This window comes from Streptomyces sp. NPDC003032, assembly GCF_053591415.1.
Window position 1 is genome coordinate 294317 of record NZ_JBSFTT010000003.1, and the last position, 57526, is coordinate 351842.

48 protein-coding genes and 1 pseudogene (2 of these 49 cut by a window edge) are annotated in these 57526 nt (G+C 71.6%); 16 read left to right on the forward strand and 33 right to left on the reverse strand.

Going from position 1 to position 57526, the window contains the following annotated elements; translation table 11 throughout:
• Positions 1-27, forward strand: the 3' end of a protein-coding gene (locus ACWDZ7_RS05915) for a PPA1309 family protein (protein ID WP_451512687.1). It extends 513 nt beyond the left edge of the window; the window shows 27 of its 540 coding nt (coding positions 514-540); its start codon lies off the left edge, out of view; its stop codon occupies positions 25-27.
• Between the two features lie 77 nt (positions 28-104).
• On the opposite strand, the gene ACWDZ7_RS05920 is transcribed toward ACWDZ7_RS05915, so the two are convergent.
• From ACWDZ7_RS05920 to ACWDZ7_RS05935, 4 genes are all read right to left on the reverse strand, one after another.
• Positions 105-1193: a YlbL family protein gene (locus ACWDZ7_RS05920; RefSeq protein ID WP_451795162.1), complete on the reverse strand. Its 1089-nt coding sequence runs from the start codon at positions 1191-1193 to the stop codon at positions 105-107.
• A gap of 60 nt (positions 1194-1253) precedes the next feature.
• Positions 1254-1424, reverse strand: coding sequence for a hypothetical protein (locus ACWDZ7_RS05925; protein ID WP_451795163.1), 171 nt, complete (start codon positions 1422-1424; stop codon positions 1254-1256).
• A 137-nt stretch (positions 1425-1561) separates the two neighbouring features.
• A complete protein-coding gene (locus ACWDZ7_RS05930) occupies positions 1562-2026 on the reverse strand; it encodes a molybdenum cofactor biosynthesis protein MoaE (protein ID WP_451795164.1) in 465 nt (154 codons plus the stop codon).
• A gap of 103 nt (positions 2027-2129) precedes the next feature.
• On the reverse strand, positions 2130-3242 hold the full coding sequence (locus ACWDZ7_RS05935; protein WP_451512683.1) for an SDR family oxidoreductase: 1113 nt from the start codon (positions 3240-3242) through the stop codon (positions 2130-2132).
• A gap of 191 nt (positions 3243-3433) precedes the next feature.
• Between ACWDZ7_RS05935 and ACWDZ7_RS05940 the strand changes: the two genes are divergently transcribed.
• Positions 3434-4897, forward strand: a complete 1464-nt coding sequence (locus tag ACWDZ7_RS05940) for a zinc-dependent metalloprotease (protein ID WP_451795165.1) — start codon at positions 3434-3436, stop codon at positions 4895-4897.
• Entirely contained in the window at positions 4894-5418 is a 525-nt protein-coding gene (locus ACWDZ7_RS05945) for an NUDIX hydrolase (protein ID WP_451795167.1), read from the forward strand. Before ACWDZ7_RS05940 ends, ACWDZ7_RS05945 begins: the two co-directional genes overlap by 4 nt.
• 97 nt (positions 5419-5515) lie before the next feature.
• Here the strand turns inward: ACWDZ7_RS05945 and ACWDZ7_RS05950 are convergent, their stop codons facing one another.
• From ACWDZ7_RS05950 to ACWDZ7_RS05965, 4 genes are all read right to left on the reverse strand, one after another.
• Positions 5516-6271, reverse strand: a complete 756-nt coding sequence (locus tag ACWDZ7_RS05950; protein ID WP_451795169.1) for an AIM24 family protein — start codon at positions 6269-6271, stop codon at positions 5516-5518.
• Positions 6272-6287: 16 nt separating this feature from the next.
• A complete protein-coding gene (locus ACWDZ7_RS05955) occupies positions 6288-6968 on the reverse strand; it encodes an AIM24 family protein (protein ID WP_451795170.1) in 681 nt (226 codons plus the stop codon).
• A gap of 11 nt (positions 6969-6979) precedes the next feature.
• On the reverse strand, positions 6980-8656 hold the full coding sequence (locus ACWDZ7_RS05960) for a TerD family protein (RefSeq protein ID WP_451795172.1): 1677 nt from the start codon (positions 8654-8656) through the stop codon (positions 6980-6982).
• A 117-nt stretch (positions 8657-8773) separates the two neighbouring features.
• Positions 8774-9397: a M48 metallopeptidase family protein gene (locus ACWDZ7_RS05965; RefSeq protein ID WP_451795173.1), complete on the reverse strand. Its 624-nt coding sequence runs from the start codon at positions 9395-9397 to the stop codon at positions 8774-8776.
• 236 nt (positions 9398-9633) lie between these two features.
• Between ACWDZ7_RS05965 and ACWDZ7_RS05970 the strand changes: the two genes are divergently transcribed.
• Complete coding sequence (locus ACWDZ7_RS05970) at positions 9634-10767, forward strand: TOMM precursor leader peptide-binding protein (RefSeq protein ID WP_451795175.1); 1134 nt, start codon at positions 9634-9636, stop codon at positions 10765-10767.
• Between the two features lie 41 nt (positions 10768-10808).
• Positions 10809-12185, forward strand: a complete 1377-nt coding sequence (locus ACWDZ7_RS05975) for an ABC1 kinase family protein (protein WP_451795177.1) — start codon at positions 10809-10811, stop codon at positions 12183-12185.
• An 81-nt stretch (positions 12186-12266) separates the two neighbouring features.
• Here ACWDZ7_RS05975 and ACWDZ7_RS05980 read toward each other — a convergent pair whose 3' ends face one another.
• The 4 genes from ACWDZ7_RS05980 to ACWDZ7_RS05995 form a co-directional block, all read right to left on the reverse strand.
• Positions 12267-12590, reverse strand: a complete 324-nt coding sequence (locus tag ACWDZ7_RS05980; RefSeq protein WP_451795179.1) for a hypothetical protein — start codon at positions 12588-12590, stop codon at positions 12267-12269.
• The gene (locus ACWDZ7_RS05985; protein ID WP_451512673.1) at positions 12587-12955 is read right to left on the reverse strand and encodes a WhiB family transcriptional regulator; all 369 of its coding nucleotides are present in this window, start codon (positions 12953-12955) and stop codon (positions 12587-12589) included. The genes ACWDZ7_RS05980 and ACWDZ7_RS05985 overlap by 4 nt, the downstream gene beginning before the upstream one ends.
• Before the next feature lie 170 nt (positions 12956-13125).
• Positions 13126-13464 (reverse strand): hypothetical protein, encoded by a 339-nt coding sequence (locus ACWDZ7_RS05990; protein WP_451795180.1) that lies wholly within the window; start codon positions 13462-13464, stop codon positions 13126-13128.
• A 164-nt stretch (positions 13465-13628) separates the two neighbouring features.
• A complete protein-coding gene (locus ACWDZ7_RS05995; RefSeq protein WP_451795377.1) occupies positions 13629-15920 on the reverse strand; it encodes an ATP-dependent DNA helicase UvrD2 in 2292 nt (763 codons plus the stop codon).
• An 84-nt stretch (positions 15921-16004) separates the two neighbouring features.
• On the opposite strand from ACWDZ7_RS05995, the gene ACWDZ7_RS06000 reads away from it, so the two are divergent.
• Positions 16005-16247 (forward strand): mycoredoxin, encoded by a 243-nt coding sequence (locus tag ACWDZ7_RS06000; RefSeq protein WP_451795181.1) that lies wholly within the window; start codon positions 16005-16007, stop codon positions 16245-16247.
• A 19-nt stretch (positions 16248-16266) separates the two neighbouring features.
• On the opposite strand, the gene nudC is transcribed toward ACWDZ7_RS06000, so the two are convergent.
• The 6 genes and pseudogenes from nudC to ACWDZ7_RS06030 all read right to left on the reverse strand — a co-directional run.
• Entirely contained in the window at positions 16267-17214 is a 948-nt protein-coding gene (gene nudC / locus ACWDZ7_RS06005) for an NAD(+) diphosphatase (protein WP_451795182.1), read from the reverse strand.
• Positions 17215-17292: 78 nt separating this feature from the next.
• Positions 17293-18696, reverse strand: coding sequence for a dipeptidase (locus ACWDZ7_RS06010; protein WP_451795183.1), 1404 nt, complete (start codon positions 18694-18696; stop codon positions 17293-17295).
• 10 nt (positions 18697-18706) lie between these two features.
• Entirely contained in the window at positions 18707-22333 is a 3627-nt protein-coding gene (locus ACWDZ7_RS06015; RefSeq protein WP_451795184.1) for a UvrD-helicase domain-containing protein, read from the reverse strand.
• A gap of 105 nt (positions 22334-22438) precedes the next feature.
• Positions 22439-23137: a hypothetical protein gene (locus tag ACWDZ7_RS06020; protein ID WP_451512667.1), complete on the reverse strand. Its 699-nt coding sequence runs from the start codon at positions 23135-23137 to the stop codon at positions 22439-22441.
• A gap of 137 nt (positions 23138-23274) precedes the next feature.
• A complete protein-coding gene (locus tag ACWDZ7_RS06025; protein WP_451795186.1) occupies positions 23275-26856 on the reverse strand; it encodes a UvrD-helicase domain-containing protein in 3582 nt (1193 codons plus the stop codon).
• Positions 26857-27296: 440 nt separating this feature from the next.
• A pseudogene (locus ACWDZ7_RS06030) lies at positions 27297-27659 on the reverse strand (MGMT family protein); the annotation flags it as partial.
• Between the two features lie 173 nt (positions 27660-27832).
• Between ACWDZ7_RS06030 and ACWDZ7_RS06035 the strand changes: the two are divergent.
• The 3 genes from ACWDZ7_RS06035 (at position 27833) to ACWDZ7_RS06045 (ending at position 33993) form a co-directional block, all read left to right on the forward strand.
• The gene (locus ACWDZ7_RS06035) at positions 27833-30637 is read left to right on the forward strand and encodes a lysylphosphatidylglycerol synthase domain-containing protein (RefSeq protein ID WP_451795187.1); all 2805 of its coding nucleotides are present in this window, start codon (positions 27833-27835) and stop codon (positions 30635-30637) included.
• A 182-nt stretch (positions 30638-30819) separates the two neighbouring features.
• Positions 30820-32370, forward strand: a complete 1551-nt coding sequence (locus ACWDZ7_RS06040; protein ID WP_451795188.1) for an alpha/beta hydrolase — start codon at positions 30820-30822, stop codon at positions 32368-32370.
• Between the two features lie 87 nt (positions 32371-32457).
• On the forward strand, positions 32458-33993 hold the full coding sequence (locus ACWDZ7_RS06045; RefSeq protein WP_451795190.1) for an alpha/beta hydrolase: 1536 nt from the start codon (positions 32458-32460) through the stop codon (positions 33991-33993).
• Between the two features lie 49 nt (positions 33994-34042).
• Here ACWDZ7_RS06045 and moeZ read toward each other — a convergent pair whose 3' ends face one another.
• From moeZ to ACWDZ7_RS06105, 12 genes are all read right to left on the reverse strand, one after another.
• A complete protein-coding gene (gene moeZ, locus ACWDZ7_RS06050; RefSeq protein WP_451795192.1) occupies positions 34043-35221 on the reverse strand; it encodes an adenylyltransferase/sulfurtransferase MoeZ in 1179 nt (392 codons plus the stop codon).
• A gap of 63 nt (positions 35222-35284) precedes the next feature.
• Positions 35285-36034: a spherulation-specific family 4 protein gene (locus tag ACWDZ7_RS06055; RefSeq protein WP_451795194.1), complete on the reverse strand. Its 750-nt coding sequence runs from the start codon at positions 36032-36034 to the stop codon at positions 35285-35287.
• Complete coding sequence (locus ACWDZ7_RS06060; protein WP_451795196.1) at positions 36022-36975, reverse strand: NAD-dependent epimerase/dehydratase family protein; 954 nt, start codon at positions 36973-36975, stop codon at positions 36022-36024. Before ACWDZ7_RS06060 ends, ACWDZ7_RS06055 begins: the two co-directional genes overlap by 13 nt.
• A gap of 151 nt (positions 36976-37126) precedes the next feature.
• Entirely contained in the window at positions 37127-38626 is a 1500-nt protein-coding gene (locus ACWDZ7_RS06065; RefSeq protein WP_451795198.1) for a hypothetical protein, read from the reverse strand.
• Positions 38623-40401 carry a DUF3492 domain-containing protein gene (locus ACWDZ7_RS06070; protein WP_451795199.1) on the reverse strand — a complete coding sequence of 593 codons (1779 nt, stop codon included), beginning with the start codon at positions 40399-40401 and terminating at the stop codon, positions 38623-38625. Before ACWDZ7_RS06070 ends, ACWDZ7_RS06065 begins: the two co-directional genes overlap by 4 nt.
• A 255-nt stretch (positions 40402-40656) precedes the next feature.
• Positions 40657-42264 (reverse strand): dipeptide ABC transporter ATP-binding protein, encoded by a 1608-nt coding sequence (locus tag ACWDZ7_RS06075; RefSeq protein WP_451795200.1) that lies wholly within the window; start codon positions 42262-42264, stop codon positions 40657-40659.
• Positions 42261-43268, reverse strand: coding sequence for an ABC transporter permease (locus tag ACWDZ7_RS06080; protein WP_451795201.1), 1008 nt, complete (start codon positions 43266-43268; stop codon positions 42261-42263). The genes ACWDZ7_RS06075 and ACWDZ7_RS06080 overlap by 4 nt, the downstream gene beginning before the upstream one ends.
• Positions 43265-44230 (reverse strand): ABC transporter permease, encoded by a 966-nt coding sequence (locus ACWDZ7_RS06085; protein WP_451795379.1) that lies wholly within the window; start codon positions 44228-44230, stop codon positions 43265-43267. Before ACWDZ7_RS06085 ends, ACWDZ7_RS06080 begins: the two co-directional genes overlap by 4 nt.
• 29 nt (positions 44231-44259) lie before the next feature.
• A complete protein-coding gene (locus tag ACWDZ7_RS06090; protein ID WP_451795203.1) occupies positions 44260-45990 on the reverse strand; it encodes an ABC transporter substrate-binding protein in 1731 nt (576 codons plus the stop codon).
• Between the two features lie 164 nt (positions 45991-46154).
• Positions 46155-46247, reverse strand: coding sequence for an Ms4533A family Cys-rich leader peptide (locus ACWDZ7_RS06095; protein WP_451512653.1), 93 nt, complete (start codon positions 46245-46247; stop codon positions 46155-46157).
• Between the two features lie 82 nt (positions 46248-46329).
• A complete protein-coding gene (locus ACWDZ7_RS06100) occupies positions 46330-47664 on the reverse strand; it encodes a DUF3152 domain-containing protein (RefSeq protein WP_451795204.1) in 1335 nt (444 codons plus the stop codon).
• A gap of 8 nt (positions 47665-47672) precedes the next feature.
• The gene (locus ACWDZ7_RS06105) at positions 47673-48752 is read right to left on the reverse strand and encodes an alpha/beta fold hydrolase (protein WP_451795205.1); all 1080 of its coding nucleotides are present in this window, start codon (positions 48750-48752) and stop codon (positions 47673-47675) included.
• A 170-nt stretch (positions 48753-48922) separates the two neighbouring features.
• Between ACWDZ7_RS06105 and ACWDZ7_RS06110 the strand changes: the two genes are divergently transcribed.
• The 4 genes from ACWDZ7_RS06110 to ACWDZ7_RS06125 all read left to right on the forward strand — a co-directional run bounded on the left by ACWDZ7_RS06110 (position 48923) and on the right by ACWDZ7_RS06125 (position 50809).
• A complete protein-coding gene (locus ACWDZ7_RS06110; protein ID WP_451795206.1) occupies positions 48923-49147 on the forward strand; it encodes a hypothetical protein in 225 nt (74 codons plus the stop codon).
• A gap of 178 nt (positions 49148-49325) precedes the next feature.
• Entirely contained in the window at positions 49326-49967 is a 642-nt protein-coding gene (locus ACWDZ7_RS06115; RefSeq protein ID WP_451795207.1) for a TetR/AcrR family transcriptional regulator, read from the forward strand.
• Between the two features lie 155 nt (positions 49968-50122).
• Positions 50123-50350 (forward strand): DUF3107 domain-containing protein, encoded by a 228-nt coding sequence (locus ACWDZ7_RS06120; RefSeq protein ID WP_194138286.1) that lies wholly within the window; start codon positions 50123-50125, stop codon positions 50348-50350.
• A 189-nt stretch (positions 50351-50539) separates the two neighbouring features.
• Complete coding sequence (locus ACWDZ7_RS06125) at positions 50540-50809, forward strand: hypothetical protein (protein ID WP_451795208.1); 270 nt, start codon at positions 50540-50542, stop codon at positions 50807-50809.
• 53 nt (positions 50810-50862) lie between these two features.
• Here ACWDZ7_RS06125 and ACWDZ7_RS06130 read toward each other — a convergent pair whose 3' ends face one another.
• Positions 50863-51600, reverse strand: a complete 738-nt coding sequence (locus ACWDZ7_RS06130; protein ID WP_451512647.1) for a ferritin-like fold-containing protein — start codon at positions 51598-51600, stop codon at positions 50863-50865.
• A gap of 463 nt (positions 51601-52063) precedes the next feature.
• On the opposite strand from ACWDZ7_RS06130, the gene ACWDZ7_RS06135 reads away from it, so the two are divergent.
• Positions 52064-54475, forward strand: coding sequence for a DEAD/DEAH box helicase (locus tag ACWDZ7_RS06135; RefSeq protein ID WP_451795209.1), 2412 nt, complete (start codon positions 52064-52066; stop codon positions 54473-54475).
• A gap of 290 nt (positions 54476-54765) precedes the next feature.
• A complete protein-coding gene (locus tag ACWDZ7_RS06140; protein WP_451795210.1) occupies positions 54766-55695 on the forward strand; it encodes an alpha/beta fold hydrolase in 930 nt (309 codons plus the stop codon).
• A 76-nt stretch (positions 55696-55771) separates the two neighbouring features.
• On the opposite strand, the gene ACWDZ7_RS06145 is transcribed toward ACWDZ7_RS06140, so the two are convergent.
• Positions 55772-56701 (reverse strand): NYN domain-containing protein, encoded by a 930-nt coding sequence (locus tag ACWDZ7_RS06145; RefSeq protein ID WP_451512644.1) that lies wholly within the window; start codon positions 56699-56701, stop codon positions 55772-55774.
• 238 nt (positions 56702-56939) lie between these two features.
• Here ACWDZ7_RS06145 and ACWDZ7_RS06150 point away from each other — a divergent pair, with 238 nt between their 5' ends.
• A complete protein-coding gene (locus ACWDZ7_RS06150) occupies positions 56940-57092 on the forward strand; it encodes a hypothetical protein (protein WP_162933566.1) in 153 nt (50 codons plus the stop codon).
• 121 nt (positions 57093-57213) lie between these two features.
• Here ACWDZ7_RS06150 and ACWDZ7_RS06155 read toward each other — a convergent pair whose 3' ends face one another.
• Positions 57214-57526: the 3' portion of a MarC family protein gene (locus ACWDZ7_RS06155; protein WP_451795381.1), read on the reverse strand. 287 nt of this gene lie beyond the right edge of the window; the window shows 313 of its 600 coding nt (coding positions 288-600); its start codon lies beyond the right edge, outside the window — the gene reads right to left on this strand; its stop codon occupies positions 57214-57216.

Genomic DNA, 57526 nt, shown 5'->3' on the forward strand with positions numbered 1-57526 from the left:
GACGCGCTGGCGGCGACGTTCGCGTAGCCCCCGCTGTCGCTCGTACGCGGGTGGGGCGCCGGTGGGTGTCCCCGTCCGCGTACGGCTGTCTTCCGGACGAGCCGCTACTTCGCGGTGCAGCTCGGCAGGGCGTCGGTGTCGCCCTTGCGGATCTTCTTCAGTGACTTCACGGCGTCGTCGATGGTGTCCACCTTGACCAGGGTGAGGCCGTCGGGGACGTCGCTCGCGGCCGCCGCGCAGTTGGCCTTGGGCGTCAGGAAGTACTCTGCGCCCTTCGCGCGCGCGCCGACGGTCTTCATCTCGATGCCGCCGATCGGGCCGACCTTGCCCTTCTCGTCGATGGTGCCGGTGCCGGCCACGAACTCGCCGCCGGTGAGGTCGTCGGGGGTCAGCTTGTCGACGATGCCGAGCGCGAACATCAGTCCGGCGCTGGGGCCGCCCACGTCGGCCAGCTTGATGTCGATCGTGAACGGGAAGGTGTGGTCGGTCCCCGCCTGGATGCCGACGATGGCGCGGTCGCTGTCCTCGGCCTTCTCCGTCGTGATCTTGATCTCCTCGGTCCTGGTCGCCTCCTTGCCCGCCTTCTCGGCGGTGGCCGCCTCCTTGACCGGGACCACGGTGAACGTGACGCTCTCGCCGGGCTTGTGCTCGGTGACGAGCTTGGCGACGTCCGTCATCTCCTTGACGGGCGTGCCGTCGACCTTCTTGATGACGTCACCCGCGTGCAGCTTGCCCTCGGCCGGGTCGCCCTTGATGACGGTGGAGACGATGACCTGGGACTTCACCGGAAGATCCAGCTCCCTGAGGGCCGCGACCTTGGCGCTCTCCTGGGACTGGCTGAACTCCTCGGCGTTCTCCTGGGAGGACTGCTGTTCGGTCTTGCCATCCGGGTAGAGCGTGTCGTGCGGCACCACGATGTTGTCGTGGGACAGCCAGCTGTAGACGGCCTCCGCGAGGTTCATGTTGTAGTCCGCGCTGGTGACCCTGACCGTCGTCATGTTGAGATTGCCGGTCGTGGGGTACGTCTTGTGCCCGGAGATCTGCAGCACCGGCTCGCCGTCGTGGTCGCCGAGAGTGTTCACCGTGGGGCCCGGGGACATCTCCGAGTAGGGCACTTTGATGAGCACTCCGGCGCAGAGAAGCGCGATCAGCATCAGGGTGGAGGCGAGCATCGTCGCAGTGCGGCGTGGCATGGAACGACAGTACGGGACGGGCCTGTCAGCGCACCTGTGGGGCCGGTCCGTACGAGGGCGTCACGTACGGGAGCGGGACTTCTCCATCGCCTCGCGGAAGGCGGCGTAGCCGTTGAGTTCCAGGGCGTCGCCGGTCCTGCCCGACCTGCGGTTGCGGGCGGCCCAGCCGCCCCACAGGCCCGCACCGACGGCCGCCAGCAGCGGAATCAGCAACCAGGCAAGTGATGCCATGTCGACCTCCCGACCCCGTGTGCGACCGCAACTGACTGATCAGCAGATTAACCATCCGCATGGTCAACGCTCACGGCAGGGGTCGGGTTACGCAACCCGAGCCGCATGGGCCAATCGGCCCCGGCGTCCCCCTCGCCTCAACAGGCGCCGACCCACTCCTCCTTGCCGTCGGAGAACCGCTGGTGCTTCCAGATCGGCACCTCGTGCTTGAGGTCGTCGATGAGCTTGCGGCAGGCGTCGAAGGCCTCGGCGCGGTGCGGGCAGGAGACGGCCACGACCACCGCGAGGTCGCCGACCGCGAGGTCACCGACGCGGTGCACGGCGGCCAGGGCGCGCACCGGGTACTCGGCGGCGACCCGCTCGGCCACCCGCCGCATCTCGGCCTCGGCGGTGGGATGCGTCGAATAGCCCAGCTCGTCGACGTCCGTGCCGCCGTCGTGGTCGCGCACTGTCCCCACGAAGAGCGCCGTGCCGCCCGCCGAGTCATCGCCGACGGCCCGGAAGACCTCGTCCAGGGAGAGCGGGGTGTCGCGGATCGCGAGGAGGCGGATCGGGTCCTGAGCGGCCTGCTCGCCGGGGTGGTCCATCGTGGTGCGTGCCATACGGCCATGGTGCCGCACGGCACGGACATCACGGAATAGACCTTTCGCCCGGCACGCGCGCGTGGCGCCTTGGAGTTCCCTACAGAGCGACGGCCCGCGAGGCTCAGATCCGCCGCCGCGCCTTCCGTGCCCTGCGCACCACGGCCGCCGCGCCGAGCAGCGCGACCGTCGCCCCCGCGGCCCCCGCCGCCGTCGCGTCCTTGCGGCCGAGACGCCGTCCGGCCACGGTCCGCCGCCCGGAGACCTCTTCGAGCAGCTCCGCGAGCACCTCTTCGTTGGTCCACCGCGGCCGCCACCCGGCGTCGTGCAGCCGGCTGACGCTGACCACCCAGGGATACATGGTGTACGCGAGATCGCCGGCCGGGGACGGGGTGAGGCCGATGCGGTGCAGCCGGGCGGCGGCGCCGAGCGCGACCGCCGACGGCAGCTCCATGCGGCGGATGCCGCTGAGCTCCTCGACCTCCTCCTGCTCCAGCCAGCCTTCGCAGCCGACGGCCAGCTCACCGTCGACCTTCTCCAGGACGGCGTACTCCAGGGCGCTGCACAGGTCCTCGACGTGGCAGAACTGCCAGGCGGGCCGGGAGCCCGCCACGACCAGGAGTCGCGGCGACTCGAAGTAGCGGGTGAGAGCCGTGTCCGTGCCTCCCACGAGGGTCGCGGGCCGTACGACGGTGACGTTGAGGCCCGGGTGCGCGCGGGGCGCTCTGCGGGCGAGCCGCTCGACCTCCAGGAGGTCGCCGACGCCGGTGGCCTCGGCGGTCGCACGCAGTTCGGCGTCTTCGGAGAGGGGCAGTTCGTTCTCGGGCAGCGCTCCGTAGACCATCGCCGAGGTGCACAGGACCACGCGGTGCACGCCCGCGGCGGCCGCGGCGGTCAGGACGGTCTGGGTGCCGCGTACGTTGTACGCGGTGCGGGCGGCGCCGTCGGTCTCCAGGTCGAGATCGAGCGCCAGGTGCACCACGACGTCCGCGCCACGCAACTTCTCGGCGATCGCCGGGTCCCGCACGTCCAGAATGTGCCACTGGACCTGCGAGCAGTCGCCCCGTCGCTCGTCGATGGCGATGACCTGCTTGATCTCCTCCGAAGCGGCAAGGCGCTCGGTCAGCAGCGCGCCCACGCCGGAGGCGGCGCCGGTGACGGCGACTACGGGCCCACGGGCGGGCGCCGGGGTTGACGGGTTTCGCGCTGCGCGAACCTGTGGATCTGGGGAACTCACCGGGCGTCTCCAGCGGTTGTCTTCAGTACGAACGCGAATGACGCGTACGTACCAGGTGGCATCCATCCTGCCGCAGGCCATCTGTCGGCGAAGCACCGAGGCCCGATCCCGTCATGGTGTCTACGCTGGGTGGTGTTGTAGGGCAGCCGCCGCCGGAACGATACCGGCGGCCTGACGAGCCGAGGAATCCCGTGAGTGACACCCCATTCGGATTCGGCCTTCCGCCGGAGGAGCCGGAAGACGGCGACGAGGGCAAGAAGAAGGAATCCCCTGGAGAGGGACAGCGCGGGGGACAGGGCGCCGGCGGCCCCGCGAACCCGTTCGGTTTCGGGGGCTTCCCCGGAGCAGGCGGCCCCGGCGGCGGTGACAACCCGTTCGCCGCGATGTTCGGTTCGATGAACCCGAACGACCTGGGTGCCGCGTTCCAGCAGCTCGGCCAGATGCTCTCGTACGAGGGCGGCCCGGTGAACTGGGACATGGCCAAGGACATCGCCCGCCAGACCGTGTCCCAGGGCACGGCGGACGGCATCAAGGACGCCAGCGTCGGTCCGGCCGAGCGCTCCGCCGTCGAGGAGGCCGTGCGCCTGGCCGACCTGTGGCTGGACGACGCGACGTCGCTGCCGTCCGGGTCCGGCACGGCCGTGGCGTGGAGCCGCGCCGAATGGGTCGAGGCGACCCTTCCGGTGTGGAAGGAGCTCGTCGACCCGGTCGCCGAGCGCGTGGGCCTCGCCATGGGCGACGTGCTCCCCGAGGAGATGCAGGCCATGGCGGGCCCGCTGATCGGCATGATGCGCTCCATGGGGGGCGCCATGTTCGGCCAGCAGATCGGGCAGGCCGTGGGCGTGCTCGCCGGCGAGGTCGTCGGCTCCACCGACATCGGTCTGCCGCTGGGCCCCTCCGGCAAGGCCGCGCTGCTCCCGGTGAACATCGAGACGTTCGGCAAGGACCTGGGCGTCGACAAGGACGAGGTGCGCCTCTATCTGGCGCTGCGCGAGGCCGCCCACCAGCGGCTCTTCGCCCACGTGCCGTGGCTGCGCTCGCATCTGTTCGGCGCCGTCGAGGGGTACGCCCGCGGGATCAAGGTCGACACGGCCAAGCTGGAGGACGTCGTCGGCCAGCTCGACCCGCAGAACCCCGAGCAGTTGCAGGAGGCCCTCCAGCAGGGCATGTTCCAGCCGGAGGACACCCCGGCCCAGAAGGCCGCCCTGGCCCGCCTGGAGACGGCTCTCGCGCTCGTCGAGGGCTGGGTGGACGCCGTGGTGCACGCGGCGGCCAAGCCCCGCCTGTCGTCCGCCGACGCCCTCCGGGAGACGCTGCGCCGCCGCCGCGCGTCGGGCGGCCCCGCGGAGCAGACGTTCGCCACGCTGATCGGCCTGGAGCTGCGCCCGCGCCGCCTGCGGGACGCCTCGCGCCTGTGGGCCTCGCTCACGGACGCGCGCGGTGTCGACGGCCGCGACGGCCTGTGGGAGCACCCGGACATGCTGCCGACGGCATCCGACCTGGACGACCCGGACGGCTTCGTCCACCGCGAGCAGATGGACTTCTCCGAGCTGGACAAGATGCTCGGCGAGGCGGCGGGCGGCGGCTCCTCCACGAAGCCGGACCTCACGAAGGACGAGGGCGACGACCAGTCCCCGGAGGACGGCGGTAAGTGAGCCTCTACGACGACGCCGTTCTCGTACTGAAGGGGTACGACGAGCAGGTGGAGCTGCGCCAGCTCTACCTGGACCACCTGTCCGCGCACGGCGAGGACGGCATGTGGAAGGCCTGCACCGCGGGCCATGTGACGGCGAGCGCCTTGGTCGTCGACCCCTCCCGCGGCCGGGTGCTGCTGACCCTGCACAAGAAGCTGCGGATGTGGCTTCAGATGGGCGGCCACTGCGAGCCGGGCGACACGTCGCTGGCCGGGGCCGCGCTCCGCGAGGCCACCGAGGAGTCCGGCGTGCCGGGTCTGACGCTGGTTCCGGGCGGCCCCGTCCGCCTGGACCGGCACCCGATCCCGGGGCCGTGCACGTGGCATCTGGACGTGCAGTACGCCGCGCTCGCCCCCGAGGACGCCGTCGAGGCGATCAGCGACGAGTCACTGGACCTGCGCTGGTTCGCCTACGACCAGGTGGCGGATGTAGCCGACGAGTCGGTCGTACACCTGGTGGAGGCGACGAGGGCGCGGCTGTAGAGCGCCCTTTGGGGCGCGCCCCAAAGGGGCGCGGGGAACGGCGCGACCAGCCACATCCGGCCCGCGGTTCCCCGCGTCCAGCAGCCCACCGGAGCGCTCAACTCCAGACGTTGCCCTGGTTCTGCCCCCGGGCACCTTGCTGGCCCACCCCGAGCTGCGCCTGGGCGCCCCGCCCGATGACCGCGTTCTGCGGCGGCAGCATCTCGCTGGGCTGGACGAGCGCGTAGCCCTGCCCCATGAAGCTCAGCTCCCAGCCCTCACCGGTGTTGCCCCGGCGCCGCCAGACGCCCGAGGAGTGGGTCTGCGCCTGCATCTGCACCCGCAGGCCGTTGGACCAGGCGACGATGGCGTCCGCGTCCGCGTTGACGTACCGGTCGGGCGTGACCTGGAGCATCAGCGGCTGGCCCGACGTCATCAGGGCGACCTTGCCGCGCCCGGAGATGTTGAGCTGGTACTTGCCGGAGCCGGAGATGCCGTACTGACTGTCCACGGCGATGACCTGGTGGGTCAGCGACGAGTCCATCGCGAGGACATAGCTGCTGTCCACGGTCAGGCCGTCCTGGTCCACATCCACTACGTGGATGTACTGCGCGAGGTTGGCGAGATGGACGGTGCCCTGGCCGTGGCAGCGCATCAGGTCCAGACCCTCGCCGGTGTGCGCGCGGGCACGCTGGTTGCCCTGGCTCTGGTACTCGGCGTCGAACTCGATCAGCCCCTGGTAGGCGACCATGGCGCCCTTGCGGGCCAGGACGTCGTCGTGCCCGTCCAGGGCGACCCGCAGCAGCTGCGGGTTCTGGACGGAGTAGCGCTCCTGGGTCTGCTGCTCGGCGTGCGCGAAAAGTGGGCTCTGCATGGTGTGTCGCTTCCCCTCAGCCCCGTGCTCGGAGACGGTCGGTGCTGTCCTCGCTGGGCTGTACGACGACGATGCCCTCTCCGGAGAAGCCCATCTGGTAGGCCTCGCCGCTGCCGCGCCCGATGAGGGAGCCGGCCTTGAAACTGCGCTTGCCCTTCACCTTGAGGTTCGGCGACCAGGCGATGAGGGCGTCCGGATCCACGTACGTCTCGTCCTCGCCGCGACCGCAGTCGACGACGACGGGAGTGCCCCGGGAGGTCAGCGCGACCCAGCCCTGGCCGGAGATCTTGATGTTCCACAGGCCCTGCCCGGCGAACTTGGCGAGGCCCTTGACCCGCTCGACGCCCCACTGGAGGGACGCGTCGAAGGCGAGCAGGTTGGTGCCGTTCACCGAGAGGGCATCGCCCGCCAGATTGATGACGACGACGTCCGCTCCGTAGTCGGCGAGGTAGAGCAGGCCGTCTCCGGCGCACTTCATCAAGGGCGCGCCCTCGCCGGTCATCCACTCGCGCGCGACCTGACGGACGGCGGGCGGATTCGGCTCGTACTGCACGAACCCTTCATAGGCGACCATCGAGCCCACGCGCGCGAAGAGGTCGTTGCCGGTCTGCATGGCCACCTTGACCATGTGGTGGCCGTGGTTCTCCATGCGGGTGGCTACGGGTGCGGGAGCGAAGCCCGCGAGCTGCTGATTCATGACGGGCTCCCTCAGACCTCGTACGGCTGGACGACGATGAAATTGCCGGGCGCGCCACGGAACTGGAGGTTCACGCTCTCCCCCGTGGAGCCCGCGTAGGCGTTGCTGCGCATCCGGACCTGGCTGGAAACGATCGCCTGTGCGGCGGCCGACCAGGCGACCACGGCGTGACAGTCGGCGAACGTCGTCGGCGTGACGGGCAGCACGACAGGCACGCCGTGGGTCTTCACGATGACCGTGCCGGTGCCCTGGAACTGCATGACGAACAGCGCGCCGCCGGGGATGCCGTGGCCCTCGATCCTGCGCACCTCGTGCTGGAGGGACTCGTCAAAGGCGAGGACGTTCTCCGCGGAGACGCAGATCGCGTCGCCCTGGAGCTCGATGGGGTGCAGGTGGGTGCCCTCCTCGGCGAGGAAGACCTGGCCGCGGCCGGAGCAGCGCATCAGCTGCATCTCCTGGCCGGTGGCGTTGCCCACGATGCGTCCCGCGAAGCCCGCGCCCTTGTAGCCGAACTCGACCTTGCCCTGGTAGAGCACCATGCTGCCCTGGCGGGCGAGGATCGGCTGGTCGGCGACGCCGAGGTCGACGCGGATCAGCTTCTCGTTCTGCTGCGTCCAGCGCCGGCCGGTGGGCGCTTCGCGGTACTTCTGGAGAGCCGCGGCAACACCGGCGCCCTGGGGAGCGGCGCCTTGCGGGGCTCCCCGCGGTGCCTGGGGCTGCCCGGGAAACTGCCCGCTCTGAGGCTGCTGACCGTAGCCGGGCGGCAGCGGGGCGGCGGGCTGCTGGCCGTAACCGGGAGGCAGCGGGGCCTGGGTCTGCTGGCCCGGCACCTGGCCGTACTGCGGCTGCCGCGGAGGCTGCTGGCCGGGCTGACCGTACGGCGTGGGGGCCGGCGGGGGCGGCATCGCGGCGCCCGGCGGCTGGTTCACCGGGGCCACGATGGTCTGCGCGGCGTGTACCTGCGGGTCGGCGGGGGCGGGTGCCGGGGGCGGAGTGGCGCCCTGCGGCGGCGCGAAGTGCTGCGCGGGAGCCGGGGCGGGTGCCGGGGTGGGAGCGGGAGCGGCGGCTGCGGGGGCGCCGAACGCGGGCGGCGCCGAGACCTGGGCGGGCGGCGCGAAGGAGGGCGCGGCGGCCTGCGGCTGGGCGGGCGCGGGCTCCTCCTCGGCGACCTCGCCGCCGAAGTTCTTCAGGAGGGCGTCGAGCCCGCCGTCGAAGCCCTGGCCGATCGCGGCGAACCGCCAGACGTCCTTCAGGTAGAAGTCGCCCAGCATGACGGCGCGCTCCGTGGAGAACTCCGCGCCGTTGAAGGCGTAGCGGGCCACTTCCTCGCCGCCCGCGACGATACGGATGTATCCGGAGGCGACCTGCGACATCTGTCCGGCGCCGTCGATCGTCGCCGTGAACGACAGCCGCTGGATCTGCTGCGGGATGCGGTCGAGCGTGACGCGGAAGGACTCGGTGTCGCCCGCCTGGGCGCCGAGGAGCTGGATCGACTCCTCGGGCGACTTCGGCTGGTTGAAGAAGATGAAGTAGCGGTCGTCCGAGAGTTGTTCGCTCGCGTCCAGGCCGAAGCAGCTGATGTCGAAGCCCAGTCCGGGAGCCGCGATCTGCACACCTACGTACAGATCGGTCCCCGCGGTGAGGTCACTGATCTTGGCCTTGTGGCCGCGTTGGAATTCCCTGGCCATACGTAACGACCGTCCCCCATCCCGAATGTGAATGCGTCGCGTCAGGCTAACCGCAAAGTCCGACAGCGAGCCAAGCCGGTACAGAGCCGCTACACAACCGTGGGACGGGGCGGACGTTCACTCCTCGCGGGCGGCGGGAAGATGGGGCAGCCGACCGGCCGCGACCACCCCTTCGAGGTAGCCCCTGGCCCGCTCCGTGCGCGGATAGGCCTCCAAGAGGCGCCAGAAGCGCGGCCCGTGCCCGGGGACCAGGAGGTGGGCCAGCTCGTGGACGAGGACGTAGTCCACGACGTACTCCGGCATGCCCTGCAGTCGGTGCGAAAGGCGGATGCTGCCCTCCGACGGGGTGCAGGAGCCCCAGCGGGTGTTCTGGTTCGTGACCCAGCGAACGGATGCGGGTCTGGCACGGCCGTCGAAGTACTGCTCGGACAGCTGCTCGGCGCGCTCGGACAGCTCCGCGTCACCGAGAAGCCGTTTGCTCTCCTGCGCCGCCAGTTTGTCGAGCATCACATTGACCCAGCGCTGCTCCTCCGCCTCGGACATGCGGGCGGGGATGAGGACGACGGTGCGGTCTCCCTCGCGGTACGCCGAGACCGTTCTGCGCCGACGGGCACTGCGTCTGACCTCGACCGCGCTGGCCACCGCGCCGGACGGCGGCGGACTGGTCGTGCTGCGCTGCGGAGTTCCGGCGCGACGCGCTGAGGTCTCCGCAGCGACGCGAGAGGACGGGTCGGCGGGCACGCCCCGACGTTACCCGCTGGGTGCGGGGGAAGTCCCGACTCCGGGACGGTTCGGCGTCGATCCGCTCCCCGGTCGTTCGACCAGTACGACGGTGCATCAGCGCGGACAGGCGGATTAGTACGACAAGTATCCCCTGCCTGTGGACAACGCGACGCGGGCATTCGGCGGGGCGGGCATTCTGGCATTCGATCGGCGCGGCGGACGGGACCGCGTCGGCCGGACGACGGGGGACGACCATGCATCCGACCGTGAAGCCCGCGCTGCGGCGCGGCTGGCGTGACCTGAGCACCGTGCAGTTCGGGGTGGCCCCAGCGCATGCCTTGGTGCTCGGCCCGATGGACACCGCGACGAGCAGCTTCCTGACGCTGGTGGACGGTACTCGCGGGTTGCCGCTCCTGCGCGAGGAGGCCAAGCGGATGGGCCTGCCCGACGGGCATGTGGACCGGCTGATGGAGGAGTTGTCGCGGGCCGGCCTGCTCGACGACTCGACGGGCGGCGGCCCGGCGGCCGACGCCCTGCGCAAGCGGAGCGGGCCCATGGACCGGCTGCGGGCCGACCTGGCCTCGCTGTCGCTTCTCTCCTCCGAGCCGGGAGAAGCGATCGAGAAGCTGGCGGCGCGCCGGGTCATGCGCGTGCGCGTCCAGGGTGCCGGGCGGGTGGGGGCCGTCGTGGCCTCGGTCCTCGCGGGCGCGGGCGTGGGTCGGGTCGACGTCCTCGACGGTGGTCATGTGGAGCCTTGGGACGTCGCGCCGGGCGGCTTGCCGGCCGAGGCGATCGGGAACCGGCGGGACACGACCGCGCGCCGGCTCGTGCGGCAGTCGGCGCCCGACCGGCCGCCCCGGCAGTCCTCGCCACCGGCGGGAGAAGCAGGGCTGTCCCTGGTGATCATCGCCCCGCGCGACGGCCTGGACGCGTACGCCCCCGACCCGGCCGCCGCCGAGGGCCTCCTGGAAGCGGGCACACCCCATCTCTACGCCGGGGTGATCGAAGGGACGGGCGTGGTGGGCCCCTTGATCCTGCCCGGGTCGACCGCCTGCGCGGGCTGTCTCTTCCGCCGGCGCGCGGACCGCGATCCCACCTGGGCCCGGATGCTGGCCCAGTGGCGCTCGGGGCGCGCCCGGCACGTGCCCGCGTGCGACCTGGCCCTGTCGACGTCGGTCGCCGGGCTGGTCGCGGGGCATGCTCTCGCCTTTCTCGACGGAGTTTCGTCGGCCTGCGCGGGTGTCCGCTGGGAGGGGTCCGTCCCGGGATTCGACTGGCACGCGCGTCCGGTTCGGCCGCATCCCAGCTGCCCTTGCGGGGCTGGTGCGCGCGTTAAGGGGGATCGGCTCACCACGGACTTGGAGCAGCACGCAACAATGGCCGGGTAACCGCCTGAGAAGGCGTGGCTGTCTGGGACTTGGAGGGGCGCATGTCTGATCTTCCCCGGAAGGCGGTCACCCGAACCGCCAAACTGGCCGCGCTGCCGCTCGGCTTCGCGGGACGCGCGACCTGGGGGCTCGGCAAGCGGATCGGGGGCAAGTCGGCGGAGATCGTCGGCCGTGAGCTGCAACAGCGCACGGCGGAGCAGCTGTTCAAGGTCCTTGGCGAGCTCAAGGGCGGCGCGATGAAGTTCGGGCAGGCCATGTCCGTCTTCGAGTCGGCCCTGCCCGAGGAGGTCGCGGGCCCCTATCGCGCGGCGCTGACGAAGCTGCAGGAAGCGGCGCCGCCGATGCCGACGAGCACCGTGCACTCCGTGCTCGCGGAGCGGCTCGGTGAGGACTGGCGCGACCATTTCCTGGAGTTCGAGAACAAGCCCGCGGCCGCCGCGTCGATCGGTCAGGTGCACCGGGCGGTCTGGGAGGACGGGCGCGAGGTCGCGGTCAAGGTGCAGTACCCGGGAGCGGGCGAGGCGCTGCTTTCCGACCTCACCCAACTCAGCCGGTTCGCCCGACTCCTGGGGCCGCTGATCCCCGGGATGGACATCAAGCCGCTCATCACGGAGCTGCGCGACCGGGTGTCGGAAGAGCTGGACTACGGCCTGGAGGCGCAGGCACAGGACGCGCACGCCCGGGAGTTCGCCGACGACCCCGACGTGGTGGTGCCCGCGGTGGTGCACCAGAGCGACCAGGTCCTGGTCACGGAGTGGATCGACGGGACACCCCTGTCGGAGGTGATCGCGGACGGCACCCAGGAGCAGCGCGACCGGGCGGGCCAGCTTCTGGCCCGTTTCCTCTTCTCGGGCCCGGCGCGCACGGGGCTGCTGCACGCCGACCCGCACCCCGGCAACTTCCGCCTGCTGCCCGACGAGAAGGACGGCTGGCGGCTCGGTGTCCTGGACTTCGGCACGGTGGACCGGCTGCCGGGCGGACTGCCCTCGACCATCGGCGCATCCCTGCGGATGACGCTGGACGGCGAGGCCGACGCGGTCTACGACATGTTGTGCGAGGAGGGCTTCGTCAAGGAGTCCGTCGATCTTGAACCGGACGCGGTGCTCGACTACCTCCTGCCGATCATCGAGCCGATGCTGGTGGAGGAGTTCACCTTCACCCGGGGCTGGATGCGCAGCCAGGCGGCCCGGGTGGCCGATCCTCGCTCCCCCGCCTACCAGCTGGGCAAGCGGCTGAACCTTCCACCGTCGTATCTCCTGATACACCGTGTGACGCTGAGCACGATCGGGGTGCTGTGCCAACTGGGCGCGACGGTCAGGATGCGGGCCGAGCTGGAGGAGTGGCTGCCCGGCTTCGTGCCGGAGACTGAGACGGAGGAGGCGGAAGCGGAGGAGGGCGACGCGGTAGTGGAGGCGTGAGCGGACGCACCGCGGGGGCCGGTCCGTTCGGACCGGCCCCCCGTCGTATCTCTGTCGTCGTGCCGAGCCGCGTTCGCGGCTTTACTGCATGACCGCCATGGCAAGCGCGCGCCGGGCACGCAGCGAGGCGCGCTCCGCGCGGCGCTGCATGCGGCGGGCCGCCATCAGGCGCGCGGCCGGGCGTTGCGCCTCGGCCTCACGCAGTCGTTCGCGCATATGCGCGCGAGCCATGGCTTCTGGGATGAGTTGCATCTCTCGGGTCCTGTTCTGGCGCGAGGCGTGCGCGCCGGTGGTGGCGAAGTCTCGGGTGGCGGAGCCCGCGGGCTCGCTGGTGGCTGCCTTCATCGGGGCCTGTTTCTTGGGGTCGTGCGTCAGGGGGCGGTCGATGGTTCCGGCGGTCCTCATGCGACGACCGGGTTCTTGCGCGGGCGGCCACGGGGCCGCTTGCGGGCGACGACAACACCCTGGACGAACAGCTCGCCGCCCCAGACACCCCACGGCTCACGCCGCTCCTTGGCGCCGGCGAGGCAGGCCTCCATCAGCGGGCAGGTGCGGCAGAGCGACTTGGCGTACTCGACGTCGGCCGGGGACTCCGCGAAGAAGACCTCGGGGTCGTAGGCACGGCAGGGGACGGGTACGCCGAGGTTCTCGATGGCGTCGTCGAGCGCGGTGAGCGCGGTCAGGGGGGTCAAGGTCGGGTCCTCCGTGGGTGTGGGCGGGGAGATCGTCTGTGAAGGCGGTACGGACGGGGCGTGCGCTTCGAGTTGCACGGTGGTGTTTTCCTCGTCTGGTCGTGCCGGCCTGGGTCGGCCGGTTGGCGGCTGGTACCGGGTCTTGCTCTTGGCCCCTTCGTCCTGTCTCCCTGTTTCGGGGAAAACAGAAGGGCCGCGGATCCCGGGTGGGGTTCCGCGGCCCTGGAAGGCGCCTGTCTGATCGAGGATCAGACTGGATCACTCCAGGGTTCGAGCCCACGGAAGGCCCACATCGTGTGGTGCTGCGTCGTCTGCTTCCGGAATCCGGCACCGGCCGCCGCAGAGGCATAGGCATGGGCCTGCGCCTCCGCTACTGCTGCTTCCGGTGCCTTGGTCGGTCGCTCATTGCCCTCATTGGCCTCGCGAATGGAGAGACCGGCGAGAGGCAGGGCGGACAGCGGACGCATGGCGGGGGTGCCGCCGGACAGACCGGTGCCCTGGTTCGAGAAGCCGAGCAGGCAGGAAGCGACGACCGAGCGATCGGTCATTTTGGCGGTGCTGATGAAGCTCTCGTCGATGCTGATCACTGGAATTCGCCTCCTCTCGGCGTCTGGGGGATCGACCGGAACCGATCCTGCGGACTGACAAGTACAGCACAGGACCAGGGCTTCGGAGAAGCCGCTGTTCCTGTGCTTAAGAACCTATGGGTCTTCCTTGCGCATGCGCAAACTATTTTTTCGACGAGTTTGAATCATTCGTCATCGGCGCCCCTTACACGCTCCTGACCAGCACAAATGGCAAGGACCTCGGCGCCGAAGCGGTGATACTTGCGGACGCCGACCCCGGGAATCCGCGCCAGCTCGCCCTCGTCGTCCGGTACGGCCTCCGCGATGGCGATCAAGGTCTTGTCCGTGAAGACGCAGTACGCGGGCTGCCCCAACTGCCTCGCCTGGTCGGATCGCCACTCCCGCAACCGTTCGTAGAGCCCCTCGTCCATGTCGGACGGGCAGTCCTCGCACCTCATCAGCTTCATCTCGCCTGCTTCGGTGAGGGTCCGGCCACAGACCCGGCACCGGGCCGGGGCACGGTTCTTGCGCTGGCGGCGGCCGACCACCGTGCCGGTGGCCTCGCCGGCGGTGCCGCGCTCGACGCCGCCGGGGCCGCCACCCGCGGCGCGGCCCGCGGCGCCTGCCCCGGAGCCCGGGCGCAGGCCGTCGAGGAAACGGCTGGGGCGGCGGTTCGGACGGCCGCCCGGCGAGCGGGACAGGGCCCAGGAGAGCGAGAGGTGGACGCGGGCCCGGGTCACTCCCACATAGAGGAGACGGCGCTCCTCCTCGATCTGCTCGTCGGTCTTGGCGTAGGTGATCGGCATCATGCCCTCGGCGAGGCCGACGAGGAACACGGCGTCCCACTCCAGGCCCTTGGCCGCGTGGAGCGAGGCGAGCGTGACGCCCTCGACGGCGGGCGCGTGCTGGGCGTTCGCCCGCTCGTCGAGCTCGGCCACGAGGTCGGCGAGCGTCGCCCCCGGCTTGGCCCGCGCGAAGTCCTCGGCGAGGCGCACCAGCGCGGCCAGGGACTCCCAGCGGTCACGGACCGCGCCCGAGCCGGCCGGGGGCTGGTTCGTCCAGCCCTTGGTCGAGAGCACGGCCCGCACCTGGGAGGGCAGGTCGACCACGTCGTCCAGGAGTGCGTCGTTGCCCCCGAAGCGGGCGGCTCCACGCAGGGCCGCGCCGGCTTCGCGGACCTCGGTGCGCTCGAAGAACCGCTCGGCGCCGCGCAGCTGGTAGGGCACGCCCGCGTCGGCGAGGGCCTGTTCGTAGATCTCCGACTGGGAGTTCGTGCGGAAGAGGACCGCGATCTCGCTGGCGGGGACGCCGTCGGCGAGGAGGGCCCGGATGCGGCGGGCGGCGCCTTCGGCCTCGGTCGGCTCGTCCACGTACTCGGTGTAGATCGGTTCCGCTCCGGGCTCGCGCTGGGAGATCAGCTCCAGGCGGTGGTCGGCGGCGCGGCCGCGGGCCTGGGAGAGCAGGCCGTTGGCGAGGTGGACCACCTGGGGGGTGGAGCGGTAGTCACGGACCAGCTTGACGACCGTCGCTCCCGGGTGGCGGGCGCGGAAGTTCAGCAGGTGGTCCGGGGTCGCGCCGGTGAAGGAGTAGATGGTCTGGCTGGCGTCGCCGACGACGCAGAGGCTGTCGCGGTCGCCGAGCCAGAGCTCCAGGAGGCGCTGCTGAAGGGGGCTCACGTCCTGGTACTCGTCGACCACGAAGTGCTGGTACTGGGTGCGGACCTGCTCGGCGATGTCGTGCCGGTCCTGAAGGATGCCGACGGCGAGGAGCAGGACGTCCTCGAAGTCGATGACGGCGCGGTCGCGCTTGAGGTCCTCGTACGCCGCGTACAGCTGGGCGGTCTCGGCGGGGTCGCGGGGGACGTCGCGGCCGGATTTGGCGGCGGCCGCCGCATAGTCCGCCGGGACGGTCTGGGTGACCTTGGACCATTCGATCTCGCTGGTCAGATCGCGCAGTTCGTTGCGGTCCAGGCGGATGCGGCAGGCGGCGGCCGCGTCCGCGACGAGCTTGATCTTGCGGTCGACGATCCTGGGCAGGGATCCACCGACTGCTTTCGGCCAGAAGAACTGGAGCTGACGCAGGGCCGCGGAGTGGAAGGTGCGGGCCTGGACGCCGGAGGCGCCCAGCTGGCGGAGGCGGCCGCGCATCTCGCCCGCGGCGCGGTTGGTGAACGTGACGGCCAGCACGCTGGCGGGCTGGAGGATTCCGGCGCGCACCCCATAGGCGATCCGGTGGGTGATCGCCCGCGTCTTGCCCGTGCCGGCGCCCGCGAGGACGCACACCGGCCCGTGCAGGGCGGTGGCCACTTCGCGCTGCTCGGGGTCAAGCCCGGCGAGCACCGCGTCGGCCGAGTCCGGGACCTGCGGGAAGAGGGGGGAGTGCGTTGCTGATGTCACCCCTTCATGCTGCCAGGTCGCCGGGGGCGGGTGAGTCGGTTGTCCACAGGCGGGCGTCTGCGGTCGTACTAATACGGGAATGGCGGCCGGGTCACGTACGTTCGTCTCATTGCGACGATGACGTCCCCGATGACGTACCCAGAGCGACGAAGGAGCACGAGAGACATGCCGGGCACTGTGACGATGTACAGCACCACGTGGTGCGGCTACTGCCGACGCCTCAAGGGCCAGATGGACCGCGAGGGCATCGCGTACACCGAGATCAACATCGAGCAGGACCCCGACTCGGCGGCCTTCGTCGAGAAGGCGAACGGCGGAAACCAGACGGTTCCCACCGTTCTCTTCCCGGACGGCTCGACCCTCACGAACCCCTCGCTGGCGCAGGTCAAGCAGAAGCTGACCGTCTGAGGGACGGAGCCGGAAGGGCTCAGCCCACGGTCCCCGGCTTCGGCAGGGGCTTGCCGTACCAGAGCTCGATCAGCCGGGCCGCAATCGAGATGCCGAAGGGAGGCAGGACCTCCCCGGACTCGAATGCGGCCCGCAGGTCTTCCCGGGAGAACCAGCGGGCCTCGTGGATCTCCTCACCGTCGACGTTGATCTCCGAAGAGGTCGCGTCGGCCATGAAGCCCAGCATCAGGCTGGAGGGGAACGGCCACGGCTGGCTCGCGACGTACTCGACGTCGCCGACCGTGATGCCCGCCTCCTCGAAGACCTCGCGCCGCACCGACTGCTCGATGGACTCTCCCGGCTCGACGAAGCCCGCGAGGGTCGAGAAGCGCCCTTCGGGCCAGTGCACCTGGCGGCCGAGGAGGATGCGGTCCTCGCTGTCCCTGACCGCCATGATCACGGCGGGGTCCGTGCGCGGGTAGTGCTCGGCGCCGCACGCCTGGCAGCGGCGGATGTGGCCGGCGGCGGCGATGACGGTGCGCTCACCGCAGCGCGAGCAGAAGCGGTGCAGGCGCTGCCAGTTCTCCAGGGCCACGGCGTGCACCATCAGACCCGCGTCGCGGGGTGAGAGCAGCAGCCCCGCCTCGCGCAGTCCGGCGGGGCGCGCCGACTGGTCCATGCGGCCCGGCAGGGTGTCCTTCTGGAGCGCGAAGTAGCTGACGCCGTCGTCGTCCGTGCCCAGGAAGTACCGGTGCTCCTCGGTGAGCGGCGCCTCGAAGGACGGGGTCGTCACCAGCTCGGTGCGGCCCTCGGGGGTCTCGTCGATGAGCACCTGACCGCCGGACACGACGAAGACCCGCGTCGTCGGGTGGCTCCAGGCTGCGGCGAGCCACGCCTCGTCCATGCGGTGGTGGGCCGCGCGGTCGATGCCGCTCGGCGCGGTCAGCGAGACGGGACGGTCTGCGGTGCGGTCGGTCCAGGTGGTCACAGGTGCTTCCAACTCCCCCGATGGAATGGGTGGCTCAGCAGGGCGTGCGGCAGGACGTGCTCGGCGTTCCGGGGACTGTCAGTGTGCATCGCGCCAGTTCTCCGCGAGGTCGCCCCACAGGTAGGCGGTCGTCTCCACACCCTTGAGGAGCAGGTCGATCTCGACCTTCTCGTTCGGCGCGTGCCAACCGTCGGACGGGATGGAGATGCCGAGGAAGAGCACGGGTGCGGCGAGGACGTCCTGAAGGTCGGCCGCCGGTCCTGAGCCGCCCTCGCGCGTGAAGCGGATCGGCTGCTCGAAGGCGCGACCCATCGCACGGACCACGGACTGCAGGGCCGGGTGGTCCAGCGGGGTCAGACACGGGCGGGTGCCGGGGCTGAAGGTGACGGTGTGGCGGATTCCGGCGGGGATGCGATCGGCGGCCCATGCTCGCACGGCGTTCTCCACGTGCTCCAGGTCCTGGCCGGCGACCAGCCGGAACGAGAGCTTCACCAGGGCGGACGACGGAACGACCGTCTTGCTGCCCGCTCCCTGATAGCCGCCGCCGATGCCGTTGACCTCGGCGGTGGGGCGGGCCCAGACGCGCTCCAGGGTGGTGTATCCCGCCTCTCCGCGAGTGGCGTGCGACTTGGCCGTACGCAGCCAGCCCTCCTCGTCGAAGGGCAGCTCGGCGAAGAGTTCGCGCTCGCGGTCGGTGAGTTCCGTGATGCCTTCGTAGAAGCCGGGGATCGCCACGCGCGCGTGCTCGTCGTGGAGGGCGGCGACCAGGCGGGCGACCTCGGTGGCGGGGTTCGGCACCGCGCCGCCGAAGGAGCCGGAGTGGATGTCCTGGTCGGGGCCGTGCAGCACGATCTCGCACTCCGCGAGGCCGCGCATGCCGGTGCAGACGGTCGGGGTGTCCTGCGACCACATGCCGGTGTCGGAGACGATCACCGCGTCGGCGGCGACGCGGTCCTTGTGGGCCTCGATGAGCTCACGGAAGTGCGGGGAGCCGGACTCCTCCTCGCCCTCGATGAGCAGCTTCAGGTTCACGGCCGGGGCGGTGCGGCCGGTGGCGGCGAGGTGGGCGCGGACCCCGAGGGTGTGGAAGAAGACCTGGCCCTTGTCGTCGGCCGCCCCGCGCGCGTGGAGGCGGTTCCCTTGGACGACGGGCTCGAAGGGATCGGTGTTCCAGCCGTCCTCGCGGGCCGCGGGCTGGACGTCGTGGTGGCCGTAGACGAGGACGGTGGGGGCCTGCGGGTCGCCCGAGGGCCACTCGGCGAAGACGGCGGGCGCTCCCGGGGTCTGCCAGACCTCCGCGGTCGGGAAGCCGGTCTCCTTGAGCTGGGCGGCGAGCCACTCGGCACTGCGGCGCACGTCCCCGGCGTGGTCGGGCTGCGCCGACACGGACGGGATGCGCAGCCACTCCGCGAGGTCCTCCAGGAAGGCGGCACGGTGGTCCTCGATGTACGTACGGACGGCGCTGTCCGGTGTCTCGCTCATGGTCACGAGCCTATCCGCCGTCCGGGGTGGCCTCGTGCGGCGGTTCCCCGAGCAGGAGGCGTTCGAGATCGGCGCGGCCCGGGAGGTCCCTGGGGCGGGCGGTCTCCCCGCTGCGCACATAGAGGAAGGCGGCCTTCACCGCCTCCGGAGGGACGCCTTGCTGTTCGGCCCAGGCGAGGCGGTAGACAGCGAGCTGGAGGGGGTCGGCGCTGTGGGTGCGGCTGGTCTTCCAGTCGACGATCTCGTACGTCGTGTCGTCTCCGTCACCTTCCTTGTAGACGGCGTCGATGCGCCCCCGGATCACACGGTTGGCGATGACGAACTGGAAGGGCACCTCGACACGGTGGGGCGTGCGGCGGGCGTACTCGGTGCGCTCGAAGGCTTCCTTGAGGGCTTCCAGGTCGCGTTCGTCGGCGATCTCCGCCTCGTCCGGGCCGCCGCCGGGCAGGTCCTCGGGGGCGAGCATCGGCAGGGTGAGCTCTTCGAAGCGGGACTCGACCCAGGCGTGGAAGCGGGTGCCGCGGCGGGCTGCCGGCTGCGGTGGGCGGGGCATGGGCCGGGCGAGGTCCTTGGCGAAGCCGTCGGGGTCGGCGGCCAGGCGCATCAGCTCGGACGCGGTGAGCGACGGCGGCACGGGGATGTCCCTGACGGCCTCGCGGGCGCGCAGAAGCTCTCCGGTGAGGGCGTCCAGATCACGGTCCCAGGAGGCGAGGGTGCGGGCCTCCTCGGAGGTGAGGGCGCGGGTCTCCTCGGGGGTCAGGCGAGTGTCCGGGACGCGGGCGCGCTCGGCGGGGTGCGGGCGCGCCTCGGAGGGCTGTGCGGGGAGCGCCACGCGTGCGTGGCCGGTCGTAGCGGTCTCGGGCTGCGGGCCGCTTTCCGTCTCGGGGGCGTCCGCGGGGTGCGGGATCGTCGGGCGCTCCGTCGCCAGGGAGTCCCAGTCCGCCGGGTCGGCGTCGGGGAAGTCGGCGTCTCCGTAGGGAACGCCGTCGTAGGGAGCCTCTTCGTAGGGGACGTCTTCGTCCTCCGGAGGGGGCGGCCACTCCGGGTCGTCGGCCGGGGGAACATCGTCGTACGCCGAAGGGTGGGCCTCTTCGTGGGAGCGGGCGAGCTCCCGTGCGCCCTCCCCCGTCAGGCGCTCCAGGTGGTCGAGGACGGTTCGGGCGGCGGCGCGGCGGCGGGCCAGGGAGTCGTCGTCCAGCGGGAGCGGCCACGCGTGGTCGGCGGTCGCCTCGCCCAGGGCGGGGTTCTCCTCGTCCTCGGCCGGTTCGTCCGCCCAGACCTCGGTCTCGCCGTGGCCCGCCGCGCAGTGGTCGTGCAGGGCCCACAGGAAGTCCGAGGGGCCGCGCGGCTTCTTCTGGGAGGGGCCCCACCAGTGGCCCGAGCCCAGGAGCAGGGAGCGGGGGCGGGTGAAGGTGACGTACCCGAGGCGGAGTTCCTCGGTGCGCTGGTGGTCCTTCATGGCTTCGTGGAAGGCCTTCATGCCCTTGGCGTCCCACGCGTCGATGTCGGGCAGGGTGGCCGCGTCGCCACGCAGTTCGTGCGGGACGACCTTGGCCTGGGCGGTCCACTTCTCGCGGCCCTGTGCGCTCGGGAAGACTCCGTCGACCAGGCCGGGGACGGCGACGACGTCCCACTCCAGGCCCTTGGACTTGTGGGCGGTGAGCACCTTGACGGTGTTCTCGCCGCCCGGCAGGGCGTTGTCGAGGCCCTTCTCGTACTGCGCGGCGGTGCGCAGGAAGCCGAGGAAGGCGAGCAGCGACGCGCCGTTGTCGTTCGCGGCGAAGGACGCTGCGACGTCCAGGAAGTTCGACAGGGTCTCGCGGCGGCGGGCCGCCAGGGCGCCCGGCGACGCGGAGAGCTCCACTTCCAGGCCGGTCACGGCGAGCACGCGGTGCAGTACGTCCATCAGCGGGTCGGACAGCGACCGGCGCAGCTCGCGCAGCTCGGCGGCGAGCCGGGCGAAACGCACCCTGGCGTCCGCCGAGAAGGGCAGGCCGTCGTCCCTTCCGGAGGCGTCGCCCGGGTCGAGGGGCGACTCCAGGAAGGTGTCCAGGGCGTCCGCGAGCGATATCACCTCGGCCGGGTCGACCCCCTCGACGGCCTCCGCGAGGCGCCGGTCGGGGTCGTCGGGGGCGGTGTGCCCGGGGCGTACGAGAAGGCGGGCGCGGCGGCCAAGGAGGGCGAGGTCGCGGGCGCCGATCCGCCAGCGCGGTCCCGTGAGCAGCCGCACCAGGGAGGCGTTCGCCCCCGGGTCCTGGAGGACCTCGCAGACGGCGACGAGGTCGGCGACCTCCGGGAGGTGGAGCAGCCCGGAGAGGCCGACGACCTCCACGGGGATGTCGCGGGCGACGAGCGCGCCCTGGATCTCCGCGAAATCGGTCGCCGTGCGGCACAGGACGGCGATCTCACCGGGGGCCTTGCCGGTGCGGACGAGGTGGGCGATCGAGTCGGCGAGCCAGTCGATCTCCTCGGCGTGCGTGCGCAGCAGGGCGCAGCGCACCACGCCGTCGCGCTCGGCGCCGGGCGCGGGCCGCAGTGCCTCCACGCCCGCGTGCATCGCGCGCAGGGGCTCCGCGAGGCCGTTGGCCAGCTCCAGGAGGCGGCCGCCGCTGCGGCGGTTCTCGCTGAGCGCGTGGCGCGTGGCGGGGCGCCCGTCGGCGTACGAGAAGTGCTCGGGGAAGTCGTCGAGGTTGGCCACCGAGGCGCCGCGCCAGCCGTAGATCGCCTGGCAGGGGTCGCCGACCGCGGTCACCGGGTGGCCCGTGCCGCCGCCGAAGAGACCGGACAGGAGGATGCGCTGGGCCACCGACGTGTCCTGGTACTCGTCGAGGAGCACGACGCGGAACTCGTCCCGCAGGATCTCGCCGACCTCCGCGCGGGTGCGGGCGAGCGTCGCGGAGAGGGCGATCTGGTCGCCGAAGTCGAGGAGGTCGCGTGAGCGCTTGGCCGCGCGGTACCCGCCGACGAGCTCGGCCAGCTCCAGGCGGGCCGCCGCCGTCTCCGGGATCTTGCGCAGATCGGCGTTGGAGAGCTTCGCGCCGTCCAGGGCGCGCAGCAGTTCGGTGTCGTACGCGCGGAGTCTCTCGGGGCGTACGAGATGTTCCGCCAGCTCGCTGTCGAGGGCGAGGAGGTCGCTGACGAGGTCGGGGAAGGACCGGGTCAGCGCGGGATAGGGCCCGGGGGCCTCGCGCAGCACGCGGGCGGCGAGCTGGAAGCGGGTGGCGTCGGCGAGGAGGCGGGAGGTCGGCTCCAGGCCGATGCGCAGGCCGTGGTCGGTCAGGAGGCGGCCCGCGAAGGCGTGATACGTGGAGATGACCGGCTCGCCCGGCGGATTGTCCGGGTCCACGGCCTCCGGGTCGGTGACCCCGGCCTTGATCAGCGCCTGGCGCACGCGCTCGGCGAGCTCGCCCGCGGCCTTGTTCGTGAACGTCAGTCCGAGGACCTGTTCGGGGGCGACCTGGCCGGTGCCGACCAGCCAGACCACGCGCGCCGCCATCACCGTCGTCTTGCCGGAGCCGGCTCCGGCCACGATCACCTGCGGGGCGGGCGGCGCGGTGATGCAGGCCGTCTGCTCCGGGGTGAACGGGATCCCCAGGAGCTCCTTGAGCTGCTCGGGGTCGGTGATACGAGGTGGCACGTGAGAGAGGCTAGCGGTGGCCACTGACAACCGGGGCGGGCCCGGATGCGAGTGGCCACCGCGCGCTCATGGGGTGCGTGGGATCAGGAACCGTCAGGGAAGCTGTCAGGAACCGGACGAGAGCTTGTCCGGGTCCACGACCTCACTGGCCGGCGGGGCCTTGACGTCGACGGCCTTGCCGTAGTCGCTGAAGGTCACCGTGCCCGGGCCGTCACCGCCCTTGTTCACGACCTTCAGGAAGTAGGGCTTGCCCTCCATGGCCACGTAGAAGGTGGTGGTCTCGGAGCCCTTCTTGCGGGTGAGGACGGCGGCCTTCTTGCCCGCGACCTCGGAGTCGTCCCCTCGCTTCAGCTTCTTGAGGTTGTCGGACTTGAACATGTCGTCCGGGTTGCAGGGGCTCGCGCCCTTGTTGTTCGGTGTCTTCACCCAACGGCCCTTGAGGAGCTCGGCCGTGGCGCCACCGCCCTGGCCCTCCCAGAACTTGTCGTCGGCCTTGACGTACGAGAACTTCCCGGAGGCGAGGAAGTCGGCGGTGCCCTTCTTCGACGAGCCCATCGTGCCCTTGCAGTCCCCGGACTCGGCGACGGCGAACTCGATGTCGCTCACCTCGCCGCCCTGCTTCACCTGGCCCTTCATCGAGAAGGAGCCCGCGTCCTTGGAAGCCTTGGAAGCCTTGTCGGCGATCTTGTCGGCGCTCATGCCCTCGAAGGGGTCCTTGTCGCCCTCGCTGCCGCAGCCCGCCACACCGATGACGGCGGCGGCGCAGGCCGCGGCCACTGCCAGGAGCTTCCTATTGGCTGCCATATGCGCGTATCTCCTCGAAAAGGGTGCACCGCCAGCCGGTGCACAGCATGTCTTTACGGAGACTTTAGATTGCTGGGGAGGGTGCGGTGCCTGCGGGTGGCTCGTCGTGACAATCCCCACTGGTGGAGTGGAACGAGTCATTCCACGACGTGGCGGCCCTCCGGGCGCGCGCTGCACGACGCGCGGAAGGCGCAGTGCGTGCAGTGCTGACCCGCGGTGGGCGTGAAGCGCTCGTCGAGCACCTTGCCCGCGGCCGTCGCGAGGAGGTCGCCGATCCACTCCCCGGAGAGGGGTTCCTGGGCCTGCACCTTGGGGAGGGTGTCGCCGCCGTTCTTCTTGGCGGCGCCCTGGCGCAGCTGCACCAGTTCCGCGCCGCCCGGTTCGGGACGCACCCCTCCGAAGGCCTCGTCGGCGGCGCCTTCGCGGACCGCCAGCTGGTAGACGGCGAGCTGCGGATGGCGGGCGACCTCGGCGGCGGTCGGGGCCTGCTTGCCGGTCTTGAAGTCCACTACGTAGGCACGGCCTTCCGCGTCCTGTTCGACGCGGTCCATCGAGCCTCGTACGCGTACTTCGTAGGGCCCCGCTTCGAGGGTCACGTCGAAGCCGTGCTCGCTGGCGACGGGTGTGCGGCTCCCCCGGGCGCCGTTGGAGTCGACGTGCCACTGGAGGAAGCGTTCGAGCGCCACGCGCGCGTGCTCCTTCTCCTGTGCCGACTTCCACGGGGCGTCGAAGGCGAGCGCGTCCCACACCGAGTCGAGGCGCTCCATGAGGACGGCGAGGTCGGCGGGGGTGCGTCCGGAGGCGACCTCGTCGGCCAGGACGTGCACTACGTTGCCGAAGCCCTGGGCGGCGGTCGCGGGCGCGTCCGCCTTCACCTCGCGGCCCAGGAACCACTGCAGGGAGCAGGTGTTGGCCAGCTGGTCCAGGGCGCTTCCGGAGAGCACGACGGGCTTGTCACGGTCCCTGAGGGGGACCTCGCTCGCCGTCGGCTCGTACATGCCCCACCAGCGGTAGGGGTGCGCGGACGGCACCAGTGGACGGCCGTCGCCGTCGCTGAGCGCGGCGAGGCGCGCCAGGCGCTGGGCCGCGGCCTCGCGCAGGGTCTCCGAGACGCGCGGGTCGACGGTGGTGGCGCGCAGCTCGGCGACGAGCGCCGCGACGGACAGGGGGCGGCGGGGGCGGCCCGTCACGTCCTTGGGCTCGACGCCGAGTTCGGTGAGGAAGCGGGAGGGCTGGTCGCCGTCGTCCGCGGGCGCCTTCACCGCGGTCACGACGAGGCGTTCACGCGCGCGCGTGGCCGCCACGTAGAAAAGGCGCCGCTCTTCGGAGAGGAGCGCTCCGGGGGTGAGCGGCTCGGCGAGACCGTCGCGGCCGATGCGGTCCGCCTCCAGGAGGGAGCCTCGGCGGCGCAGGTCGGGCCAGAGTCCTTCCTGGACGCCCGCGACCACGACGAGGCGCCACTCAAGGCCCTTGGAGCGGTGTGCGGTCATCAGGCGCACGGCGTCGGGGCGTGCCGTGCGGCGCGTGAGCGTGTCCGCGGCGATGTCCTGCGCCTCGGTCTCCTCCAGGAAGTTGAGCGCGCCACGGCCGCCGGTGCGCTCCTCGGCGCGGGCCGCGGCGGCGAACAGGGCGCACACCGCGTCGAGGTCGCGGTCGGCGTTGCGCCCCGCCGCGCCGCCGCGCCGCGCGGCGCGTTCGAGGCGCCCGGGCCACGGTGTGCCGTCCCACAGCTCCCACAGCGCCTCTTCGGCCGTGCCGCCGCCCGCGAGGCGCTCACGGGCCTTGCGGAGCAGCGCGCCGAGCCGCTGGGCTCCCCGGGCGTACGTAGGGTCGTGCGCGACGAGCCGCTCCGGCTCGGCGAGGGCGCGGGCCAGCAGCTCGTCGGAGGGCGGCGGCAGGTGGTTGCCCGCCGCGCGCTCCTCCTCGCGCAGGGCGCGGCCGAGACGGCGCAGGTCGGCGGCGTCCATCCCGGCCAGGGGCGAGGTCAGGAGGGTCAGCGCGGTCTCGGTGTCGAGCCAGGAGGGGACGACGGTGTCGGCGCTCACGTCCGTGGCCGCTTCTGTGTCTGCGTCCGCTTCTGTGTCTGCGTCGTCGGTGCCGGCGTCGTCGGTGTCGGCGTCCGCGTCGGCTTCGGCTTCGGGCACCGCTTCGGCAGTGGACGGCGCCTCGGTCTCCGCGTCCGCCTCGGTCTCCGAACCCGACACCTCGGAACCCGACGTCTCCGAACCCGACGTCTCCGAACCCGACATCTCGGAACCTGACGTCTCCGAATCCGACATCTCGGAACCCGACGCTTCCGCATCCGGCGTCTCCGAGATCACCGCCATGGCCACCACCCGAAGCGCCGTCAAGAGCGGCGTCACGGCGGGCTCATGGCGGAGGGCGATGTCGTCGCCGTCGATCTCCAGGGGGACGCCCGCCGCGCTGAGGCTGCGGCGGACCGCGGGGATCGTGCGGGCGCCGGCGCGGACCAGGACCGCCATGTCGCCCCAGGGAACGCCGTCCTCCAGGTGTGCGCGGCGCAGGATGTCCGCGATGTTGTCGAGTTCCGTACCGGCCGTCGGGTACGTGTACACCTCGACCCCGCCGCCGTCCCTGACCGGCGTCAGCTCCCGGTGGGCCCGCACCTTCTCCGCGGGCAGCCTGGTCAGCGGCATGCGGCGGGTGAGCAGCCGGGTGGCCGCGAGCAGCCGTGCGCCCGACCTGCGGGACGTCGTCAGGACCTCGACCGGCGCCGGGGTGCCGTCCGCGCGCGGGAAGTCGTACGGGAACTCCAGGATGCCGTTCACATCGGCGCCCCGGAAGGTGTAGATCGACTGGTCGGGGTCTCCGAAGGCGACGAGTGTCCGGCCGCCCCCGGAGAGCGCGTGCAGCAGCCGCACCTGCGCCGGGTCGGTGTCCTGGTACTCGTCCACGAAGACGGCGTCGTACCGCGCGCCCAGCGCCCGCGCCACCTCGGGGCGGCGCGCGAGCAGTACCGCACGGTGCACGAGTTCCGCGTAGTCGAGCACCCCTTGCAGGTCGAGTACGTCCAGGTACTCGGCGAGGAAGGCCGCCGCCGCTCCCCAGTCGGGGCGGCCGCTGCGGCGGGCGAAGGCGTCGAGGGCGGCCGGGCCGAGGCCCAGCTCGCGGCTGCGGGCGAGCACCGCGCGCACCTCGTCGGCGAAGCCGCGGGTGGTGAGGCAGGCCCGCAGTTCGTCCGGCCAGCGGACGTGCCCGCGGCCTTCCTTCGCGAGGTCGATCTGGCCCGCGAGCAGCTCACGTACCGCCACGTCCTGTTCGGGACCCGACAGGAGCCGCAGCGGTTCGACGAACAGGTCGGCGTCCTGGTGGGCCCTGACAAGGGCGTAGCAGAACGAGTGGAACGTCGTGGCCTGCGGGGCGCGCGCGGCCCCTATGCGCAGCGCCATGCGGTCGCGCAGCTCGACCGCGGCCTTGCGGCTGAAGGTGAGGACCAGCAGCCGGGCGGGGTCCGCGCCCCGGGCCACGCGCGCGGCGACGGCCTCCACGAGCGTGGTGGTCTTACCGGTGCCCGGCCCCGCCAGGACGAGGAGCGGTCCGCCCCGGTGGTCAACCACCGCGCGCTGACCTGCGTCCAAGCGAGGGGGCTCCAACGGGGCCGGCGGGGTGCGCACCAGCCGGTAGGCACCCGGGGTCCCCTGTCGTACCTGATGGTGCGACGGGTGCCGGATGTGCCGGGCGGAAGAAGGGGAGCTCACGTGGGTCGCCGGTCCTGGTGGGTGTGCTGGTCGAAAAGTGGCCGCGCGGTGGCCGCGGTATGACGGGGACGCGTGCTGTCGACGCTACGCCAGTGGGCACCGGGGACGCGGGGCTTCCCCCGGACGGGCCACCGGGTCCCCGCCGGGTCGCCGGATGGCGGAAGCTGTCAGATGTGAGCCTCCGGAGCCTGCGGGCGAGCGTCACCAGCGGCGTCGCCTCCCGCGCCGCCGCGGTCTCCCGAGCCTCCCTCGGCCCCTGCGCCCACCGCTCCACCCTCGGCACCCCCGGCATCCCCGGCACCCCCGGCACCCCCGGCACCCCCGGCACCCCCGGCGACGCTCACGGCACGAGCCGACACCACGCCCGCCGTCTCCACCGCGCCAGGCATGTCACGCACATCACACGCACCGCGCAGGTCGCGCCCGTCACGTATGTCACACCCGTCCCACCGCGCCTGCCGCATGTCGAGCTTGGGCACATGTCCCTGGGCGGCGCGCGGAGCCTGCCGCAAGGGAGTGCCCTCCTCGCGGTAGCGCTCCAGGGCACGCAGTTCGTGGCCCGGCAGCAGGACCCCGTCGGAGCGCACGACGCGCCACCACGGAACGCCTCCCCCGTAGAGAGCCATCACCCGCCCCACCTGGCGCGGGCCGCCCTCCTCCAGCCACTCGGCGACGTCTCCGTACGTCATCACGCGCCCCGGAGGGATCAGCTCCGCGACGTCGAGGACCCGCTCCGCGTACTCCGGAAGCGCCTGCTCCACATCCTCGGACGGCACCTGTCGCTCTCGGCTCTCCTCGCTCATCCGGACCATCCTGCCGTACCCCACCGACACCGCGACGGGCCCGCCGCGGAGCGTCCCGCGGGGCTGTCGGCAGGGCGCAAAGTGTCGTTTCGTGACCACTTCGCGTCCTTGCGTTGCCCCCTGGTGCCTCCCTGTAGCGACCAGGCATGCCACCATCGTGCGGGCGGTGACTGGTGATACGAGATCAAGAAGAGACGACGGAGCAGCAGGGCGTGCATCCCGATGAGAAGGCGGGCACCTCTGCGTCCGAGTCACGCCCGGACACCGGTGAGCCCGCCCTGAAGGCCGACAAGACCGACAAGACCGGCAACGGCGAGCCCGGCGACGACAGCTTCGATCCCGACGACTGCGGCGACAGCGGAGCGCACGCCGACCGTGTGGAGCGCGACGAACCGCTGCTCTCCGCGCGCGTGCACCGCCCCTCCGACCTCATGCGGCTGCTCGTCGGCATCCTCGCGATCGTCGTGCTCCTCGCGATCGCCGCGTTCGCGCACGGCACGACGTCCGGGCTCGAACAGGACATCGACAAGGGCACGGACCAGGCACCCGACCTGCTGATCAAGGTGGCGGGTCTCGTCGCCAGCATCGGCGTGCTGCTCGTCCCCGTCGCGTTCGCCATCGAACGGCTGATCAAGCGGGACGGCCTGCGCATCGCCGACGGCGTCCTGGCGGCCGTCCTCGCGCACGGCGTGACGCTGGCCACCGACCTCTGGGTCGCCAAGGCCGCCCCGGACTCCATCCAGGACGCGCTCACCAAGCCGTCCCCCGCGGACCTCCACGCGTTCACCGACCCGGTGCACGGCTATCTCGCGCCCGTCATCGCGTACATGACCGCTGTCGGCATGTCCCGCAGACCGCGCTGGCGCCTGGTGCTCTTCGTCGTACTGCTGCTCGACGCGTTCACGATGCTGGTCACCGGCTACACGACGCCGTTCTCGATCCTCCTGACGGTGCTCATCGGCTGGACCGTGGCGTACGGCACGCTCTACGCGGTCGGCTCGCCGAACGTACGGCCCACCGGGCAGACGCTGCTGGCGGGCCTGCGGCACGTCGGTTTCCGCCCCGTGAGCGCCTCCCGCGAGGAGTCCCCGGACAGCGAGCACGGCGACCGCGGCCGCCGCTACTTCGTCACCATGGAGGACGGCGCGCCCCTGGACGTCACGGTCATCGACCGTGAACAACAGGCACAGGGCTTCTTCTACCGCGTCTGGCGCAGGCTGACGCTGCGCGGCATCACCCAGCGGCGCAGTCTGCAGTCCCTGCGCCAGGCCCTGGAGCAGGAGGCCCTCCTCGCGTACGCGGCGATCGCCGCCGGGGCCAACGCGCCGAAACTCATCGCCACCTCCGAGCTGGGCCCCGACGCGGTGATGCTCGTCTACGAGCACACGGGCGGCCGCTCCCTGGACTCCCTGCCGGACGACTCCATCACCGACGAACTGCTGTGCGAGGCCTGGCGGCAGGTGCGGGCGCTGCAGTCCCGGCGCATCGCGCACCGCAGACTCGCGGGCGACGCGGTGCTGGTGGATCGTTCCGGCACGGTCATCCTCACCGACCTGCGCGGCGGCGAGATCGCCGCGGGCGACCTGGTCCTGCGGATGGACATCGCCCAGCTCCTGACCGCCCTCGGCCTGCGCGTGGGCGCCGAGCGCGCGGTCGCCGCCGCCGTCGAGATCCTCGGCCCGGACGCGGTGGCCGACTGTCTGCCGCTGCTCCAGCCGATCGCCCTCACCCGCTCCACCCGCGCCACCCTGCGCAAGCTGGCGCGCGAGCGGTCGCAGCGCGAGCGCGAGGCGGTCCTGGAGGCCTCCCGCAGGTCCAGACAGGCCGTGCGCGCGGAGGTCTCCGAGGAGGTCGCCGAAGGCGTACGTACGGACAAGCAGGCCCAGAAGCAGGAGAAGCAGGCCGCCAAGCAGGAGCGGCAGGCCGAGAAGCAGGCCATAGACGAGGCTCTGGAGCAGGCGCGCGAGGAGGATCTGCTCACCCAGATCCGCCACCAGGTGCTGCTCATCCGCCCGACGGCGCCGGTCGAGCCGGCGCAGCTGGAGCGGATCAGGCCCCGCACGCTGATCAGTTTCATCGCCGGTGCCATCGGCGCGTACTTCCTGCTGTCGCAGCTCACCCACGTCGAGTTCGGCACGCTCTTCCAGGAGGCCGAGTGGGGCTGGGTGGCCGCCGCCGTCGGGTTCTCCGCGCTGAGCTACTTCGCCGCGGCGATGAGCCTGCTGGGCTTCGTACCGGAGCGGGTGCCGTTCCTGCGGGCGGTGGCGGCGCAGGTCGCCGGGTCGTTCGTGAAGATCGTGGCGCCCGCCGCGGTCGGCGGTGTCGCGCTCAACACGCGCTTCCTGCAGCGCTCCGGGGTGCGCTCCGGGCTCGCGGTGGCGAGCGTCGGGGCCTCGCAGCTCTTCGGTCTCGGCTCGCACATCCTGCTGCTGCTCGTCTTCGGCTATCTGACGGGGACGGAGAAGACGCCGTCGTTCACACCGTCCCGCACGGTCATCGCCGGCCTTCTCTCGGTCGCGGTGCTCGTGCTCGTGGTGACGGCCATCCCGTTCCTGCGGAAATTCGTCGTCACGCGCGTGCGGTCGCTTTTCGCGGGTGTCGTACCGCGCATGCTGGACGTGCTGCAGCGACCGCAGAAGCTGCTCACCGGCATCGGCGGGATGCTGCTGCTGACCCTGATGTTCGTACTCTGTCTCGACGCTTCTGTGCGGGCCTTCGGCAACGAACAGATGACCTCGCTGAGCCTCGCGAGCGTCGCGGTGGTCTTCCTCGCGGGCAACGCGCTGGGATCGGCGGCGCCGACGCCCGGCGGTGTGGGCGCCGTGGAGGCCACGCTGACCTTCGGCCTGATCGCGGTCGGCGTCCCCAAGGACGTGGCGGCGCCCGCGGTACTGCTCTACCGGCTTCTGACGCTGTGGCTTCCTGTGCTCCCGGGGTGGCTGTTCTTCAACCACCTCACAAGGAAGGGGCTGCTTTAGCGCTCCGCTGGGAGGGGCAGTGCGTCATCTGGGAGGGCGGTGTGTCGTCTGCGGGAGCGTCCTGGCTGGTCGCGGATGCCCGGCGCCCCTTCGGGACGCCGTCGAGCCGGACAGGACGGCTTCCCTCACCCGCACGGCCCGCGCCCCGAGCGCCCCGCCATGACCCCCCGCAGGATGGGCACATGCCCTCACAGCCCCCGCCACGCCCCGGCGTCCTGGCCGCCGCCACCCTGCTTCTGTCCGCCACGCTCGCGGCGTGCGGCGGCGGTGACTCCAAGGACGAGGAGGACCTGTCGGCTCAGAAGCTGAGCTGGAAGGACTGCCCCGCGCCCGCCGCCTCCGAAGGCGGGGGTGACGCGCCCTCCCCGCTGCCCGGCGGCGCCGCATGGCAGTGCGCCACCATGAAGGCGCCCCTCGACTGGTCGAAGCCGGAGGGCGACACGATCGGCATCGCGTTGATCAAGGCGGCCGCGAGCGGCGGCAAGGGCGACCGCATCGGCTCCCTCGTCTTCAACTTCGGCGGCCCCGGCGGCTCCGGCGTCACCACGCTGCCCGCTTTCGGTTCGGAGTACGCCAAGCTGCGCACGCGCTACGACCTGGTGAGCTTCGACCCGCGCGGCGTCGGCCGCAGCGCCGGGATCAAGTGCCAGGACGACGAACAGCTCGACGCCTACTTCCAGCAGGACTCCACGCCCGACGACGACACCGAGCGCAAGAAGCTGGTCGACAGCGTCAAGGCATTCAACAGCGCCTGCGAGAAGAACTCCGGCAAGACGCTCCCCCACGTCCGCACCACCGACGCGGCCCGCGACATGGACCTGATGCGCCAGGTGCTCGGCGACGACAAGCTGCACTACTTCGGCATCTCGTACGGCACCGAACTCGGCGGCGTCTACGCACACCTGTTCCCGAAGAAGGTGGGGCGGGCCGTCTTCGACGCGGTCGTCGACCCCACCCAGAACGCCGAGGAGGGCTCTCTCGGCCAGGCCAAGGGCTTCCAGCTCGCTCTCGACAACTTCGCGAAGGACTGCACCTCCAAGGTCACGGACTGCCCGGTCGGCGACACGGAGCAGGACGTCAAGGACAGGATCGCCAAGCTGCTCCAGGACCTGGACCGCAAACCGATCCCCGGCCTCCCGCCCCGCGAGCTGACCCAGACCGCCGCCACCAACGGCATCGCGCAGTCCCTGTACTCCAAGGACTTCTGGCCCTATCTCACCCAGGGCCTCGAAGAGGCGTACGACGGTGACGGCAGGATCCTGATGGCGCTCTCGGACTCGATGAACGGGCGCAACGAGGACGGCGAGTACAGCAACATCCAGGCCGCCAACGTCTCGATCAACTGCGCGGACGACAAGGAGCGTTACTCCACGCAGTACGTCGAAGAGAAGCTGCCCGACTTCCGGAAGGCGTCACCGCTGTTCGGCGACTACCTGGCGTGGGGCATGGTCGGCTGCGCCGACTGGCCGGTCGAGGGCCAGGCCGACCACCCGGACGTCGGCGCCGACGGCGCGCCGCCCATCGTCGTCATCGGCAACACCGGCGACCCGGCCACTCCTTACGAGGGCGCGCGCGAGATGGCGCGGGCGCTCGGCGAGGGCGTCGGTGTCGAGCTGACGTACAAGGGCCAGGGGCATGGGGCGTACGACAGCAAGAACACGTGCGTGCGCGACGCGGTGGACGGCTATCTGCTCGACGGCAGGGTCCCGAAGTCGGGGACCGTCTGCTCCTGACGGCCGAGCCCGGCAAACCCACCCAAGTCGCTGTCAGTGGCCCCGCCTACTATGGCTTGACTGTCTTCCAAGGGGGGAAGCGCCTTCATGCAGCGTTTCGTACGGTCAGCGGCGCTGGCCGCCGCAGGGATTCTCGTGGCGGGGCTCGCCGTCGGTTGCGGTGGTTCCTCCGACGACGACAAGAGCGGCGACAAGAGCGGGAAGAGCGACGGGAAAGGCGCCGGCAAGGGCCTCGCCGCGCAGAAGCTGGACTGGGGCGGCTGCAAGGCCCCCGAGGGCGGCACCGCGCCGGGCACCGGCTGGCAGTGCGCCACGCTCAAGGTCCCTCTGGACTACGCGGAGCCGGACGGCGAGACCATCGGCATCGCCCTGATCCGCGCCAAGTCCACCGGCAAGGGCGACCGCATCGGCTCGCTCGTCTTCAACTTCGGCGGGCCCGGCGGCTCCGGCGTCTCCGGCCTGCCGTCCTTCGCCGACATGTACGACACGCTGCGCGAGCGGTACGACCTGGTGAGCTTCGACCCGCGCGGGGTCGGGGCCAGCGAGGGCCTGCGCTGCCGCGACGACAGGACGACGCAGGCCGCCGAGGAGAAGGTCGACCTCACGCCGGACACCCCGGCCGAGGAGAAGGCGTACTTCAAGGACGCGGCGGACTTCGGCGCGGGCTGCGCACGCGGCGCGAAGAAGCTCATCGGGCATGTGTCGACCACCGAAGCCGCCCGCGACATGGACCTCATGCGCCAAGTCCTCGGCGACGACAAGCTGCACTACATGGGCGTCTCGTACGGCACCGAGCTCGGTGGTACGTACGCGCACCTGTTCCCCAAGCGCGTCGGCCGTCTCGCCATGGACGCGGTCGTCGACCCCGGCGCGGACTCGGTCGGCCACGCGGAGAACCAGGCGCGAGGCTTCCAGCGCGCCCTGGACAACTACTTCAAGTCCCGCGGCGAGGACCCCGACGCGGGGTCCAAGAAGGTGGCGGACCTCCTTGAGCGCGTGGACCGCGAGCCGATGCGCACCTCCGGCGGCCGCAAGCTGACCGAGTCCCTGGCGAGCACGGGCGTCCTGGTCACGCTGTACAGCAAGCAGAGCTGGCCCGCGCTCACCCGCGGTCTGGAGGACGCCGAGAAGGGCGACGGCACGGCGCTGCTCCAGCTCGCCGACGCCTACAACGAGCGCGATCCCTCCGGGCGCTACAGCACCCAGAGCCACTCCCAGCGGGCGATCTCCTGCCTGGACAGCAAGGAGCGCTCCACTCCGGAGGAGGCCAAGAAGCGCCTGGACCGGTTCCGCGAGATCTCGCCGGTCTTCGGAGGGTTCCTGGGCTGGGACACGGCGGGCTGGTGTTACGACTGGCCCGTGGCCGGCCAGCACGAGTCCCCCGAGGTGAGCGCGCCGGGCGCCGCCCCGATCCTGGTCATCGGCAACACCGGCGACCCGGCCACTCCCTACGAGGGCGCCCGCAAGATGGCGGACGAGCTAGGCAAGGGCGTCGGCGTCCACATGACCTGGAAGGGCGAGGGCCACGGCGCGTACGGCAACGGCAGCAGTTGCGTCGACGACGCGGTCGACGGCTATCTGCTGGACGGCACCGTCCCGAAGGACGGCAAGGTCTGCTCATGAGGAAAGCCCCGCTCACCGAAGGTGAGCGGGGCTTTTCCAGCAGGTTGGGTCAGTACACCGGCTTGTGGGGCTCGATCTGGTGGACCCAGCCGATCACGCCGCCGCCCACGTGCACCGCGTCCGAGAAGCCCGCCGACTTCAGGACGGCGAGGACTTCCGCACTGCGGACACCCGTCTTGCAGTGCAAGACGATCTTCTTGTCCTGCGGGAGGCCCTCCAGGGCGGTGCCCATGAGGAACTCGTTCTTGGGGATCAGCTTGGCGCCGGGGATCGAGACGATCTCGTACTCGTTGATCTCCCGGACGTCGATGATCTCGATGTTCTCGCCTTCGTCGATCCACTCCTTGAGCTGCTTGGGAGTGATCGTCGCGCCGGCCGCCGCCTCCTGGGCCTCCTCGGACACGACGCCGCAGAAGGCCTCGTAGTCGATGAGTTCGGTGACGGTGGGGTTCTCGCCGCAGACCGCGCAGTCGGGGTCCTTGCGGACCTTGACCTGGCGGTACTGCATCTCCAGGGCGTCGTAGATCATCAGGCGGCCGACCAGCGGCTCGCCGATGCCCGCGAGGAGCTTGATGGCCTCGTTGACCTGGATGGAGCCGATCGACGCGCACAGCACGCCGAGCACGCCGCCCTCGGCGCAGGAGGGCACCATGCCGGGCGGCGGGGGCTCCGGGTAGAGGCAGCGGTAGCACGGGCCGTGCTCGCTCCAGAAGACCGACGCCTGGCCGTCGAAACGGTAGATCGAACCCCAGACGTAGGGCTTGTTGAGGAGCACGCACGCGTCGTTGACCAGGTAGCGCGTCGCGAAGTTGTCCGTGCCGTCGACGATCAGGTCGTACTGGCTGAAGATGTCCATCACGTTGTCGGCCTCGAGCCGCTCCTCGTGCAGGACCACGTTCACGTACGGGTTGATGCCGAGGACCGAGTCCTTCGCGGACTCCGCCTTCGAGCGGCCGATGTCCGCCTGGCTGTGGATGATCTGCCGCTGCAGATTGGACTCGTCGACCTCGTCGAACTCGACGATGCCGAGGGTGCCGACACCGGCCGCGGCGAGGTACATCAGCGCCGGGGACCCGAGGCCACCGGCGCCGACACACAGCACCTTGGCGTTCTTCAGCCGCTTCTGCCCGTCCATCCCGACATCCGGGATGATCAGGTGGCGGGAGTACCGGCGGACCTCGTCGACGGTGAGCTCAGATGCGGGCTCGACCAGGGGTGGCAGCGACACGGGGACTCCGTTGGTCGGTTCCTACGTACGGTTGTTCTCTCCGTAACACTGCCACGCCCTTCTTCATTCCGAGACACCCGTTCCGATACGCGAGACGATTTCGTCCCAGTACGCGGGCATGGTCTCCCAGGGGTCGCCCGGACCACCCCCGTCCACGCGGTCGGTGAAGTAGATCGTCGAGGCGCCCTGCCAGCGGGCGATGCGCAGCGCCTCCTCCAGGTGTCCGCGCGGCATGCCGTGCACGAAGTGGCAGAAGCGCTCGGGCGGGTGGTCGGCGGTCCACTCGGCCACCTGCGACCAGCGGTAGTCGCTCCAGGGCCCGGCGAAGGTCACCAACTGGTCGCCCGTTTCGGCGTATCCGGGATACGGATGCGTCCCGTGGCCGAGCACGATGTGGGCGTCGCCAACGAGCGCGCGCAGCGTGGTGACGGTTCTGCGCACCTCTGGGAGCGCGGCCCGCTCCGTGGGACAGCGGTCCAGCGAGAAGCCGTCGACCTGGTACCAGTCGAGGTAGCGGTGCGCGTCGGAGACGAGTTCCCCGAAGGGGCGGACGCCGCACTTCGCGTCGAGATGGCCGAGCACACGGACACCCGCGTTCCGGAGGCGTCCCGCCGCTTGCAGGCAGTGCGGGTCGGGCCGCTCTCCCGCACCTTTCGCGACATTCAGGACAACCCACTTCAAAGGGGTGCCGGGCCTGGTGAGTTCGGCCCATTCGTCGGGGGCGACGAGAGGGTGCGCGAAGCCCGGGATGCCGAACCCGATGCGTACGTCGGTGCTCGCGACCCCTCTCGTGGTCCTGGTCAGATGCGGCATGCGGCCTCCATCCAGATGTCGGCGAGCGACTCTTCGAGGTTGATGCGGGGCCGCCAGCCGAGCCGGTCGCGCGCGGTGCGCACATCGGCCTGCTGCCAGCTGCCGCAGCCGTCCGGGTAGGGGTACGCGGCCGGGCCCCCGTGCTCCGATTCGGCGCGGGGGTGGCCGATGACCGCCCGCATGGGCACCTGGTCGAGTTCATGCAGGGCGCCGCCGTACCCGGCGACGCGGGCCAGCACGGCGGCCGCGTCGCGCAGCCGTACGGCACGGCCCGCGCCGATGTTCACGACGCCCTGGGCGGCGGAGAGCGAGGCGGCGTGCACGGCCCGCGCCACGTCGCGTACGTCGACGAAGTCCCGCTGCACGCCGAGGCCGCCGAGCTTCAGCTCGCCGTCGCCCGCCTGCATCGCGCGCCGCATGGCCTCCGCGAGCCGGCCGAGCGGTGACCCGGCGGGTGTGCCGGGCCCGGCGGGCGAGAACACCCGCAGGACGACTGCGTCGAGGCCGGAGCCGAGCACGAGTTCGGTCGCCGCCAGTTTGCTGACGCCGTAGGGCCCGCCGGGCCTCGGCACGGCGTCCTCGGCGGTCGAGGAGCCCGGCTGGCTCGGCCCGTACTCGGCGCCGCAGCCCAGCTGCACGAGCCGTGCCCCGCAGCCGCTGCGGCGCAGGGCCTCGCAGATGGTGGCGACGGCGACGGTGTTGTGCCGGGTCAGCTCGCGGGCGCCGCCTCGGGTGGCGCCCGCGCAGTTGACGACGACGCCCGGGTGCACGGCGTCCAGGAAGCGGGTGAGCGCTCCGGGGCTGCCGCTGGCGAGGTCGAACCGTACGTCCGAGTCGTCGCCGCGGCCGAGCGCGGTGAGTTGCACCGCGGGGTCGGCGAGCAGTCGGTCGGCGACGAACCGGCCGAGATATCCGTTGGCTCCGATCAGCAGCACCCTCATCGGGCGCCTCCCGGGGTGGCCGCGCGGAGGCGGAGGCGACTACCGGTGGTCATCTGTCTTTCTCCTTCAGGGTGGTGCCATGGGTCACGGGGATGAGGCCCGCGGTGTCGGCCCCGCGGGAGAGTGGTCTCGTAGGCCTGCGGCCGGCGGCTCACGTCGCGTCGCCGGGACCGGCGTGGGCCGAGGCCAGGGTCAGGGTCCTGGCCGCGTGGATCAGGAGGGCGAGGGCGGCGGCCCCGCAGACGGCGGCCGGGACGACGCCGGGGCCCCAGGTGTCGACGGCCGCCGTGACGGGTGCCGCCGCCGCGCCGCACCCCGGCAGACGCCCCGCGAAGACCGTGACGAGCGCTGCCACTTCGCACGCTCCGGCGGTGCCGAGCAGCAGGGCGGGGGCGCGCCTGAAGCCGTACACGCCGAGCAGCCGGGCGAGCAGCAGCAGGGCGCCGAGCGCGCCGGTCCCGGCGAGGGCCGAGGCGCCGCCGGGGGCGCCGGAAGGAGTGCCGGAAGGAGTGCCGCGGGGAGTGCCGATCGCCGCGGCCGTCACGTCCGCTACCGCGTCCGCCGCCGCGAGCGACGCTCCGAGCGCGGCGAGGAACAGCGTGACGACGCCGAGCAGCAGGGGCCTTACGGAGGCGGTGAAGTCGTCGAGTCCGCGGCTGGTCCGCAGCCGCGCGTTGGCCCGTACGGCGAAGAGCCGGGCGCACCAGGCCGCGGGCGCCACGGCGAGGGCGAGGCCGAGGACGGCGGTGGTGGCGGGCTCCCAGAGGTCGCCCGGCTCGTCGGGGCCGCCCGCGACGGCGCCCCTCAGCAGGCCGTCGCCCAGCAGTGCGTACGCGATGAGCCAGCACGCCCACGCGCGCGTGGCGGACGTCGGGCGGGCGCCTGCGCGCAGCGGCCCGGTCCGCAGGGTGATCCGCAGCGCCAGGGCCACGGCGAGCGCGCCACCGACCGCCACCGCGGGCCGCGTGCCCCCGGCGGTCAGGCCGAGCCCGGCCACGGCCGCCGCGCACACCGCGCCGGGCAGCAGCGTGAACAGGGCCCAACCGGGCGGTACTTCTGACTCACCGCGTACGTCGGTTCCGGCGCCGGAGGTGCCACGCCTGCCGTCGTCTTCACCGCGCGGCACGCGCGCGTACATCTCCTCGGCCAGGGCGAACACGTCCCGGTGCCGGTAGCGCGCGGCGGCCCGGTCGGTCACACCGTGCGCCTCCAGCCCCGCCACGATCTCCAACGGGTCAACGGCCTGCTCGCACAGCCGCCGGTGCCGGCGCATAAGAACTTTCACGGGATCGCCACTCCCACGCCGCGCAACCTTGCCCGCCACCACCCGCCCCGCCCACGCACGCCCAGCGACGTCCTCCTCCCCCGCCTCGCCACGGCTGCCGCCCCCGCGTCCGCGCCCGCCCGCATCCCACCCGCTGTCGCCCTCGTCGCCATCGCCGCCGCCCGCGTCACCACGGAGAGCGCCCTCCCCGAAGCCAGGAATGGACCGTCCCCAGACGGGCGTGCCCGGCAGCCCCGCGTCCGTCAGCAGTTCCTCCGACCGCGAGTCCCACCCGCTCGCCCTCTCGGGCGCCCGGGGCACATCCACAGCGCCCGCGCTCCCTAAGGCCTGCGGCGCATCCACGGCACCACCCTCCTGTCGCGTCATACGGCCGCCGCTCCCTTCAGCTGCTGCCTTCCGTCCGTCCCTTTGACCGGCACGGCCCAGCTCGGGACCCCGCCGCCTTCCGTGCCCGGCGTGGGGTTCACCGCGGCCGCCCACCGTCCGGGCACGTGCGCCTCGGCCGGGGTCGCGAACGGGACCGGGTCGGATGTCGTGTCGTGCCGTACCGGGCAGTGCGAGACGATCTCCAGGTAAATGCCGCGAAATGCCGCGACGTTCTGCTCGACGGTGAAGAGTTCGAGGGCCCGCGCCCGCGCCGCCGCGCCGAGGCGTGCGCAGCGCGCGGGGTCGCGCAGGAGCGCCACGCACGCCTCCGCGAGCGCCCGCGGATTGCGCGGCGGTACGACGAGTCCCGTGCCGCCGATGACCTCCACCACCGCGCCGACGTCCGTCGAGACCGTCGCGCGCCCGCAGAACATGGCCTCGACCAGGCTGATCGGGAACCCCTCGACGACGCTGGAGAGCACCACCACGCCGCCCGCGGCATACGCGTCGGCTAGCTCCGGCACCTCCGGCCCGCCGATCTCCTCGAAGGAGACGGGGTTGTCGCCGACGGCATGCGCCCCCTCCGCCTCGTCCGGGAAGAGCTGCGCGGCGAGCACCCGGCAGTGCGCGAGATAGTCCAGGGCCTCGCGCCCCTCGGCGGGCGCCCCGACGATCCGCAGACGCGCCCTCGGCCGCTCCCCGCGGACCTCGGCGAAGGCGTGGAGCAGGGAGACCAGGTCCTTGGCGGGTTCGACGCGGCCGACCCAGAGGAGCGTGTCGGGGGCGGTGGCCAAGTCGTCATAGCCCCGCTCGCCGATCTCCGAGAAGCGGCCGGACTCCATGCCGGGGTAGACCGTGCGCAGCTTGGCGCGGTCGGCGCCGCAGCGCTCCTGCCAGCGGCGGGCGTGGGTGTTGCCGGGGGTGATCAGGACGGCCCGGTCGTACACCTCGGCGGCCAGGAGGCCGTGGAAGGAGCCCAGCAGCGCGCGCGCCGGCGCGCTCAGGTCCATGCCGCCCGCGGCGAGGTGGTGCGCGCGCAGCCGCACGCCGTACTCGGTCAGGAGGAGCGGGACCCCCGCGAAGTGCTTGGCGAGCAGCCCGGGCACCGCCGCGGGTCCGCCGGAGGTGGCGTGGCACAGGTCGGCCGCGCCGAGCGCGTCGTCCTCGTACCAGTCGAGGGAGAGCGGCCGCAGCGACCGCTCGATCAGCCCGGCGGCGACGAGCAGGTCGGCCACCCGCGCGGTGCGGGCCGCGCCCAGTGCGCCGGGCGCGCGGCAGGCGCTCTCCAGCGCCCGCACGGCGGCCTCGGAGCGCAGGGCGGCGACCAGGCCGCCCTGGTCACGGGCGAGTTCGGCGAGTCCGTACAGCGCGTTGGCGAAACGGTCCGCCACAGCGCCGGAGTCCGCCTCCGGAGCGCCATCACCCCAGCTCCCGCCCCTCGGGGGGCCCGACCTGTCGGCCCCGCCCCGGCACACCACATCGGCCAGCTCCCCGAAGCACTCCGCGAACCGCCGCCGCGCCCGTCGGCCGCGCCCGCCGCGGGGCCCGGCGCCGCGCAGCGCCTCGTCGTCGACGGACCACAGCGGTGCCGTGCGCACCCGCGCGACCTGCGGCGGGAGTTCGATCCAGCCCCGCGCCTCCTGCCGCTCACCGCGGCTGAGCGCGTAGACGTCGAACTCGTGCTGCCCGAGCCCGCGCACGAGCCGGTCGCACCACAGTCGTCCCTCACCACTCACATACGGATAGCCACCCTCCGTAAGCAGTGCAACGCGCACGAGTGCACCCCCGATCTCCCGTCTGGGGAGCCGCCGTTGGATCGGCGGCTCGCAGCGGGACGAACGTATGGGGCATGCGGGTGGCGCGACGGACGGTTGTCCATCGCGCCACCAAAAGGGGTGAACGGCCGTAACTTTCCCGTGCCGGGGGCGTTCGGTCGCGCTATGGTGCCACCGAAGTCCCCTTTCGCTACGGAGTGCCTACGGAGCACCTGCGGAGGGCCTGCCGAGGGCCTACGGAGGGCCTACGGAGCGTCAGGCCGCGGCCGGCTCCTTGCGGGTCTCGCGCCGCCGCGCGGTCGCCTCCGGATCGAGGGACGGCACGGCCGCGAGCAGCCGCCTCGTGTACGGGTCCCGGGGCGAGCCGTAGACCTCGTCGACGGTTCCGTACTCGACGATCCGGCCCTTCCTCATCACCGCGACCCGGTCGCTGACCTGGCGTACGACCGCGAGGTCGTGCGCGATGAAGACGAGCGTCAGGCCCAGCTCGCGTTGCAACTGGGCGAGCAGGCCGGTCACTTGCGCCTGTGTCGTCACGTCGAGGGCGGACACCGGTTCGTCGCACACGATGATCCGGGGCTCGGCGGCGAGCGCCCGTGCGATGCCGACGCGCTGCCGCTGGCCGCCGCTGAACTCGTGCGGATAGCGGTCGTAGTGCGCCGGTTCGAGTCCCACGCGCTCCAGTAGTTCGCGCGTACGCCCCCGTACGAAGGCGTCGCTCTCGCCCCGCGCGCGCAGCGGGTCGGCGACGGACTCACCGATCGAGCGGCGCGGGTTGAGCGAGGCGACGGGGTCCTGGAACACCATCTGCACCCCGGGGTCCACCTGGCCGCCTCGCTTCTCCACACCTTCGTGGCGCAGCCGCCCCGCGCTCGGCTCCAGCAGGCCCACGAGCATGCGCCCCAGCGTGGTCTTGCCGCTGCCGCTCTCGCCCACGATGCCGAGGGTCTCCCCGCGGCGGACGCCGAGCGAGACGTCGTCGACGGCGGTGACGGCGCGCTTCCCGCGGCCGAACTCCCTCCGGAGCCCGATCGCTTCGAGCACGACCTCCGCGTCCGTCTCCTTCAGAGGCGGCAACGCCCGCGGCGCGTCCACCCGTGGCACGGCCCCCAGAAGTTCCCGGGTGTACGGCTCGCGAGGCGCGGCCAGGACGTCCCGCACCGCCCCCCGCTCCACCGCGCGCCCGCCCCGCATGACCAGGACCTCGTCGGCGCTCTCCGCCGCGACGCCCACGTCATGGGTGACCAGGAGCAGCCCCATGCCGGTCTCGTCCCGCAGCGTGTGCAGCAGGTCGAGGATCTGGGCCTGGACGGTGACGTCGAGCGCGGTGGTCGGCTCGTCGGCGATCAGCAGCGCGGGTTCGCACGCCAGGGCCATGGCGATGAGCGTGCGTTGGCGCATGCCGCCGCTGAACTCGTGCGGGCGCGAGCGAGAGCGGCGTACCGCGTCGGGGATGCCGACCCGGTCGAGCACGTGCACGGCACGCGCGCGTGCCGCCCGTCGGGACGCCCCGGTGTGCACGCGGTACACCTCGGCGATCTGGTCGCCCACCGCGTAGTACGGGTCGAGGGAGGAGAGCGGGTCCTGGAAGACCATCGCGACCTTCCCGCCGCGCAGCCTCCGCAGCTCCGCCTCCGACGCCTCCTGTACGTCGACGCCGGCGACCCGCACCGATCCGTCGACGCGCGCGCCCGTGCCCCGGTGGAGCCCGAGCAGCGCGGACGCCACGGTCGACTTGCCGGAGCCGGACTCGCCGACGAGGGCGAGCGCGCCGCCCGCCTCCAGGGTGAAGGAGAGCCCGTCGACGGCGCGTACGCCGGACCCGAACACCACGCGCAGACCCTCCACTTGGACGAGGTTCACGACAGCACCACCCGTCGGTCGGCCACCGCGTACAGCACGTCCGCGACGGCATTGGCGAGCACCACGAAGAAGCCGGTGACCATGACCAGGCCGACCACCACCGGCAGGTCGACGACCTTCACGGCGTGCACGAGTTCGCGGCCGAGCCCGGGGAGGCCGAACAGCGTCTCGCTGAGCACGGCGCCGCCGAACATCGACCCGACGTCGTTGGCGGTCAGGGCGATGACGGGCGCCACGGCGCCCCGCAGCGCGTGCTTGCCGATGATCGACCGCTCCCCGACTCCGTACGCGCGAAAGGTCCGTACATGGTCGTCGGCGAGCGTCTCCAGCATCGAGGAGCGCGTCAGCCGCGCGTACTTGGCGGCCTCGATCAGCGCGAGCGACAGCCAGGGCAGCAGGAGGTTCCACGCCCACTGCGTCGGGTCGGCGCCGAAGTCGACGTACTGCGGGAAGGGCAGCCACTGGAGCTGTCCGCAGACCACGATCATCAGCAGCAGGCCGATCACGAAGACGGGCGTGGCGGTGCCCGCCAGTGTGACGGCGGTCAGGACGCGCTCGCTGAGCCGGCCGCGCCGCCAGGCGGAGAGCACGCCGGTGCCGACGCCCAGGATCAGCCACATCACCATCGCGCCGAGCGCCAGCGACGCCGTGACCGGCAGCTTCGCCACGATCAGCGCGGTGACCTGCTGGTCGCTCCGGTAGGAGAGCCCGAGACAGGGCGCCTCGCAGTGCTCGACGCCGGTACCGGTCGAGTAGTCGTGGCCGACGAACACGCCTTGGAGGAAGTCCCAGTAGCGGACGTACAGCGGGTCGTCGAGGCGCAGCTGCTCGGCGACCTGCTGGACTTGCGCGGGCGAGCAGCGTGGGCCGCAGGTGATCTGGGCGACGTCGCCCGGAGCGACGTAGAACACCGCGTAGATGATCACGGAGATGGCGAGGAGCGTGACGAGGGCGCCGACGAGACGCCGCAACAGGAAGCCGGAGAGGCGCGCGAAGCCCGTCATGCGTGCGCCTCCCGCTTGCGTCCCGTGCCGATCCGCAGCCGCGAGGCGGCCCGCGGATCGAGCGCCGTGCGCACCCCGTCACCGAGCACGGTGAGCGCGAGGACGGTCACGAACAGCGCGCCCGCCGGGTACAGCAGATACTGCGGTGCCGCCTGGTACCAGACATCCGCGGCCGTCAGCATCTGCCCCCACGAGGCGGTCGGCGGCTTCACGCCGACGCCGAGGAAGGAGAGCGCGGCCTCGACCGTGATGTTCGCGGGGACGAGCAGCGCGGCGTACGTGATGACAGGCGCGGCGAGCGCGGGCAGCAGCTCGCGCCGGGCGATGCGGACGGAGCCCCAGCCGCTGAGCCGCGCCGCGGCCACGTGGTCGAGTTCCTTGAGCGTGACGGTCTGCGCCCGCACGATCTTGGCCACGCTGCCCCAGGCGACGAGCCCGATGACCAGGGCGACGAGCACGGGCCGTGGAAAGCCGCTCGGCACGACCGCCATCAGCGCGAGCGCCAGGACCATCAGCGGCAGGGCCACGATGACGTCGGTGGCGCGGCTGAGCACCTGGTCCACCCAGCGGTTGCCGAACCCGGCCGCGACGCCGACCACGACCCCGATGAACACCTGTACGACGGTCGCGGCGAGCGCGACGCCGAGCGAGACCCGCGCCCCGTAAACGAGGCGCGCGAACAGGTCGCGCCCGGTCTGCGGTTCGACGCCGAGCCAGTGCTCGCCGCTGATCCCGCCGAACGGGCCGACCGGCACGCCGCCGCGCGCCGAGTCGATCAGGTCCGGGTGATACGTGGTGGGGTCCTGCCCCTCCAGGGCCGTGAGCAGCGGCGCGGCGAGCGCCACGAGGACGAGCAGCGCGACGACGGCCGCCGCGACGAGGGCGGCGCGCTGCTCGCGCAGCCGCCCCCAGAAGAGCGTGCGGCGCCCCCGCAAGACCGTGTGACGCCCCCGGGAGACGATGCGGCGCCCCGGGAAGACGGAGCCGCCGGTCACGACGACTCCACCGCGACCTGGGAGACGTCCAGGACGCCGGTCCAGTCGCTGATCACGATGTTCTTGACGTCCTTGCCGTACAGCCGCTTGTAGACCGGGTGGAAGAGCGGCACGGTCAGCGCCTTCTCGCCGATCTTCTTGTCGAGGGCGCCCCAGCGCTCGGCGGCGGCCTTCAGGTCGGTCAGCTTGTTGATCTCGTCGATCTCGTCGTTGACGGACTTGTCGTCGAGGAAGCCGGTGTTGAAGTTGGCGCCGTCCTCCACGATCTGCCGCCCGTCGAAGATCGGGGCGAGGAAGGGGCCGCCGGAGGGCCAGTCGGCGCCCCAGTGGGAGAGGAAGAGGCCGGGCTCGTCCTTGGTGCTGTGGATCTTGTCGGAGTAGTCGTTCTCCTCGAGTCCCTCCAGCTTGACGGTGATGCCCGCCTTCTTCAGGGCGTCCTGGACCGCGGTCGCGATCTCGGGGCTGGTCTCGAAGTCCTTGGCGTTGGAGTGCGTGAGCGTGACGGTGAGCCCGTCCTTGTGACCGGCCTCCTTCAGCAGTTCCCTGGCCTTCTCCGGATTGCCGGACGCGCCCGCCGGGAAGTGGTCGTACTTCGTGTATCCGAAGGACTTCTGGTTCGGCAGGTACGTGGTGGCGGGCTCGGCGAGCGAGGAGCCGCCGGCGGCGTTGACCACCGAGGAGCGGTCCACGGCGTACGAGATGGCCTGGCGCACCTTGGGGTCGTCGAAGGGCTTCACCTTAGGGTTGAACGCGAGGTAGTTCGTGTACCCGAAGTGTCCGGTGCCGACGTGCGAGGCGAGTTCCTTGTCGCCGGTGACCTTGGCGAGTTCGGCCGGACCGAGGTTGGTGTCGGTGGTGACGGCGGCGGCGTCAGCGCCCTGGCCCGCGGAGAGCCGCTGGTTGATGACGGAGGAGTCGAGTCCGGAGCGTACGTCGATGACGTCCGGGTACGCCTTCCGCTCCGCGTCGGTCCTCGCGGACCAGTGCGGATTGCGTTCCAGGCGCAGCCGCTCCCCGTCGTTGTCGTTCCTGACGACCTTGTAGGGCCCGGAGGAGAGCGGGTGCTCCTCGTACTTCGTGCCCTTGTCCTTGCTCTTGGGTACGGGCGTGAACTGGGTCTGGGTGGCCAGGTAGGGGAACTCGCCCTCGGGCTTGTTCAGATGGAAGACGATGGTCCGCTCGTCGGGCGTGTCGATCGACGCGAGCCCCTTGCCGCTCTTGTCCTCGTAAGGGCCCTGGTATTTGTCACCGCCGATGAGCCAGTCCCTCAAATAGGGGGCGCCACCGCTGAGTTCGGCGGCGAAGGAGCGCTCGATGCCGTACTTCACGTCCGCGGAGGTGATCGGCGAACCGTCCTCGTACTTGAGCCCCTTCTTCAGGGTGTACGTCCACACCGTGGCGTTCCTGCTCGGCCTGCCCAGGTCCGTGGCGAGGTCCGGTACGACCTCCGCGCCCTTGGCGCCGTCCTCGCGGTTGCGGGTGGTCAGGGTGCGGAAGACGAGGCTCGGCACGTTTCCCCCGCCGGAGGTGTAGAGCCGTGCGGGGTCGAAGTCGGTCTGCGGGTCGCGGTTGAGGACGGTGAGCGTGCCGCCCTTCGCGGGCGTGCCGTCGCCGCCGCTCCCGGCGTCGTTGCCCTTCGGGCCCGCGCAGGCGACGGCGCCCGAGGCCAGGACCAGGCTGACGGATGCCGCAGCCACGCGGCGGGCTGTGACGGACGGTTGACGCATTGGAGGAGACCTCTCGGGAAAACGCCGCGCGAGGGCGGCGGATCAGCGGAAATGACGCAGAGCTGACCCCGGGGAGGGTGCGGGAAGAAGCAGCGCAGAGCTGTGGGAAATGAACGCGGCACAGAACTGGCCGTGAGAGAGCGACGCACTCGCCGGGGCGGGCGTCAGCAACAGTGGACGTCGGCCACGCAGAGCGCGGTCACGCCGAGCAGCGCCAGCTCGATGGCGGCGCTCGAAGGGGCGTGACGGTTCGACATGCGCAGAAATATGAACGAACTTCCGACGAATGTCAAAGCGACCACCGAAGCGGGCCGCGTCCAGCAGTTGCCGGCCCGCGGGTCAACCCTCGGGGAACGCCCAGGGGTTGGCCTTGCACTTGATCCCGTCGTGGTCCAGGAACTTCGTCTGCTGCTGCATGACGGGCGCGAGGTCGCCGTCCTTCGCGCAGTCCGTGTGGTTGAAGCCGAGCCGGTGCCCGACCTCGTGGTTGATCAGCATCTGGCGGTACGGGTGGATGGCGTTGCCGTACGCCTTCTGGACGGCGTCGCCATAGGTCTTTGCGCCCTGCGCCCACCGATAGGCGTTGATCATCACGCGGTCCGTCGCCGCGGAATCGCAGGACACATTGTCCTGGGTCGTGTCGAGACCGGATTTCGCGCACCAGGCGGCGGTCGTTCCCGGGCTGGCCAGCGTAATGACGAAATCAGGCCGTCCCGATGAAATGCGCTCGAAGGCGCGGGCCCCGTCGTGCGCCCAACTCCGGTCGTCGTTCAGGGTTTTCTGCACGGCCTCCGCGAAAAGACCACCGTCGAGACCGAGCCCCTTTTCGATGTCGACGCGATAGCGGAAAAGCTGCCCTTTTCCGGGCGCTCTGTCGAATCCCGGGATCGCCTCGAAGTCACCGGAGGCCGTGAGCTTGGCGTCCAGCGGATACCTCTTGCCGATTCTCTGTTCGTACGTCACCGCGATCGCGCCCGGCGCTCCGGCGCGCGCCTCGGGCGGCCTGGGGCGCTCTTCGGAGCGCGAGGCGGGGTCGTCGCCGGTGTCGCGCGCGCCACCGCCGGGGGCGGCCTTGGGCCGGGCGTCGGACTCGCCCTCGCCGTCGGCGGCCTGGCCCGCCACGACGACCGCGAGCACGGTGGTCACGGCGGCGGCCGCGACGCCGGTGAGGGCGCGGACCAACCCGCTTTTCTTGTTCCTCTCGTTCCTTTTGCTCTTCGTGTTCTTCTTGCCGCCTTTGGCGGGCCGGCGGACGTCGTCCCAGTCGGTGTCGTCCCGGTCGGTGACGTTCCAGTCAGTCACGGAGGCGTACGGATCGCGGGCCTCCACATAGTCCGGGCGGGGGCCGGGCCGCTTCTGCCGGGGGCCGGGCCTCTGCGGCCGCACGGGCGGCGGCGCGCCGGGCGCGCCGTATCCGGCGCCCATGCGCGGCCCCGACCCGGTGCCGGAGACGTCTCCCCAGCCGCCGCCGGGCTCCCGGTGCTCGGGGTGCCCGCCGCGTGCCGCGTGGGGCGGCGCCCCGTCCCCGGCGGGCGCGCGCCTGCGGCGACCGGTGCCGGTTCCGGTGCCCTGCTGCGGGGGCGGAGTGCCCGAGGTGCCCGAGGTGCCGGAGGTGCCCGAGGTGCTCGTGTTGTCAGTCGCGTCTGCCGGACCCCGGCGGCTATGCCGTCCCACGCGCCGCCTCAGCTCCCCGAACCCGTACGAGAGTCACTGGAATCACGGGCGTCACGGGTGTCACGGGTGTCACGGGCGTCACAGGTGTCTCGATCATCACGGGAGCGTCGGGAGGGAGGTCTCCGTCCGCTCAACTCGCCGATGTCCACGAGCAGTTCGCGGAAGGCGGTCGCCACGCTCTCCGGTTCCTCCATCATCGCCACATGCCCCGCGTCGGGCAGCGTCAGCAGCCGCGAGTCACGGAACACGGCGGCCGCCTTGCGTGCCATGCGGTACGAGACGAGAAGGTCACGCCCGCCGTAGACGAGCAGGGTCGGCGCGAGCACGCGCTCGGCCTGCCGCCAGAGGCCGTGCTGGCCGCCCAGCGTGTACGCGTTGACGATGCCGCGCGCCGAGCGCGTCATCGCGTCCCAGAAGTAAGGGAGCTGAAGCCTGCGCTCCATTTCCCGCACCGCCGCGCGGAAACCTTCCGGCGTCACCTTGCCCGGGTCGCCGTAACAGAGCCCCATGACGCCCCGCACCCGCTGCTCGGCCGTCCACTCCCTGGTGAGCCGCGTGAAGAGCGCGGCCACCCCCGGCACCGCGAGCAGCCCGGTCGGCACCGCCGTGCGCTGCACCCGCAGCTCGGGCAGCGCGGGCGCGACCAGTGTCAACGTACGTACGAGATCGGGTCGCACCGCGGCGACACGCGTCGTGATGGCGCCGCCCAGGGAGTTCCCGAAGAGGTGAACGGGTCCGCGGGCGCGCGCGTCGAGGTAGCGGATGACGGCGCGGGCGTGTCCGGTGATCGAGTAGTCACCGTCGTCCGGCGGCGGCGAGTCGCCGAACCCCGGCAGGTCGATCGCCTCGCAGTCGACGACGTCCTCGAGGAACGGCATCAGGGCCGACCAGTTCTGCGAGGAGCCGCCGAGCCCGTGCACGTACAGCGCGGGCGGGAGTCCTTCGCGGACCGAGGGCCGCGAACGCACGGTCAGCGTGAGCCCTGGCAGCCCGACCGAGCCGAGCCGCTCGCCCTCCGCGACCGCTACGGCACCGGGCTTGGGCGAGCTGGTGGCGGCCAGCAGATTCGGCAGCTCGGTCGAAGACATGCGGCAATGTTACGAGACGATCACGCGCTGGTTCACGTGTTCGCCGTCACAGATGGCACAAGGATCGCGTAGCGCCCCATCCGGGTCTCTCCTACGCTCATAGAAAGCGGGCGATGAGGGCACTCGCACCCACGAAGGGCCGCCAGTACCGCAAGGGAAGAGAGCCATACATGAGTGTCGACCCGACCGACCCCGAGACCTTCGAGACGGAAGAGGACGCGAGCGACGCCGAGGCCGGCGTGGAGGCCCCGGAGGCGGACACCGCCGAGCAGCGGGCCGACCTGACCCCCAGCAGGGACGACTCCCTGCGGGACGCCGATCCGGACGCCGCGAGCGAAGCGGACCTCGCGGAGCAGGCCCGCGTGGTCACTCTCGACGAGGACGACTACCGCTGAGCTGGGCTGGGCCCGGCTGGACCGACCTGACCGTATTTGCCCCGCTACACAGCGCGGCGGAGCTCCGCCGCGCTGGTCCAGTCCGTGAAATTCTGCGCCCGCACCGCGCACATCACTGTTACCGAAAAGTACGATGGCGGCGCGGCGCACACCGCACATCGGACGATTGGGAGGCGGCGTGACAGCCATCGAGCAGACAGAGGCGGCACGCCCGCGGGGCACACGCCTGCCGCGCCGTGCCCGACGGAACCAACTTCTCGGCGCCGCCCAGGAAGTATTCGTCGCACAGGGTTACCACGCGGCCGCGATGGATGACATCGCCGAGCGCGCCGGGGTCAGCAAGCCGGTGCTCTACCAGCACTTTCCCGGCAAGCTCGACCTCTACCTGGCCCTGCTCGACCAGCACTGCGAGTCGCTGCTGCAGTCGGTCCGCACGGCACTGGCGTCCACCTCGGACAACAAACTGCGTGTCGCCGCGACGATGGACGCCTACTTCGCGTACGTCGAGGACGAGGGCGGCGCGTTCCGGCTGGTCTTCGAGTCGGACCTGACGAACGAGGCCGCGGTCCGCGAGCGCGTGGACCGCGTCACGCTCCAGTGCGCGGAGGCGATCTGCGAGGTCATCGCCGAGGACACGGGCCTGCCCAGGGACGAGGCGATGCTCCTCGCCGTCGGCCTCGGCGGTTACTCGCAGGTGGTCGCCCGGTACTGGCTGGCCAGCCGCAGCACGGTCCCGCGCGAGAAGGCGGTGGAGCTGCTGACGTCACTCGCGTGGCGCGGCATCGCGGGCTTCCCGCTGCACGGCACCGAGGGCCACTGACGCCCGAGCCGGACACGACCTGGCCCTTTTGTTCCCGTCCTGTGTTCGCTACCGGCGTTCACGGCCGCGGCCGTCCACGTCCCCTCACCGGGCTAATGTGTGCTGGGTACGGCGCGGACGGCCGCGCACAGACTGACCGTCGGAGGGACAAAGCCGTGGAGGTCAAGATCGGCGTGCAGTACGCGCCCCGCGAGATCGTGCTGGAGAGCGGCCAGAGCGCCGAGGAAATCGAGCACGCGGTGTCCGAGGCGCTGACCGGCAAGTCGCCGCTGCTGAGCCTCGTGGACGACCACGGCCGCAAGGTCCTGGTTCCGGCCGACCGCCTCGCGTACGTGGAGCTCGGCGAGCCCACCGCGCGCAAGGTGGGCTTCAGCGCCCTGTAGGACTGTAGGACGCGCACACGAATGCGGCCCGGTGGTTTCTCAACCACCGGGCCGCACTTGTGTGTTGTACGACTTGTAGGTCGTACGAGGTGACAGCGGGGCCACCGGCTCATGGAGGGTTGCGTTCCGGCCACCTGGGGTAGACCGGCTACGACCGATTTGCACCTGGCCGCGAGGGAGGGCATCACCGTGATCCTGGAAGCACTCGGCTCCGTCCTGCTGGGCCTCGCCCTGGCCTGGGCCACGGCACACCGACTGGCCCACCGGCTGCCCGCGCGCAGCCTGGTCCTGTCGACCGGCCCCGCCGGCGCCCTCATCGGCGCCTTCATCACACACATGGCACTCGGCCCCGGCCACGCCCCCGCGACACTGCTGGGAGCGGTGGCCGTCTCCGTGTCCCTGCTGTCCCTGCTGATCCGCCCGACGCACACGGGAGTGCACCGCTCGGCGACGGCGTAACGGGGCCCGCGGCTCCGAACCGGACCGTCCGTCCCCAGGCCGCCCGTCCGTCCCTAGGCCGCCAGACCCAACGCGGCCATGCGCTTGGTGTGCGCCTCAGTGATCCGGGAGAACATCCGCCCGACCTCGGCGAGGTCGAACCCATCGGCCACGCCACCGACCAGCATGGTCGACAGCGCGTCCCGATCGGCGACGACCCGCTGCGACTGCGAGAGGGCCTCGCCCATCAGCCGCCGCGCCCACAGCGCGAGCCGCCCGCCCACACGCGGATCGGCGTCGATCGCGGCCCGCACCTTCTCCACGGCGAAGCTCGCGTGCCCGGTGTCGTCGAGGACGGCCAGCACGAGACCGCGCGTATCGACGTCGAGGCGGGCCGCCACCTCGCGGTAGAAGTCACTGGCGATGGAGTCACCGACGTACGCCTTGACCAGGCCCTCCAGCCAGTCGGACGGCGCGGTCTGGCGGTGGAAACCGTCGAGCGCCGCCACGAAGGGCTCCATGGCCTCGGTCGGCTCCGCGCCGATCGCCGACAGCCGGTCCCGCAACTGCTCGAAATGGTGGAACTCCGCCGACGCCATCTTCGCCAGCTCCGCCTTGTCGCCGAGCGTCGGCGCCAGCTTCGCGTCCTCGGCGAGCCGCTCGAACGCCGCCAGCTCCCCGTAGGCGAGCGCGCCGAGCAGGTCGACGACCGCGGCGCGGTAGTGGGGCTCGGCGGAAGCTTTCGCCCAGTCCTGGGCGGCGACCCCGGTGGGTTCGGCGGCGGATTCAGCGGCGGTGTCAGGCGTCTCCATGAAGCGCACAATAGCCCGCCTGCCGTAAGGCGTAAGGCCCTGGTCAGTTAGTGTGACGACGGCCATGTGACCAATTCGCCGGACACGCATGCGAGATTCCGGGGTACAGTGGTAAAGCGCCTGCCGAATATTCGACGGGCCGTACGAATGAGGATGCCCGGTCGGTGGCCCGATCGGCTCCGACCCGACAGCCCTCCGGGCGGTACGCGCAGATGCGTACGGCACGAGGAGGGAACCTCAGCGGTAAGAGCGCTCGAGCGCAGGCAGTGGTCCCGCGCCCCCGGCCCGCCCCCCAAGCAGCCGGCGGTAGTGGCACGGTCACGACCCCCAGCGTTCGCCTCCCGCCGCGTCTCACAGAAGAGGCATAGCCCTGACTACGACTTTCCGAGATCTCGGGATTCTTCCCGAGACAGCCGAGGCCCTCGAAGCCGTCGGCATCGTCAACCCCTTCCCCATCCAGGAGATGACACTCCCCGTCGCCCTTTCCGGCTCGGACGTCATCGGCCAGGCCAAGACCGGCACCGGCAAGACGCTCGGCTTTGGTCTCCCGCTCCTGGAGCGCGTGATCGTCCCCGCCGACGTCGAGGCGGGCCGCGCCGAGCCCGAGCAGCTGACCGAGGCGCCGCAGGCCCTCATCGTCGTCCCCACCCGCGAGCTCTGCCAGCAGGTGACGAACGACCTGCTGACCGCCGGCAAGGCGCGCAACGTCCGCGTCCTCGCCATATATGGCGGCCGTGCCTACGAGCCGCAGGTCGAGGCCCTCAAGAAGGGCATCGACATCGTCGTCGGCACCCCCGGTCGTCTTCTCGACCTGGCGGGCCAGCGCAAGCTCGACCTCAAGCACGTCAAGTGCCTCGTCCTCGACGAGGCCGACGAGATGCTCGACCTGGGCTTCCTGCCCGACGTCGAGAAGATCATCAACATGCTTCCGCCGAAGCGCCAGACGATGCTGTTCTCGGCGACCATGCCGGGCGCCGTCATCGGCCTCGCCCGTCGCTACATGTCGCAGCCCACGCACATCCGCGCCACCGCGCCGGACGACGAGGGCCAGACGGTCGCGAACACCGCGCAGTTCGTCTACCGCGCGCACAACATGGACAAGCCGGAGATGATCTCCCGCATCCTGCAGGCCGACGGCCGTGGGCTCGCGATGGTCTTCTGCCGCACCAAGCGCACCGCCGCCGACATCGCCGAGCAGCTGGAGAAGCGCGGCTTCGCCTCGGGCGCCGTCCACGGCGACCTCGGCCAGGGCGCGCGCGAGCAGGCCCTGCGGGCGTTCCGCAACGGCAAGGTCGACGTGCTCGTCTGCACCGACGTCGCCGCGCGCGGCATCGACGTCGAGGGCGTCACGCACGTCATCAACTACCAGTCCCCCGAGGACGAGAAGACCTACCTCCACCGCATCGGCCGCACCGGCCGCGCGGGCGCCAAGGGCATCGCGATCACGCTGGTCGACTGGGACGACATCCCGCGCTGGCAGCTGATCAACAAGGCGCTGGACCTGGGCTTCAACGACCCGGTCGAGACGTACTCCAGCTCTCCTCACCTGTACGAGGAGATGAACATCCCGGCGGGCACCAAGGGTGTGCTGCCGCGTGCCGAGCGGACCCGTGCGGGTCTGGGCGCGGAGCAGATCGAGGACCTCGGCGAGACCGGTGGCCGCGGTCGCGGCGGTGGCCGTCCCGGCCGTGGGGACCGTACGGACCGTGGCGGCCGCGCCGACCGCGCCGACCGCGCCGGTGGTCGTACGCAGGACCGCGACCGTTCCGCTTCGGGCCCGGCCTCCGCTCCGACCGAGGGGGAGCGCCCCGCGCGTACGCCGCGGCGTCGTCGCCGTACGCGGGCGGGCAGCCTCCTGGAAGCGACGGCGCCCCAGACCACGGAGTCGGCGACTGCCGCTCCGGTCACTCCGGTCACTCCGGCTACCCCTGTCACTCCGGTGGCTTCGACCGCAGAGGTCACCTCTGAGCCGACGGAGCCGCGTACCCCGCGTCGCCGCCGTCGGACGCGTGGCGGCGCGGCGTCGGAGGCGCCGAGCACGACCGAGAACGCGACCGAGAACGTGCCCATGGCCACGGCCACAGTCACGGCTACGGAGCCGGAAGAGGCCCCGGTCGCGGAGAAGCCGAAGCGGCGGACCCGCAAGGTGGCGGAGACGGTGACCGAGGCGGAAGCCCCGGCCGAAGAGAAGCCGAAGCGGCGCACCCGCAAGGCCGCGGAGACAGTGGCGACCGAGGCTGCCGTGCCGGAGGCCGAGACGGAGAAGCCCAAGCGGCGCACCCGCAAGGTGGCGGAGACGGTGACCGAGGCGGAGACCCCGGCCGAAGAGAAGCCCAAGCGGCGCACCCGCAAGGCCGCGGAGACAGTGGCGACCGAGGCCGCCGTACCGGAAGCCGAGACGGAGAAGCCCAAGCGCCGCACCCGCAAGGCCGCGGAGACGGTGACCGAGGCGGAAGCCCCGGCCGAGGAGAAGCCCAAGCGCCGCACCCGCAAGGCCGCCGAAACGGTGGCGACCGAGGTGGAAGCCCCGGCCGCCGAAAAGCCGAAGCGGCGCACCCGCAAGGCCGCGGAGACCGTGACCGAGGCCGCCGTACCGGAAGCCGAGGCGGAGAAGCCCAAGCGCCGCACCCGCAAGGCCGCGGAGACGGTAGCCGAGGTTGCCGTACCGGAGGCCGAGGCGGAGAAGCCGAAGCGGAGGACCCGCAAGGTCGCCGAGGCGGAGATTCCCGCGCAGTCGACGGAGGAGCCGAAGCCGCGTGGCCGTACGCGCAAGGCTGCTGTTGCCGCCCCGGCGGAGGTGACCGAGGCCGAGGCCCCGGCGCCGCGTCGACGCACGCGCAAGAAGGCAGAGCCCGTGGAGACCGCGGAGAGCTGAGTCTCCCCCCTCCGCGCCACGAAGGCCCGCCCCATCCCCTGGGGCGGGCCTTCGCCGTCCCTGCCCCTGCCCTCCCCCGCCGCTCCGCGGCGGATCTCCCACCCACCCGTTTACCCGGCGTCTTGGCCCCCAGGTAGGGACAACCCCGCTGGGGCAGGCTTGGCCCCTACAGGGCGATGGTGTTACGGGGCAAACGGGCGGGTGAGTGGGAGACCGCCGCGGAGCGGCGAAGCACGGCACCAAGACCACCCCGAGCACAGCCAGCCCACCCCCAAGATAGCCTCGGGCACATGAGCAGGCCTCCCACCTTCACCCCACCCCCGTGCACGACCCCGCACACGCTCCACACCGCCCGCGGCGACTTCGCCGTCCTGGACGCGCTCCCGCCCAAGAGCACCAAGGGCACCAAGGGCACCAAGGTCACCAAGGGCACCAAGGTCAGAGGAACCGCCCTACTGCTCCCCGGCTTCACCGGCAGCAAGGAGGACTTCATCGCCCTCCTGGAGCCCCTGACCGCCGCCGGCTACCGCGTCGTCGCCGTGGACGGTCGCGGCCAGTACGAGACGACCGGGCCCGACGACGAATCGGCGTACGCCCAGGAGGAGTTGGCCCGCGACGTCCTCGCGCAGACGGCAGCGCTGACGCAGACGGCAGCGCCGGAGCCGCCCCACCTCCTGGGCCACTCCCTGGGCGGCCAGATCGCCCGCGCCGCCACGCTCCTGGCGCCCGGTGCCTTCGCCTCGCTGACCCTGATGTCCTCGGGCCCCGCCGCGATCACCCCGGCCCAGCAGTCCCGCGCCAAGATGCTGGCGGACGCCCTCGCCGTGCTGTCGATGGACGAGGTGTGGCAGGCGATGCGGGCCATGGAGCCGCCGCCCCCGGAGGACGCGGACACCGGCGGCGCCAGGGCGGACGGCGCGGACGACAGCGAGGCCCTGCGCGCCCGCTGGCTGCGCCACAACCCCGCTCAGCTCATCGCCACCGGCAGGCAGCTCTCCACGGAGCCGGACCGCGTGGCCGAACTGGCCGCCGTACCGCTGCCCAAGCATGTGATCTCGGGCGAGCGCGACGACACATGGCCCATCCCGCTCCTGGACGACATGGCGCGCCGCCTCGACGCCCGCCGCACGGTGATCCACGGCGCCGAGCACTCCCCCAACACGGACCGCCCCGAGGAGACAGCCGCGGCCCTGATCAGCTTCTGGGAGGAAGCCCAGTAGCCCTCAAGCACCCCCAAGGCACCCGGCACCCGGCACCCGGCAAAGCACCCGGCACCTCCAAGGCACCACGGGACCCTCAGTACTGCGTCCGCAGATGGTCCCAGAACCCGTCCCGCAGAGCCCTCCGCAGATCCGACTGCCCCCGCAACGAGTACTGCAGCAGTCGCTCCGCCTCCACCAGTAGCTCCTGGTCCACCGATCCCGGCAGATACGGATGCCCCGGCAGCAGCCCCACCAGCGCGTCCCGTCCCCGCGCCGCGAGCCACTTCGCGGCGATCTGCGCGCCGACGAAGCGGACGTCCTCGCGGGAGGGCCGCTGCGCGGTGGGCCCCGCCTCGTACACCGTGGCGGCGACGCGCCGCGAGACGTACGGCTTGAAGAAGTCGAGGTCGAACGTCCGCTGGCTGTCGACCTCCCAGAGCAGCGGCTCCGCCTGGTTGCGCCCGTCGGGCGCCTCGATGCCCCACAGGTGCACCCGTGCCCCGTACCCCTGCGCCGCCTCGACCGCCGAGACCAGGTCCTCGTCGCCGCCGATGAGCGCCGCGTCGCTGATGGCGCGGTGCCGGGCCAGTGACTCCAGGTCGCTGCGGATGAGGGAGTCGACGCCTTTCTGCTGGTTGTTGGCGTTCAGGTTGCCGAGCCTGACCTTGACGTCGGGCAGCTCGGCGATCGACTGCTGCTCGGTGGTGTGGATGCGGCGCCTGGCCCCGTCGTACCAGTAGACGCGCAGCAGACGGCTGTCCGCGAAGATCGTACGGGCCTTGTCGATCAGCGCCTCGATGAGTCCTTCGGCGTCGAGGTCGAAGGAGCGCCGGTCCTCGGTCCCGGCGGCGAGCCGGCCCGCGGCCGCGTACAGGTACCCGGCGTCGACGAAGATCGCGTGCGTGGACGGGGTCTTCGCCACCTCGGCGAGCACGCGCGCGAGCAGCCCGTTGGCGCGCTCCAGCTGAGCGCTGATGTGGGCCGCGCCGTCATCGGCGGCTCTGTCTTCGACGTCGTCGTTCATAGGGAACCCAGTCTCCCGCTGGTCACACAGCGAACACAACCGGTGCCGCTACCCATGGGTAATTAGGTTCTCGAAAAATTTCCTTAGCGTAGGGAATGTTTGCAGGGGGCAACTCGTTGTACCCATCAGGAACGCGGGGCACTGTAGCCACGCAACCGACACTTCATGGGCAGGTAACAGCCTGGCCATCTCCAGTAGTTCTCCTTCAGGAGGATGACCAGACGAAGGGAGAAGCCTCATGCGCTTCGAAATCATGCGACTCGACGACGTCGACGGCAACGCCGTGGACAGCACCGTCGTGGACGCCGCCTCCGTCAATCGGATCGTGCAGCAGGCCGCAGCGATAGGCCAGCGCATCTACATCCGACCGGCCGAATCCTCGGCCTCGTAACGCAGACGTCGCAGGGCCCCCGTACGGAAGCCGTACGGGGGCCCTTCGTGCGTCCACGACCGGGGACCGACCGGGGCGAGACCGACCTCAACCCCCCGTTGATCACCTGATCACGCAAACATCACTTGATCACTTGTGTCACGCCATTGATGATCTGCTGCACCGCGATCGCGGACAGCATCATGCCCGCGAGCCGCGTCACGAGCACCACGCCGCCGTCCTTGATGACGCGGATGATCAGCAGCGAGTACCGCATCACCAGCCACAGCACCACGTGCATCGCCACGATCGCCGACCAGACGGAGATCTGCGTGCCGACGCTGTCGGCGTCCTGGACGGCGAGGATCACCGAGACGATCGCACCGGGCCCCGCGAGCAGCGGCATGCCGAGCGGCACGAGCGCGACATTGACGTCCTTGGTCTGCTTCGGTTCG

What these genes read in the sequence shown, in the direction of transcription:
- ACWDZ7_RS06040 (WP_451795188.1), top strand. Translation starts at nt 30,820, where the DNA reads ATGCCCTCACAGCCCCCGCCACGCCCCGGCGTCCTGGCCGCCGCCACC.
- ACWDZ7_RS05955 (WP_451795170.1), bottom strand. Translation starts at nt 6,968, where the DNA reads ATGAATCAGCAGCTCGCGGGCTTCGCTCCCGCACCCGTAGCCACCCGC.
- ACWDZ7_RS06010 (WP_451795183.1), bottom strand. Translation starts at nt 18,696, where the DNA reads ATGAGCGAGACACCGGACAGCGCCGTCCGTACGTACATCGAGGACCAC.
- ACWDZ7_RS06105 (WP_451795205.1), bottom strand. Translation starts at nt 48,752, where the DNA reads ATGTCTTCGACCGAGCTGCCGAATCTGCTGGCCGCCACCAGCTCGCCC.
- ACWDZ7_RS05960 (WP_451795172.1), bottom strand. Translation starts at nt 8,656, where the DNA reads ATGGCCAGGGAATTCCAACGCGGCCACAAGGCCAAGATCAGTGACCTC.
- ACWDZ7_RS06045 (WP_451795190.1), top strand. Translation starts at nt 32,458, where the DNA reads ATGCAGCGTTTCGTACGGTCAGCGGCGCTGGCCGCCGCAGGGATTCTC.
- ACWDZ7_RS06020 (WP_451512667.1), bottom strand. Translation starts at nt 23,137, where the DNA reads ATGGCAGCCAATAGGAAGCTCCTGGCAGTGGCCGCGGCCTGCGCCGCC.
- ACWDZ7_RS06080 (WP_451795201.1), bottom strand. Translation starts at nt 43,268, where the DNA reads ATGACGGGCTTCGCGCGCCTCTCCGGCTTCCTGTTGCGGCGTCTCGTC.
- ACWDZ7_RS06055 (WP_451795194.1), bottom strand. Translation starts at nt 36,034, where the DNA reads ATGCCGCATCTGACCAGGACCACGAGAGGGGTCGCGAGCACCGACGTA.
- ACWDZ7_RS05925 (WP_451795163.1), bottom strand. Translation starts at nt 1,424, where the DNA reads ATGGCATCACTTGCCTGGTTGCTGATTCCGCTGCTGGCGGCCGTCGGT.
- ACWDZ7_RS06000 (WP_451795181.1), top strand. Translation starts at nt 16,005, where the DNA reads ATGCCGGGCACTGTGACGATGTACAGCACCACGTGGTGCGGCTACTGC.
- ACWDZ7_RS05950 (WP_451795169.1), bottom strand. Translation starts at nt 6,271, where the DNA reads ATGCAGAGCCCACTTTTCGCGCACGCCGAGCAGCAGACCCAGGAGCGC.
- ACWDZ7_RS05980 (WP_451795179.1), bottom strand. Translation starts at nt 12,590, where the DNA reads ATGAGGACCGCCGGAACCATCGACCGCCCCCTGACGCACGACCCCAAG.
- ACWDZ7_RS06110 (WP_451795206.1), top strand. Translation starts at nt 48,923, where the DNA reads ATGAGTGTCGACCCGACCGACCCCGAGACCTTCGAGACGGAAGAGGAC.
- ACWDZ7_RS06150 (WP_162933566.1), top strand. Translation starts at nt 56,940, where the DNA reads ATGCGCTTCGAAATCATGCGACTCGACGACGTCGACGGCAACGCCGTG.
- ACWDZ7_RS06065 (WP_451795198.1), bottom strand. Translation starts at nt 38,626, where the DNA reads ATGACGCGACAGGAGGGTGGTGCCGTGGATGCGCCGCAGGCCTTAGGG.
- ACWDZ7_RS05970 (WP_451795175.1), top strand. Translation starts at nt 9,634, where the DNA reads ATGCATCCGACCGTGAAGCCCGCGCTGCGGCGCGGCTGGCGTGACCTG.
- ACWDZ7_RS06145 (WP_451512644.1), bottom strand. Translation starts at nt 56,701, where the DNA reads ATGAACGACGACGTCGAAGACAGAGCCGCCGATGACGGCGCGGCCCAC.
- ACWDZ7_RS06135 (WP_451795209.1), top strand. Translation starts at nt 52,064, where the DNA reads ATGACACTCCCCGTCGCCCTTTCCGGCTCGGACGTCATCGGCCAGGCC.
- ACWDZ7_RS05975 (WP_451795177.1), top strand. Translation starts at nt 10,809, where the DNA reads ATGTCTGATCTTCCCCGGAAGGCGGTCACCCGAACCGCCAAACTGGCC.
- ACWDZ7_RS05920 (WP_451795162.1), bottom strand. Translation starts at nt 1,193, where the DNA reads ATGCCACGCCGCACTGCGACGATGCTCGCCTCCACCCTGATGCTGATC.
- ACWDZ7_RS06060 (WP_451795196.1), bottom strand. Translation starts at nt 36,975, where the DNA reads ATGAGGGTGCTGCTGATCGGAGCCAACGGATATCTCGGCCGGTTCGTC.
- ACWDZ7_RS06090 (WP_451795203.1), bottom strand. Translation starts at nt 45,990, where the DNA reads ATGCGTCAACCGTCCGTCACAGCCCGCCGCGTGGCTGCGGCATCCGTC.
- ACWDZ7_RS05930 (WP_451795164.1), bottom strand. Translation starts at nt 2,026, where the DNA reads ATGGCACGCACCACGATGGACCACCCCGGCGAGCAGGCCGCTCAGGAC.
- ACWDZ7_RS06140 (WP_451795210.1), top strand. Translation starts at nt 54,766, where the DNA reads ATGAGCAGGCCTCCCACCTTCACCCCACCCCCGTGCACGACCCCGCAC.
- ACWDZ7_RS06095 (WP_451512653.1), bottom strand. Translation starts at nt 46,247, where the DNA reads ATGTCGAACCGTCACGCCCCTTCGAGCGCCGCCATCGAGCTGGCGCTG.
- ACWDZ7_RS06130 (WP_451512647.1), bottom strand. Translation starts at nt 51,600, where the DNA reads ATGGAGACGCCTGACACCGCCGCTGAATCCGCCGCCGAACCCACCGGG.